The organism is Acidocella aluminiidurans (assembly GCF_055383125.1).
Map to the genome: position 1 here is coordinate 1,899,502 of NZ_AP031589.1, position 56,849 is coordinate 1,956,350.

A 56,849-nucleotide genomic window follows, 5' to 3' on the forward strand; every position below is an offset into this window, starting at 1 on the left:
GGGGCTCATCGTTGGCATCGTCATGGCCGCGACAGCCGGCGTGCCGCGCCGGGGGCGCTATCTTTGGGGCGGATTGTTCGCTGGTCTCGCCGGAGCAGGATTGCTCGCAGCCCTTCTGGGCGAACTCACCCAGATGTTCGCCGGAAATGGGCAGGACGTATTCGACGCGGCGATTCTGATTTTTGCCGTGCTGATGTTGGCCTGGCATGCGGCCTGGATGGCCCGGCACGGCAGGGAGATGGCCGTGCAGATGCGCGACATGGGGGCTGAGGTGCTGGCCGGCCGGCGCACCATGATGGCCATGGCCGTGGTCATCGCCATCGCGATTTTACGGGAAGGCTCGGAGGTGGCGCTCTTTCTGTACGGCATTGCCACGGCGGCGAATCTCAGTGCCGCGTCGCTCATCAGCGGCGGCATTCTGGGCGTTCTGGCGGGCGGGGCGGTGTCCTGGACGCTTTACCGGGGGCTGCTGGCCATCCCGTTGCGGCATCTGTTCGGTGTCACCTCCTCGCTTATTTCTCTGCTCGCCGCGGGGATGGCGGGGCAGGCCGCCGCCCTCTTGGCCAATGACGATTATATTCCGGCGTTGGGCTATCAGCTGTGGAACAGTTCCGGCCTGCTCTCCACAGGCTCCATTGCCGGCAAGGCTGCCCAGGCTCTTCTTGGGTATTCAGACAGACCGATGGGCATACAGCTGCTGGCCTGGATTGTTACGCTTTGCGTGCTGCTCTGGCTGTCTCACCGGCCTTCAAAATCAAAACATTCTTCTACAGGAAATTTGAATCATGCGTAAGCTTATCCCACTTGTCTCGCTGTTCAGTCTCGTCGCCATGGCTGCCCAGGCCAAGGAATATTATATCGGCGGTCCTGACCACCAGGACGATATGGAAATCGTTTCATCCTATCTGCTCGGCGTGAAGATGGACCCGATGCCACCCGACATGCCGATGGGGCCGGATACGATTCATTTGGAAGTGGATCTGCACGCCACCGCGAATAATCGCTGGGGTTACGCTGATCAAGCTTGGATTCCCTACGTCAAGATAAGCTACACGCTGACAAAGGAGGGAACGAATTGGAGCCATAAGGGTGTGCTTCTGCCGATGTCCGCCGATGATGGGCCTCATTATGCGGATAGCCTGGCAATGGACGGCCCGGGAACATATCATGTTCTCTACAGCTTCGAGCCGCCCTCGGTGAACGGATATTACCGCCATACAGACGCCGCGACCGGTATTCCGCCCTGGTGGAAACCCTTCACGGAAAGCTTCAACTTTACTTATCCGGCCAAAGGCTGATCAGACCCAACGCCCCGCTTCGCCGGGGCGTTTTGGTATCGGTCCGACACCGGGCGAGACGTTCGTCATTCCTTCAGGAATAGGTTCCGACGTCTCCTAATCCTACACTTTCGGAAAAAACTCAGGCGTGATGCCTATCGGCCTCACCAGCCGTGGCCTTGAGGCGGTCAGTTGCCCAGAATATCGTGTTTTTTCTGCAGATATTCCTCGCGCTTGATTTCGTCGCGCGCGTAACGCTCATCGAGCGCGTGCAGGCCCGCCCACCCGGCGCTGGTGGGGCGCATTTGCTGATGCGGTGCATGCCCCGTCCATGAGAGTGCCCGAAAGATGTGTCCCCCGTCAGCGCCCATGAGACAGATTTGGCATCTTGAGTAAGGGAGGATTTCTGGCTCATCGTAGCGACGAAGGAGCGTAGATGAGCCAGAAATCCTCGACTTCAAAACCGCCTGCCGAGGCGGTGGTGCGTGACATTCGCCGGGCGACCCGGCGGCATTATTCGGCGGAAGATAAAATCCGCATTGTGTTGGAGGGCTGCGCGGCGAGCACAGCATCGCCGAGCTGTGCCGGCGTGAGGGTATTGCCGAGAGCATGTATTATTCCTGGTCCAAGGAATTCCTTGAAGCGGGCAAGCGCCGCCTGGCGGGCGATACAGCGCGGGAAGCGACCTCAGGCGAGGTAAAGGCGCTGCGCCATGAAGCCCAGGCCCTCAAGGAGGTGGTAGCCGAGCAGGCGCTCGAGCTGCGCCTACTTAAAAAAAGCATGATCGGGGCTGGGGACGGCCACGAATGAGGTATTCCGCCGCTGAGAAGTTGGAGATCATCCGGTTGGTTGAACAATCGCACCTACCGGTGCGCCGGACGCTGGAGCAGCTCGGCATCCCCCGCCCGACATTCTATCGCTGGTACGAGCACTATCGTGCCGGCGGGCCTGAGGCGTTGGCTGACCGCCCCTCAAAGCCAGACCGCGTGTGGAACCGCATAGGCGATGACGTGCGCGATAAAATCATCAATCTGGCTTTGGACAAGCCTGAGCTCAGCCCGCGGGAGTTGGCAGTGACGTTCACGGATACAGAAAGCTATTTCGTCTCCGAAGCATCGGTCTACCGGCTGCTCAAGGCGCACGATCTGATCACCTCGCCAGCCTTCATCGTCGTCAAAGCGGCTAATGAATTCAAAACCAAAACCACGGCGCCGAACCAGCTCTGGCAGACAGACTTCACGTATTTGAAAGTCATCGGCTGGGGGTGGATGTATCTCTCAACCATCCTCGATGATTATTCGCGTTACGTGATCGCCTGGAAGCTATGCACCACGATGCAGGTCGAGGATGTTACCGACACACTGACCCTGGCCCTCGAAGCTTCAGGCCGCGCCTCAGCTAAAGTCGCGCAAAGGCCGCGCCTGCTGTCCGATAACGGGCCGTGTTACATCGCCGACGATCTGGCCAAATGGCTCGGGCGGCGAAATATCGAGCACATCCGTGGTGCGCCGTGTCATCCGCAAACCCAGGGCAAGATCGAGCGCTGGCATCAGACGTTGAAAAACCGCATATTGCTCGAAAACTATTACCTGCCGGGTGATCTTGAACGCCAAATCGGCGCCTTCATCGAGCATTACAACCACCGCCGCTATCATGAGAGCCTCGGCAACGTTACGCCAGCCGATGCCTATCATGGCAGGGCCCAGGGCATCCTGCGTGAGCGGGAACAAATCAAGCGTCAAACCATCCAGCAAAGACGCTTGCGCCATAACCAAATAGCCGCTTAAACTTTTAACCCAATAGGTGAGCCAAAACCTCCGTTAAATCACGCTGCCAATTGTCCCAAATCATTCGACGACGGACAGCTCCACATGTGGTGCAACTGGGCCCAGTGGGCAGTCGAATGTCCGGAAAAGCGTCGGGCACTTGCGCGCTTGAGCGTATGGGACGAGATCACCGAAGAGAGTCGAAAAGCCAGTGGGCACGCGGTGATGGGCATAGCCGCGTTGCTGGAGCGCAGCCGCAAGAACGGTCCGTTGCGCGATGCGCCGATAGGGCTTGTTGCCGCGCTGATGAGCGCGATGGCGGACGCGACGATGGATTTCATGATCAACGATCCAGCCAATGCGGAGAAGCATTGCATGACCGCCTTTGATGGCCTTTGGCGAATGCTCAACTAAATTTTCCCCATATAATAAGTGACTAGGCAGTTATTAATTACGGAGGTAGGCATGGCGGCCGCGAATTCGAAACCCTCTCTGGCGAACCGAAAAGCGTACATCGTCACCGGTCCCACGTCCGGGATAGGTAGGGCCACAGCCCTGGAACTCTCCAAGCATGGAACGGTCGTGCTGGTCGGACGTGACCCCAACCGGCTCGGCGAAGTTCAAAAGCTCGTCGAGAAAAAAGGCATGAGTGCGGCTACAATCGTATGCGACCTGTCCGACATTGCAAACGTGCGGCGTGCGGCCGCTGAGATCGCGGCTCTTCGACTTCCGATCGCCGGCCTGCTCAACAACGCGGGGATTCATGGAGTGCCCGGAACACAGAACGCCCAGGGTTGGGACAAGACGTTTGCGACGAACCACCTCGGACCATTCGTGCTGACGGAGGCGCTGTTGCCTCATCTTCCCGACGGAGCAAACATTCTCTTCGTAGCCTCCGGGGTCGAAGACCCTGAGCGCAAACCCGCCGTGGCCGCCGGATATCGCGGCGGGCGCTTCATCTCCGTCGAGGCGAGCACGCGCGGCGAGTGGGAGGCTGGTGGGTCCACCATGGCGGGGGCGGATGGCTATGCCACCTCCAAGCAATGCGTCCTCGCCGCAGCGTTGGCGCTTGCCCGCGAGAACCCGCGGCTGCACATCAACGCGGTCGAGCCTGGCTTCACGCCGGCGACGAATCTGGCGCGCGAGGCTCCCGCTCCGGTTCGCTTTGTCTCGAAGTACATTCTTACTTTGTTCGCTCCCTTCGTTAAATACTGGAGCACACCAAAGAGAGCCGCACGCGTCATCACTTCGATATTGACCAGTAAATTAGACCAGACGGGCACTTATTACGATGATGGCGGCCAACCAATGCTTGGCTCCGTGCTCGCCCGCGATCCGAGTTTTGGGTTTCGCGTAGTCACCGAGACACGTGCCCTGCTGTCGACTGAGCAACTCGCATAGCTCAATGCAGGCTTCGGATAGACCAGAACTAACGATCGAAATGAGAGTCGTCGCAGCGCTTGCTTGCGCGCCGCTTCCCCCTTGATCGTATCCTTCAAGGCCACCATTGGCATAATGGCAGAGTCACTCGCTGCGAGTAGCAATATCGACGAACGCACGCAGACGCTGCAAGCGCCTCAGGTCACGGTGATAGCCCATCCAGATCTCGCGCGACGGAGGGTCCTCACCGAGATCGAGGCGCCTGATGCCGGCAGTCTGATCGCCGACTGGTCGGGGCAGAACGGCGATCCCGATTCCCCTTGCACACATATGGGCCTGGACATTCCGATTGTTGGACTTCAGGGCAAGGCTCGCCCGAGGGAAGCGGTCTTGCAACCAGGCGATATCGGGAAAGGCGCCGGTCGACGTGTCCATTACGATAAGTCGGGAGCCGCTACCGTCACCGACATAGGGATCCGGCGAGGATGTCGCAACATAGACGCCATACGGCATATGGCGTAGCCGCCTCTGCACAATGTCCGGCGCATCAAAGGGCACGATGCGAAAGGCAATATCCGCTTCGCGCTGCGCGAGATTGAACAGGCGCGTCCCCGTCAGTACCTCGATCTCGACATGGGGATAGGTACGCCCGTATTCCTCCAGTATCGGCGAAAGGACATAGGCGCCAAACCAATCCGCAGATGAAATTCTAAGGGTGCCTTCGAGCTTTTGCACCTGCCCCGCCAGCCGCCTTTCCATGGCAAGGGCGCTGTCCTCCATCTGTTCTGCAAGCGGCAGAATGGCTGCGCCCTCTTCGGTCAGGACAAACCCTTCTGCGGTTCTCTGGAACAGCACCTGGCCTGTTGCTTGCTCCATCGCCTGCAATCGCCTTCCCATGGTTGGATGGCTCAAGCCAAGCGTCCGGGCGGCCGCTCCCAAAGTGCCGTTGCGCGCTATGGCCAGAAAAATGCGCACGTCGCTCCAATCCATCAGCGCCCCACAAAACTGAACGGATATCGTTCATATCTGTTTATTGTAGAACATTTTTGGATGCCCAACATAGGCCCAAGCCCATCGGAGGACTTTATGTTGGAGCGCAAACCCTTTTGGGCCGGAACGCCCGTTCGGCAGACAAGGCGTGGCCATCTCTGGATACCTGGGGAACGCGTGCGTATCTCCGGCCTGACCTATCAGCGCGGGCCGCTCTTCGCGGAATGGGAAACGCCTGAGGCTGTAACCCAACCTTTCCCGATCGTGCTCCTGCATGGCGGCGGCTATCAAGCCACCGAATGGCTAGATACACCGGACGGCCGGCCCGGCTGGGCGCAGCGGCTCGTTGAGGCCGGATATGCCACCGTCCTGGTCGATCGACCCGGGCAAGGCCGCTCCCCGTTCCATGTGGAGACTATGGGGGCGATGGGACCGCCCTTCTCCTATGAAAACGGCCGTAAAATCTATTTCCCCCAGAAGGGCACGTCGAACCACACGCAATGGCCGTTCGATCCCGCCGACGAGGCGGCGATGGACGAATTCATTGCCGGATACGGGCCGCTGCCCGCGGATCTCGCCTTTTCCCAAAGCCTGGAGGCTGATGCCATCGGGCGACTGCTCGACCGGATCGGGCCCTCGATCTTGCTGACGCACTCGGCATCCGGCCCTGTCGGTTGGCTGGTGGCGGATCGCCGACCCGGCGAGGTCAAGGCCATCGTTGCGGTGGAGCCGATGGGTCCACCCTTCGCAGATATTCCCAATATTGGTCCCATGACCTGGGGGTTGACGGCACCACCGTTGACGTTCGAGCCGTCTCCGGCCTCACCGGACATGCTGCGCGCCGCCGCTCCAGGCGCGTTCAAGCTGCCGGCCTTGGCGAACCTGCCAATCGTCGCGGTCACCGGTGAAGCCTCGGCCTTTGCAGCCGCGAGCACGCCGATCATCGCGCAGCTGAAAGCCGCGGGCGCTGCTGCCGAGCTCCTGCACCTGCCGGATCACGGCGTGTTCGGAAATGGCCACGGACTGATCTACGAAAAGAATTCCGACGCCGCTTTGCAACCCGTTCTCGCCTGGCTCAGCAGCCAAACCGCATCGCGCGGCCACGATCACTGATCGCTCGGCACCGGCCCCGCCGTCGCTCAGCGGCGTACGACACATCCATCGACAGGAGATTTTGCCTTGAAAACATGGCTCATCACCGGCTGCTCGTCCGGCCTTGGCTATCAGCTTGCCGAAACGGTCGCATCCCGGGGAGATCAGGTCGTCGCCACGGCACGTGATATCCGCTCGCTCGATCAACTGGCATCGCGGTTCCCCAAGAACCTGCGCTCCTTCGCGCTGGACGTCACCCGGCCCGGGCAAGCAGCAGCGGCAGTGGCCTTCGCGGAAGATCAGTTCGGCGGCTTGAATATCCTGGTCAACAATGCCGGGTTCGGCTTCATGGGCGCGATCGAGGAAGCAGAGCCTTCCGAATATCGCCCTATGTTCGAGACCAATGTCTTCGGCCTGATCGAAACGACGAGAGCGGCTCTCCCCGCTCTGAGGCGTCAACCGGGTAGCCGGATCGTGAACATCTCCTCCGGCGCCGGCATCGCGGGTGCGGCGGGCTATGGCTACTACAATGCCACGAAATTCGCTGTCGAGGGGCTCTCGGAAGCCTTGGCGCAGGAGGTGGCGCCTCTCGGCCTGAAGGTCATCATCGTAGAACCCGGGCCGTTCCGCACCGACTTCCTGGGCCGCTCCATGGCCATCGCTGACCGCCAGATCGATGCCTACCAAGAAACCGCAGGCAAGCTGCGCCACTATCGCGACACGAACGATGGCAAACAGGCGGGCGATCCGGCTAAGGCGATTGCCGTCATGATCAGCGCAATCGACGCTGAAGAGCCGCCTTTGCACCTGCCGCTCGGTCCGATCGCCTATGGCATCGCGGAACGCAAGATTGCGGCGTTCCAAGAAGATATGGATCGCTGGCGCGCAACCGCGATCGAGACGAATTTCTGATTACCTCGCCCCGCAGTCAAGGACTTCGTAAAAATGGTAACAATGTATGTGACTTACGGCGGAACCACAGAAACGCCATTCGACCGAACACATTGGATCAACGTGCATCTTCCGTTGGTTCGCGATGCTTGGACGAAATACGGACTGGAAAGCGTAGCAGGTTTCTTCCCAGAAGGTGATGGCAGCGGGATTATCGCCATTGCCCCGTGTGTATTTCGGGATGAGGCGGCTATGCATGCCGCGCTCGCGTCCTCGGAGACGGTGCGCGTCATGGAAGACGTCGCGCGCGTCACGGCGGTCAGGCCACAGCGAAGCCTCGCATATCCGCTTTGAGCGCCTCGCCTGACCAACCGACTGACACACGATCATAGGAGAGAGGGCATGAATTTGGGATTCATTGGCCTTGGCGCCATGGGCTCGGCAATCGCCAAAAACCTCGCTGCAGCGGGGCACCAGATCAAAGCCTGGAACCGCTCGGGCGTGGAGCTTGATGGCATCACGCGGGTGGCGACAGTTGAGGATGTCTTCGACGCTGATGTCGTGTTCACCATGCTATCCGACGATGCCGCCATTCGTGCCGTCCTGCTTGACAAAGGCACTCTGACAAAAGCGAAGCCCGGCACGATTCACATTGTCTGCTCGACGATCTCGGTCGCATTTTCGCAGGAATTGATTGCGGTCCATGCGGAGGCCGGTTTGCGCTATATCGCAGCCCCGGTTCTGGGGCGGCCAGATGTAGCGGCCAGGGCGGAACTAAATATCCTCGTCGCGGGCGCGCAGGATGCGACGGAAGCCGTGGCGCCGCTGTTCGCGGCGATCGGGCGGCGCACCTGGAATCTTGGTGAAGAACCGCCGCGTGCCAATATCGCCAAGATCGCCTGCAACATGATGATCACCATGGCGATCGAGGCTATGGCAGAATCAACCGTTCTGGTGGAAGGAAGCGGCCTGCCGCGTGATCAGTTCTTTGAACTCATCCTCGGCACCCTGTTCGGCAGCCGACCCTATCAGAGCTACTCGGCAAATATATCGGCCGAACGATATGAGCCGGGATTCAAGGCGGTCCTTGGCCTCAAGGACCTACGCCTCGCGCGCGAAGCTTCCGCTGCAATCGGCAAGTCCCTTCCCATGCTGGATGCGGTGCATGGACGCATGGCACAGGCGGTTAAAGCCGGTATGGGCGGGAAGGATTGGTCTGCGATGGCGGATTACACAATCAACCAGGCGTGAATAATAAACTAAGGAACCCCTCAACAAGTCTTCGAATGCCCACCACGCTTGAGCCGCGACCAGGCCGGGTCAATCGAATGGTGCTTTGCCCTGGTGAATTCTAGCCCTTTCCGCCCGCCGGGCAACGGAGACCACGCGACGTGGCACGGTTATCCGGCCAACAGGCATCGTCTGACCATGAATAAATTGACCAGGGCGCAGCAGGCGAACAGCCAGTCGGCATTCTTGTTGAGAGTATGGCGTTGCGGTCGCGCCCGCCCTTGCTCTGCTTGACCCGGATAAGCATTCGCTTGCTGTCGATATCTGCGATCTTGAGCCGGGCAACCTCGGCCACGCGCAAACCGGCGCCATAAGCTACGGATAAAGCCGCGCGATGTTTGAGGCAGGTGGTGGCGACCAGCAACCGGACGACCTCGTCGGGGCTCAACACCATCGGCAGGTGCCGCGGGTACGCTACCCTGATGAGCCGGCGCGCCAGATCGGGACGATCCAGCGTGGTGGTGAAAAAGAACCGCAGCGCCCCGACATGACTGTTCATCGCCGGCGCCAGCATCCCCGCCTCGCGCGGGGCAACCTGGAACTGGCGGACATCTTCCGCACTCGCCGTACCGGGAGAGGGCCCCAGGAAGACGGCAAAGCGCGAGACGATGGCAAGTAATCGTGCTGGGTCTTGGCGCAAAATCCGCGCACGTTCATGTCCTCGATCATCCGCCGGCGCAGATGGCTGAGCGCAGGCATGGCAACTGGCTTGGTCATGGAAGGCTCCTTTGCAACGAAAAAGCCAAGACCCTCAGACAGGGCCGCCCCAACTCTCAACAAAAACCAAATCAGCGCCTGTGCTACGGCCGCACCACAAGCACCAATCCCGCGCAGCGGCTCGTCGTTCTTCGGGCCCTTCACGCCTTTTCCGTGAGATCCGCTCAATGGAAGCCGAGCGGTCCGGTTGAGGGGGGGGGCGAGCGGCCCGCCAAACGAAGAGCTGGCTCGGCGAATCTGAACAGCCTGGATAAGTGATTTTTCTGCGTCGAAGCGGTGTAGAACCGCGAGCAGGAGAGACGCATGGCCAAACGACCCCGCCGGAACCACAGCCCGGCGTTTAAGGCGAAAGTTGCGGTAGCGGCGATCAAGGGTGAGAAGACGCTGCTTGATCTGGCGCAGGAGTTTGACGTTCATCCGAACCAGATCAAGACGTGGCGTGACCAGCTTTTGGAAGGAGCCACGGCGGTGTTTGGCGATTTGCCCAAGGCCGAGGCGGCGCCGGCGGTGGACGTGAAGACGCTGCACGCCAAGATTGGTGAGCTGACACTGGAACGGGATTTTTTATCGGGCGCGCTCGGCAAGGCGGGTCTGTTGCCGAGCGCAAAAAAATGATCGACCGGAGCGCGAAGCTGAGCCTCAACCGCCAGGCAGCGGCTTTGGGCATCAGCCGGGGCAGCGTGTATTATCAGCCCCGGCCGGTCCCGGCTGCTGATCTCGCGCTGATGAACCGCATTGACCGGTTGCACATGGAGCATCCCTTCGCCGGCAGCCGGATGTTGCAAGGTCTGCTGGCTCAGGAGGGGTTCGCGGCGGGCCGGCTGCACGTCTCCACGCTGATGAAGCGCATGGGGATAGAGGCGATGTATCGCAAGCCCAACACCAGCAAACCGGCACCGGATCACAAAATCTACCCGTATTTGCTGCGTAATTTGCCCATCACCCGGCCCAACCACGTCTGGGCCATGGACATCACCTACATTCCCATGGCGCGGGGTTTCATCTATCTCGCCGCCGTGCTGGACTGGTTCACCCGCAAGGTGCTGGCCTGGCGGGTGTCCATTACCATGGAGGCGGATTTCTGTATCGAGGCGGTGCAGGAGGCGTTGGCAAAGCACGGCAAGCCAGAGATTTTCAATACCGACCAGGGCAGTCAATTCACCGGCACCGAGTTCATCAAGCTGCTCACCGCCCATAAAATCAAAATCTCCATGGACGGCAAAGGCTCCTGGCGCGACAATGTCTTCGTCGAACGCCTGTGGCGCAGCATCAAATACGAGGAGGTTTATCTGCACGCCTACGCCAATGTGCCCGAGGCCAGGGCCGGCTTCGGCCGGTATCTCAGCTTCTACAACACCCGCAGACCCCATTCCGCCCTTGACGGGAAAACACCCGATCAGGCTTACTTCAACACGCTGACGCCAATACCGGTGGCAGCTTAACCAAGGCAGAAAAACACTTATAGAACAGGGTAAAACTGTTCAAACAAACCGAGCCACCTCACGACGCTAAACGTGGAAAGCGGACATTTCGGTTGCCTTTCGGCTCCCCGCTTCCCAAGAGCGAGTGTCAGCTGCGCAACGTTGCCGATTTTTCCTTAAGGAGCCTTCAAGCCTAACACTAATCAGATCGGAGGGGGGCGGCAGGTGGGTTATCGCCCCACCGGTCTTTCACCATTGCGGTAGCGAAATACCACACCAACGCTCGAAGGTGCAGGTGCATCATCCTTTCATCCGCGCCATGCCCTCAAGAGCCAAGCCATATGCCAACAAACCGTGCATCCTACCGCGCAGCTCTTCCGTCAGCGAGATTTTTGTATACCGTCTGACCAAGACTGGCTGCTCCAACAATTTTCTTGCTAGCTCCCATGCCCTGGCATTCAAGGCCTCCCTGGGCATAACTTCATTGACAAGCCCCATCTCCTTCGCTTCTGGCGCTGATATCTTTTGCCCTGTAAGAAGAAAATATCGGCCCCGGTTTAGTCCCATCAACAAGGGCATCACAATATGCATGCCATCACCGGGCACCATCCCACCCGTGAAGTGAGCTGTGTCTTGGAAATATGTATCTTCTGCAGCAAGCACTATATCCCCTAAAAGTGGAATCTCCGCGTGCCGCACTGCCGGTCCATTGATCACAGAGATAACCGGAGCCTCGATGGACAAGAGATGCGGCAACAATTGCTTGCTTTCCCAAAAGATCGGATCGTAGATCTGTGGGGTCATGGAGTTTCTGTTGGGATGCATCCCCGGTTTTATGGCTGGGCCACAAAACTCGTCACCTGTTCCGGTCAAAATAACAACTTCATTCCCGCGATCACGGGATACTTCAAGAAACGCACGTTCCAGCTCGTTGTGGGCCAACAGACTCCAGCGAAGAGGGCCGCCATCTGTGTGAAGCTGCATCTCCAGAATACCGTCTTCACGGTGCATTCGAATCGTCTCGAAACAGTCCTTATAGCTTAGGAAATCTGTTTCGACGCGCTTGATTTGAGACATGGACATGAGTGTTTAATCCTTATCGTTGTTCGTCTTCAAAAATTGCAACTGCTCTTGTCCACCCGGCAGAGGCAGCATGCAATTTCACAGGCAAGCAAGAGATTTTAAAACCGTGATCAGGGAGTTGCTCGAGATGACGAAGTTTTTCTATTTGGCAATACTCCGCCTCCATTCCTGCTTTGTGACCTTCCCAAATAATCGAGCCGTCGCGGCCTTTCGCAAAGCGTTCAGCAACATACTTGAAAGGAGCATCCCAACTCCAAGCATCGGTGCCGACAACACGCACACCCATCTTCACTAAATGCAGCGTAGCATCACGCCCTATTCCGCACCCACTTTCAGTGTAGATAGGATCGCCAAAGCGGGCTCCAGCCGACGTATTAACCACCACAATATCAAAGGGGTTAATCTTATATTGAATTCTTCTCAACTCAGTATCGATATCGTTCGGCTGAACGATGTATCCATCATCGAAATGGCGAAAGTCTAGCTTCACTCCCGGACGGAAAAACCAGTCAAGGGGCATTTCGTCGATGGTTCTGCTACGAGTTCCATCAATCATCTTCGATGAATAATGCCAGGGTGCGTCAACATGTGTACCATTATGACTAGATAGATTGACTCGCTCCAACGCGAACGCTTCACCGCCAATCAGATCTCCCTTATGCAAATCATGATAACGGCGTTGGAGTACCTCTACCGTCTCCGAATGCTTTACGTAGTCTATTTGAAACTCATATCCTGGCGGGTCAGAAGGAACATTATTCTGAAGCGACATAGACAGATCGATAAATTTCATCTTTAGATCCTTTATCAGCGTGCGCGCTCAAGAGAGCTTCTTCTGTGGCGAGGGTCTGATTGCTAAAAGCAACATCACCGCGCCAGCGACCAGCAATGCAGCTATAATGCGATTTCCTAAGCTAAGATTACCTGTCAATTCCTTCGTCCATCCCATGACGATCGGGCTGACGAAACCGCCTAAAAGGCCAAGGCTATTTATAAGTGCGATTCCCGCTGCGGCAGAATTGGCTTTTAAATGCGATACTGGCAGAGTCCAGAGCAAGGGAACCGTTGTGAAGATTCCAAGAGATCCAGCCGAAAGAATGATCATAGAAACAAGAATATCGCCTTTGAAATTCTGTAGAAAAACCAAGCAAAGTGCTCCGACGATTGCAGAAATAGCACAATGCCAACGGCGCTCTTGTCTGTAATCTGAGTGTATGGAAATCACGATCATCCCAATCGTCGCGACGCAATAGGGAACTGCGATCAGAAGCCCTATATGAAGAGGATTCGACACTCCAAGTCCAGTGATCGTCGCCGGGAGCCAAAAACTGATCATGTAGATGCCGCAGATGAAACAGAACCAACTGAATGCGAGAGCGTACAGTTTCCAATCTAAGAATGTAGCTAAACTAAGATGTTTGGAGGTATCAGGTTTTTCGACTTCAATGTCGCGTTTAATGAGGGCTTTCTCATCCGAGTTTAGCCAGCTTGCAGCCTCAGGTTTATCATCCAGATAGAAATAAATAGCTCCCCCCATGAGCACCGCAGGAAGTCCTTCAATCAAGAACATCCATTGCCAGCCCATTAATGCCATGCCTCCAGACATATCTTTCAGTATCCACCCCGAGAGCGGGCCGCCGAGAATACCAGCGACTGAAAATGCGCTCGAGAACAATGCCGTCACACGCCCTCTATATTTTGAAGGATACCAATAGCTGAAATATAAGATTACCCCTGGAAAGAAGCCCGCTTCAAAGGCTCCAAGGAAAAACCTGAGTACGTAGAACGTTGTCGAATTATGGATGAATACCATCGAGATGGATGTTACTCCCCACAAAACCATAATTCTGGTAATGGTCTTTCGTGCTCCAATCTTTTGAAGCACAAGATTGCTTGGGATCTCAAAGAGGAAGTAACCTAGAAAGAATATCCCCGCACCTAAGCCGTATATGGCATCACTGAAGCCAAGCGCAGTTTTCATTTGCAGCTGAGCAAAGCCAACATTGATTCTGTCAAGGTATGCAATAACGTAGCAAAAAAACAGCATGGGAACTATCTTCCAAGTGACTTTACGATACGTTTCTTGCGACAACTTTCCTTCAGTCGAACGCGCCATCCCGTCTGTCAAAAACCTTTCCGACATCGTTTCCATCCGATCTTTTGTTTGATTTTATTTCAACTTGTCTAGAAGACCTTGCGATAAATCTAGATGTTTATCTTCAACGTGGGACCAGCCGCACGTGAGCAGCAAATCATCATTGTTCGTTGCGAATCATGCTTTTCTGGACTGGAAACCGTATCATTGTGAACAACCCGGCCTTCGAGGACCTCCACTTCGCAGGCACCACAAGTACCTTCTTCGCATGAATACTGGAGATCCAAGCCAGCTCTCAAGCATGCTCTCAAAATAGAGTCTTCTGGCAGTACTTCGACATCGACGCCAGATTTTTCGCAATGAACAACGAAGCTATCTTCAGATACGATTGGCAAATTCCCTGAAAATCTCTCCGTATGGAGTTTTTCAGGAGGCATGCCTACTGTCGCAACATCAAATTCGGACAGCATCGCGGTTGGACCACAACAGTAAAACTGCGCATCGGGTTCAGCGTTACGGAGAATTGCCGTCACGCTAGGTATCAATGATCTCCCACCTTCGGTTGAATACAGAAAGGCAGTGCTTTGCTGCTTGAGCCAGGATCGATAAAGGTGCTGACTTGACCGCTTTGCCCAGTAATGCAGTTCAACATTTGCGTTTTCAAGAAGGAGCTTCTTATACATCCCAAGCAATGGGGTGACGCCGATACCGCCTGCCAAAAGGACGGTTTTGCACTTTGTCTCTTGCAAACGAAAATTATTTCGAGGCGTCGATATATGGAAATTTTCTCCAACAATACTACTATCATGCAGAGCCACGGACCCCCCCCTTCCCGTAGGATCCCGCCGCACAGCGATTTTATATTCCTGAAGCGTAGCGCCGTAATTGATAAGGGAATACTGCCTCAGTACTCCACTTTGTACCTCAATATCTATGTGGGCCCCTGGGTCCGCTGCCGGCAAATCAGAACCATTCGCTCGACCAAAACTATAGATGTTGATGTCTTCGGCGCCGTATTCGATGCTATTTAACCGAACAACAATTTCGGGTGTTTGCGTCATCTCAGATCAAACCACTCCGTATGTTATGTTCTTTGTCCGTAACCATTGACGATAGCGCTGCCCCATCAGATCAGTACGATGGTGAAGTTCATATCTTAGATCAGAAGGAATACGCTCGGGGCGCTGCCTTTCAACAATTTCTTGGTCTTCGGTAAAAATTCTGTGCAGGCGAGAGCGAACCTCTTCTGCGCTGGGACCAGGCTGCATGGTGAATGCCGCGACGACACGCAAAATGCATTCGGTTTCGCCAATCGGCTGGAGGGTAAAGAAGTTGGTATAGAAGTTTTCTCCGTTGGCAACTGGTGTCCAATTGCTATCAACGTCATTCATTCGCTTTTTTAGGTGGCCAACAAAAGGCCGAAATACGCTATAAACGTAATGGCTGATAACGGGAACACCTCTCGCATCCCCCTTGGGCTGCCTCAGTGTTATCTCCGACGTCTCCAAGCCCGAAGCCGTTTTGAATACCTCGTAAGGTGCGATTACATCCGGGGAGTCAGCATCACCATTCGTGCCGTTGTGGACAAATGGGAAATGAGACGCATCTAGAAAGTTTTCCAGAGTCCGGAATCCATTTGCATGGAAATGCCAAGGCCCACACATGACCTTAGTATACCGGTCATCGTCCCACTCGTTCAAAACGGGAATTGATTCGGAAGGCGTACCCAAAGATGTCCACACTAAGCCATATTTTTCTTCGGCCAAATGCGGAAACGCTTGTGCTTTTTTCATGGGCGCTTCTGTGGGAGCAGCGGGCATAAGCGTGCATTTCCCTGCGCAGTCGTAGTGCCAGCCATGATAGGGACAAATTACCTGGTCGTCTTTGATCCAACCACGAGAAAGAGGCGCCCCACGATGGACGCACAAATCTTCCCAAACATGGATTCCACCATGGCTATCCCTCCAGGCCACTAGATCTCGCCCCAAGAGCCGAATTGGATAGAGTAGGCCCTGATCGAAATCGCTGGAGTACCCGACGACGTGCCAATCATTGAGTAGAACCGTATCCTGACACCCTACGTTTGCCGTCAAGGGTTTGTTGGGATCTATCGCCTGACTTGAATTCTTGTTCAGCATCAACCGTTTCTCCTGGTATTTTTAATTCTGACACGGCGCTCGATCAGCGAAATTAACGACCTCAAGTACGCCGAGCGCCGTAAGCTAGCGATAAAGTGGCCGTTGGCTGCCAAAAGATGACCCTAAAGCAGGTTGACAATCTGCTTTTTCGATCCTCATATGGGGGTATATTCTCTGATCGATCGATCAGTCAAGGGTTTGTTAAAAAGCGATTTGCGTTATATTCTTTTTGAGGTGGTGTATGGTGGAAAACGGGATAATCGCGGAAATGCCAATCGAGGCAACACCTGTTATCAAGAAGATGCCGGAGACCTCCCCTTCCGAGCCAATCGCGGCACGCGCGATTTCATGCATCTTGGACGCTTCCGAAAAAGTATTTGGATCACGCGGCTTTGAAGGGGCTGGAATGCGCGCTATCGCAGAAGAAGCCGGGATTTCACAATCGCTTCTGCATTACCATTTCAAAAATAAAGCCGCTTTATACGAAGCAACCTTTGAAAGACGGGCAAGTGTTATAAGCCGTGTCCGTCTCAACAAGCTCGATGAGCTTTGCGCCGCGCAAAGCGATATCGCGCTCGAGCAAGTGCTATCTATTTTATTTATGCCGTTGGACGAATTGCTCGGCGAGCCAAAAGGTAAGTTGCTGTTTTATATACAAATGCTGGCCGAAGTTACTACCTCACCCGACGATCGTTCCGTGGCGATCGTAAAAAAGTTTTACGATCCTTCCGCTCTTTATTTTATCCCCGCGTTCAGAAAAGCTCTCCCGAAGCTAACTCAAGACCAAGCTGCTTGGGCATACCTCTTTGCAATTGGAGCCCGTATGCAGGCTCACTCGCTAAATGGCCGCGCCGAACGCCTCGGCGCCAAATCTTTGGGAAAGCGCCCTTATTCAATGCTGGTTCGCTTCACCGCAGCAGGTATTAAGTCGCTCGTAAATACCTAGTGCATTGACGCTTTCATAAGATTCACGTTTTTGGCTGGACATGCGAATGTTGTGGCATGGCCCAAACCGTCAGTGTCCTCGTCCCTGTGGAAGATCGCGAGCGACTGCTCGCCATTATCGGCGACCGCAACCGTCCGATAAAGCATGTCCAGCGGGCGCAGATCGCTTTGTTTGTTGATTTCCACTGAGAAGTGACCCGGGGAGGCCGGATTTTTCCACTGAGAATTGACCCATGTTTGACTGTTTCCCCGTCTGGAAGAGGCGGGGGCGAACGGAGTGTTGGACATGGCGTTTTTGAGCATTATTCGCCGGTGGCATAAGCGTGAGCATGTGCCGATCCGGGAGATTTCCCGGCGGCTTGGGGTGTCGCGGAACACGATCCGCAAATATCTTCGGTCTGACCAGATTGAGCCGAAGTTTCAGGTTCCGGACCGTCCGAGCAATCTGGACCCATATGCCGAGAAGCTGGCGGCATGGCTGCGGCGTGAGGCGAGCCGGCCGCGCAAGCAGCGGCGGACGGTCAAGCAATTATACGGTGACCTTGTCAGCCTTGGCTATGACGGGTCCTACAACCGGGTGGCGGCCTTTGCCCGCGCCTGGAAGGAGGAGTGCAAACGTCTGCAGCAGACTGCCGGGCGTGGCACTTTCGTGCCCTTGGCCTTTGCGCCAGGTGAAGCGTTTCAGTTCGACTGGAGCGAGGACTTCGCGGTCATTGGCGGTATCCGCATGAAGCTGCAAGTAGCGCATACCAAGCTGTGTTACAGCCGCGCCTTCATTATTCGTGCCTATCTGCTGCAGACGCATGAGATGCTGTTCGATGCCCATAACCACGCCTTCCGGGTGCTCGGCGGCGTGTCGCGGCGGGGAATTTACGACAACATGAGCACGGCCGTGGACAAGGTCGGCCGCGGCAAGGAGCGCAGCATCAACCTGCGCTTCCAGGCGATGACCAGCCATTATCTCTTCGAGCCCGATTTCTGTAACCCGGCTTCAGGCTGGGAGAAGGGGCAGTTTGAGAAGAACGTTCAGGATGCCCGTCATCGCCTGTGGCAGTCCATGCCGCCCTTTGAAACCCTCGATGCCCTCAATGAGTGGCTGGAACAACGCTGCCAGGAGCTGTGGGCGCAAACGCAGCATGGCAGTGAGCCAGGGACGATCGCCGATGTCTGGGCGAGCGAAGTCGAGAACCTCATGCCCATGGGGCGGCCGTTCGATGGGTTCGTGGAACACACTAAGCGGGTCTCCTCGACCTGCCTGATCCATTTTGAGCGCAACCGCTACAGCGTGCCAGCATCATTCGCCAACCGGCCGATCAGCCTGCGCGTTTACCCCAACAGGCTGGTGGTGGCGGCGGAAGGCCAGATCATTTGCGAACACCTCCGCATTATTGAGCGGACACACGGTCCCGGCCGCACGATTTATGACTGGCGGCATTATCTGGCGGTGATTCAGCGCAAGCCAGGCGCATTGCGCAACGGCGCGCCATTCCTGGAATTGCCCGATGCGTTCCGGCGTTTGCAGCGGCATCTCCTGCAGCAGCCAGGCGGCGACCGTGACATGGTGGAGATCCTGGCCCTGGTGCTGCACCATGACGAGCAGGCGGTGCTGGCTGCGGTGGAACTGGCGCTGGAAGACGGCGTGCCGGCCAAGACGCATATCCTCAACTGGCTCCACAGGCTGATCGACGGCACGCCCGCCACCCCGCCAGCCGTGACGGCGCCGCAGGCGCTGAGCTTGGCCAATGAGCCCAGGGCCGACGTCGAACGCTACGACAGCTTGCGCTCCACCGGGGAGACCCGCCATGCGTCATGATCCCGCCGCCGGCGCACTCATCATCATGCTGCGCAGCCTGAAGATGCACGGCATGGCGCAGGCTGTCGACGAACTGGCCCAGCAGGGGGCGCCGGCCTTCGAGGCCGCCATCCCCGTGCTCTCTCAGCTGCTCAAGGCCGAGACCGCCGAGCGCGAGGTCCGCTCCATGGCCTACCAGCTCAAGGCGGCTCGCTTCCCGGCCTATCGCGACCTGGCCGGCTTTGACTTCGCCAGCAGTGAGGTCAATGAGGCCCTGGTCAGGCAGTTGCATCGCTGCGACTTCATCGAGCCCTCTGACAATGTTGTGCTCGTCGGCGGCCCAGGCACGGGCAAGACCCATATTGCCACCGCCCTCGGGGTGCAGGCCGTCGAGCACCACAAAAAGCGCGTCCGCTTCTTCTCCACCGTCGAGCTGGTCAATGCCTTGGAGCAGGAAAAAGCCCAGGGTCGGAGCGGTCAGATTGCTGGCCGCCTGATCCACGCCGATCTCATCATCCTTGATGAGCTCGGCTATCTGCCCTTCAGCGCCTCAGGTGGTGCTTTGCTGTTCCACCTGCTCAGCAAGCTCTACGAGCGCACCAGTGTCGTCATCACCACCAATTTGAGCTTCAGCGAATGGTCCGCCGTCTTCGGCGACGCCAAAATGACCACCGCTCTCCTCGATCGCCTGACGCACCATTGTCACATCCTGGAAACCGGAAATGACAGCTTCAGGTTCAAGAACAGCTCGGTGCAGAAATCCCAAAAACGAAAGGAAAAAATCAGCCCTTGACCCCATCATGAAACCCAAATCATAACCAAAGGGCGGGTCAATTCTCGATGGAATTCCCGGGTCACTTCTCAGTGGAAATCAACAGATCATCTCCTCAGACCGGATGCGGTCAAGGCTATCCGAGAGCATCTTGTGCCACTCTCCACCGTCATCACCCCTAATTTGCCGGAGGCCGCCGTTCTGCTTGATTCTGCGCTGGCCTGCACCTGCCAGGAAATGCAAGAGCAACTACGGGCTCTCAGAAAGCTGGGGTCCGACTGGGTGATACTCAAAGGTGGACACATGATGCACGATACTCAGAGTACCGATTTTCTTCTGGGTCCAGGCGAAGTGATTGAGTTGGGTGCGCCACGGGTGAAGACGCTCAATGACCACGGAACTGGCTGCACCCTTTCAGCAGCTATAACCGCATTACTTACAACCCGTTGCGTCGAGGATGCTGTCAGGCACGCCAAAAAATACGTCCAGCAGGCACTTGTCGCAAGCAGCTTGCTTAACGTCGGAAGAGGTCATGGGCCTCTACATCATTTTCATGAGATTTGGAAACAGGAAGCATAAATAATGGACATTGAGGAACAGATCGTTCTTGTTACTGGTGCAGGGCGCGGACTGGGCGCTGCTGTAGCAACCGCTTTCGCACGCGAGGGAGCGCGGGTGATCATCAACTACCACCGTAGCTCGGAATCTGCCCATAATCTCGCCCATAGCCTCGGGGACCGGGCCATCGCTCTGCAAGCGGATATCGCCGACAGGAAAGCGGTCGATCAGCTAATCAAGAAAGCAAGCGAGACTTTCGGCAAGCCGATCACAACCATTGTCCATAATGCGCTTAGCGATTTCCAATTCAACGGAGATGCAAGGCAACGCTTACAAACCATTCCATGGAATGATTTTTCAGCCCAACTTAACGTATCGCTTTGTGGCGCTCTCAATGTCATGCAAGCCGCCGCTCCCGTCATGGCGAAGAACGGTTTCGGGCGCATCGTGACTGTCGGTACGAATCTGTTTCAGAATCCCGTGGTGCCGTATCATGATTACACAGCAGCCAAGGCAGCCCTTCTAAGCCTCACACGCACGGCCGCTGCCGATCTTGGCCCTGACGGCATCACGGTGAATATGGTTTCCGGAGGTCTTCTGCGTACTACGGATGCCAGTGCAGCAACGCCGGAAGCTGTTTTTGATTTTATCGCGGGTCTAACTCCCTTACGTCGCGTCACAACGCCGGCAGAATTTGCAGATGCCGTTCTTTTCTTTGCATCCCACTGGAGCAGGGCAGTAACTGGGCAAAACCTGATCGTTGATGGCGGGTTAGTCCGGAACTAGACGTATCCAGAAGTTTGTGCCCGCTTTCTAAAACGGCGCCAACTAGCATGTGCGACCAACTTGGGTCGTTGGACGACGCTCCAATTATGAGCAGGAGTCAGAGACTTATTGTTCTGTGGAATCGACTGTCTTGGCCCTCGCTCGGAAGCTCAAGTAACTAGCACCGGCTAAGACCCAGGCAGTAACCAAACCATACAGCAACATTAATCCAAAACCGTCTACCAAGGCGGCATGCACCAATTTAGGCGGAAATTCAGTCATTTCTCCGCCCGCGATGGCTATGGCTTCTACTCGCGCGCCTGAAGAGGCAGGAAGAGCATGTTCGACACCCACCACAAAGATGGCCCCCATTATGGCAATATTAATGGCGAGTGAGATCATTCGCGCGCTCATATCAATTCCGGATGCCATTCCAACTCGATTGCTGGGCACTGAGGCGGTCGTTGTATTTGTGACTGGCGTGTTGGTGAGTCCAACGCCCATACCCGCGATGAGGCACCCAGAAATAAATATCCGCGGATCTACTTTAATAATATTACCCGACCACATAACCAGAAAACCCAACCCGATGATGAGAATTCCTAACGGAATGGCGGACTTTGCTTTCAGCCAAAGGAGCAGGCGCTCACCAAGAGGCGGAAAAATCAAAGAGGGCAGCGTGTAGGCAAGCAGTGCTAGCCCTATCTCAATGTCATGATATCCCAACACCCTTCGAAAATAGACAGGAAGATAAATCATGAACGGCCAGTAACTGAAGTTCATGCCTGCTGAGCCAAACAAAGCACCGGAAAATGCGGGAATACGCAGAACCGAGGCATCGAACATAGGAAAGGGTCTTCGTGATTCCACGAGAACAAACCATCCCAAGCTTATCGCCGCTAAGGCCAATACAGCTAACCCTTTGGCGCTGCTGAGCCCCAAGCGAGGCACTGCCGTGATGTAGAAAGCCAAGCAGAACACCGAGACAGAAAGTGTTGCAATGCCAATAATATCTAAACGTCCCGCATCAGCATCGTGGGATCCGTCTAGGCTGTAAGCAACAAGCAACAGCGCGATCACAGACAGTGCCCCGTGCACGAGAAACACCCAATGCCAGTTCAAAAATACGACAATGGATGAGCCAATGATTGGCCCAAATCCGAGCCCCGCGCCGAAAATTATGCCCCAAGCAGTAAAGGCATGGGTACGTATCGTGCCTGAGCGGAACTGATGTGAGAGGTTGGCTACCTGACAAATCAACATTGCGCCGCCGCTTAAACCTTGCAGGAAGCGGCAGAAAATGAGGGCACCAGGAGTGTCAGCTAATCCACATAACAAGGATGCCAGGCCAAAAAAAAGAATGGCGATCACAAATACTCGCTTTCGGCCAAAGCGATCAGCTAGCGCGCCCGTTCCCATCAGCACGGTCGTTACCGCTATAGTGTAAGCGTTCATAATCCATTGCAGTTGCTCGAAATTAGCGCGGAATACCTCGACGACGGTGGGAAGAATGGCTGGAACACTGGAAATCTCTAGCCCAAACATAAAAGACGTGAGGCATATGGCGAATATCGCGGTCATGTCCCGAAATCCCACCGATGCCCTCATGCGCTTTGTCCCAATTCCGTTCTGAGCGAACATAGAGCTTCTCATTCACAACAAAATAGGATTAATATGGATTTCAGTGACAACGATTTTGGATGATTCGATATGCCGACACTCGATGTGGATGCCGTTCGCGCGTTTGTCACTGTTATTGATGTCTTGAGCTTCACCGGTGCTGCCAAGCTTCTGGGCAGCACACAGGGAGCGGTGAGCGTGAAGATAAAGCGATTAGAGGATCATATTGGTCATCGACTTCTCGAACGTACCCCCCGCTCAGTGAGGCTTTCTGCGCAAGGAGCCGCTTTTCTTGAGGATGCCCGCGTGTTGGTGGCCGTGCATGATCGTGCTCTTGCCAGCCTATCAGCTCCTGCGCGGCGTTTCGCATTAGGCATCGCCGCTCATGCAGTCGGTCCAGAACTCCCCTCTTTGCTTGCTCGGTTGCACGGGCATGATTCGCATCTGACCATTGAGGTTCAGCTCGATAACTCTCAGGTCTTGATGGAACAGTTCGACAAAGGCTTGCTCGATGCCGCAATTCTTCAGCGAGAGGACGACAGGCGAGACGGAGAAATATTAGGTGATGAGCGATATGGCTGGTTCGCCGCGTGCAATTTCGAACACACGCAAGGCAAGCCTTTACGCATAGCCACACTATCCCGCACGTGCTGGACGCGCGAGCTCACGATTAAATTGTTGGATTCGGCAGGAATCGCATGGATCGAGGTCTTTCATGGTGGTGGCGCTTCGGCAGTTCTGGCTGCTGTATCTGCAGGGGTGGGTGTAGCAGTCCTACCCTATCGTATCGCACCGCCAGGGGCGGCCGAAGTAAGCAGAAGCCTTGGGTTGCCGCCGATACCTAGCGGTAAAGTCGTTTTACATTCTGCACTTACTGACGAACGTTCTCGCAAAGCACTAAAGGTAATTGCAGATGCATTTCGTGCCCACCGCACTTCAAATAGTGCCTGAAGAAGAAGGACTCATGACATGATGGGGGGCATGATCAGGTTTCCAGCCCGATAACATACTATGGCGATGAGTGTCCGCTTTTAAGCATGGATGAATCGGTCATCAATGTCCTTGTTGGGTCGATAGCCGAGATTGGCACCTCCGGCAGCAAAGTCCGCTCGTCCGTGGTGTCCATCCGAAACCCGATGGTCGGCTTCCGCCCTAACCGGAACCTCCGACACTGCCTCACTGCTTCTTGTTGAGTGTTTCGGAATTGACCATATGGATGGGGTGCCCTTGATCGAAGGCATTAATCTGATCAAAAATATCCATGAATTGCAGATCCCATTCCTCGTGGGTGACATAGCCGATATGTGGCGTTGCCGTGACATTCGGCAGGACGAGGAGAGAATGAGTCGGGTCCCGCACGGGCTCATTCTCGAACACATCCACGGCCGCCGACCCGGGCCTTCCCAGCCGTAGGGCTTTTTCCAAGGCGCCTTTCTCTATGAGGCCGGCACGGCTTGTGTTGACGAGCAGAGCGGAGGGCTTCATGCGGGCCAAATCGCCCGCGGTGACGATGCCGCGCGTGGCCGGGTAGAGACGCATATGGAGCGTGAGGACATCGCTTTCAGTGAAGAACGCTTCCTTACTGGATGCCACCTGATACCCTGCTTCCGTCGCCTTCTTACGTGACTCCTCACTGGCCCAGATCAGCACGTTCATTCCGAAGGCTTTGCCATAGCCGGCTACAACAGCGCCGATCCGTCCAAACCCATAGACGCCGAGTGTCTTGCCACGCAGCGTATGCCCTACGGCGGCCTGCCACTTGCCAGCGCGTAGTGACGCGGCGTTTTCGGGAATCCTCCGAGCAGCGGCCAGAATAAGCGCCCAGGTTAATTCAGCCGTGGAAAAAGAGGGAGTGTCCGCGTGCATATTCGAGCAGACGAGAACCCCGTTGCGCGTACAGGCATCGATATCAATATGAGGATAGACACTGCGCTGGCTAATAAGACGCAAGCGCGGCAGGCGTTCGACAAGGCCAGCCTGGATAGATGTTCGCTCACGGATCAGAACGATAGCTTCTATCTCGGCTAAGCGCCTTGCTAGTTCATCTTCATCCTCGACATGGTCCGTGTAAATATTCACTTCGTGACCGGCGAGCTTTGCAAAGCAAGGCAGCGTACGTAACGTGTCGAACCAATCGTCGAGAATGGCTATTTTCATGAACGATTTCGCCTAAGTAAATCACGTCCTGCATCGGTCAATTGAACCAATGTCTTTGATCCTATGCTGACCCGTTCTACCAACCCGAAATCTACGGCGTCTTCCCAAACAGGCAGTCGCGGGCAGCTCGTGCGCCAAGCATCCATGACTTCCCGATATTCCCGAGGTTCCGCGACGAGCCATTCTAGGAGGTCGATAACAAGAGGTAGAGGGGCCAGCATGTCTTCAACATAAACATTCATATTCATATCTTCAAATATATTGAAGAACCCCAATCCATATGCATTATATATGATATGGACCTGCGTCGACTGCGATATTTTGTAACCATTGCGAAGGTGCGTCATTTCACTCGCGCTGCCGCACAGCTCGGGATACAGCAGGCACCGCTAAGTCAGCAGATCAAGGTGCTGGAACAGGAAATAGGGGCCCAGCTTTTCATCCGCAAACCGCGTGGTGTAGAGTTGACTGAAGCCGGTCAAACACTGCTTGGATACGCGCAACGCATTCTTGAAGAGGTAGAACGCGCCGCTGCCGCGACACGGCAGGTAGGAGAAGGGGCGGCAGGGACGCTCCGTATCGGCCTCACTTCCTCAGCGTCTTTTCATCCGTTTCCCGCCGATGCAATTCGTGCCTACCGCTTGGCATATCCCGATGTGACATTGGAGCTTTATCACGGCAGCTCCCCAGACCTTCTTCAAAAGCTTCAGTCACTGGAGATACATCTTGCCTTTGCACGCACAACGCTTCGCGTGCCACCCGACCTCCGCGTCGAGCATCTTTTGGAAGAGCCGATGGTAGCCGCGCTTCCAGCAACCCATCGCCTTGCGCAGTCATCAAGCAGCGAAATGCTGCGGCTCAAAGACCTCGCGACGGATGTGTTTGTGGCTTACCTTCACGGGCCAGGTGCGGGCCTCTATGACGCATTGTTGTCTGCCTGCCGGGCCAACGGATTTACGCCGATTATTGGATACGAAGCTCCCCAAATGATCGGGACTCTGAGCTTGGTCGGTGCCGGCCTTGGAGTCACGATTGTCCCTCAATCCCTCAGGATGATTAGAATGGACAATGTCGTGTTTCGTGAAATCGCCGTCCCTCGAAAAGGGCGTGCCCATCTGAACCTCGTAATGCTGAAACGCGCCGACGAAGCAGCAATCACTGCATTCAGAGAGATTGTTTTAAACCTTTCCCAGAACCAGACGGATGGAGAACAGTAAGTTCAATTTCTGAAAATTGCGCTACGCTAATGTCTTCTGTGGATGGCTCCCGCGTTGTCAAGTACGATTTGATGTTTCGGCGCATTGGTCGGGTGCAGTCTTCTGTCCGGCCTGTTGATGCAGTCAGCATAGGACTGCTGGCCCTGATGGAGTCCGCGAACCGGGTCCCATTCTGCTTATCAGGCTATGACGCCTTCGACATTCGGTGGGTTGTCCCTGTTCCCGGCCTGACCGGTCTCGCCATCACTTCACATCGTCCCAACAACCTCCTGAAGCTGGCTTGCTTCAGTGAGTTCCTAACGCTTATCCTGCGAGCATTGGCGCATGGGATCGCTCGTACACCTCGCCTCTCGTCATGATTGCCCAAACGATCCGGGCCATCTTGTTTGCCATGGCGACGGTGGCAACCCGCACCGGCTTGCGGGCCAGAAGTCCGACCAAACGCGAGTCCGCGGTTTCCGGTTTGTGCCTTGCTCGCCGAACCAAGGACGTTGCGCCGATCACGAGCAGTCTTCGCAAATATTTGTCGCCCATCTTTGATATTCCGCCGAGCCGCTCTTTACCTCCGCTGGAATTCTGGAGCGGCGTCAATCCGAGCCAGGCTGCAAACTGTCTGCCGGAGCGGAATTGACCTGGATCGGTGACAGCGGCTGCTAACGCCGTTGCGCCAACAGGTCCGATGCCTGGGATTGTAGCTATGCGTTTGGCCATCTCGTCGGACTTTTGCAACGCGCCAAGCTTACGATCGATCTCCTGCAGCCGGGAGTGAGTATCGAGCGCTTGTTGTGCGAGCATACCCACCATCTCGATTGCCGCAGCTGGCACACTGGGCGATTCACCGGCGACAATCTGCCGCGCCAGCAATAATGCGCGCTCCAGTCCTTCTGGTATGTTGATTCCAAACTCAGCTAGCAACCCTCGCATCATGTTCGTCGACTGGGTCCGCTGCTTTACCAGCAAGCTTCGCGTACGGTGCATCGATAATATGGCCTGTTGGTCGGGAGATTTTACAGGTACAAACCTCATCATCGGCCGTGTGACAGCTTCGCAAATCGCCTCTGCATCGGCCGCATCCGTCTTCCCTCGTTTTACATAGGGCTTCACGTAAGCGGGTGGCATCAATCGTACTTCATGCCCCAATTGCATCAACTCCCGAGCCCAATAATGAGAAGTGCCGCACGCTTCAATGCCAATGAGGCAACGCGGAAGCTTCGCAAAAAAGGGATCATTTGCGCTCGTCGCAACGCTTTGCGCACGATTACGCGTCCCTCGGTGTCCACAGCGTGAACTTGAAAAACATGTTTGACCAGATCCAGGCCGATGGTAGTAATCTGCATACGGGCGGCTCCTTTGGCTCGGGTTTGCCTGACAGCAACCCCATCCTGGCACTTAGATGCCGTGAGCGGGAGCCATCCACCTCATCCGTTTAGTTGTGAAGTCTAGCGCTTCGGCGATCGCGCCGAGCTTCTCGGGATTGCGAATGATATAGACCGCCGCGATGCGCTCATCCCCTATCTCCAGGACAGTCACCTGGGGCAAGCCGTCCGGTTCTTTGGTGACGAACCCGGGCATGCCGTTGATGAGGCCGCAATATAGCGAGACCGGCGCATCCATCTTCTTCAACGCAAGCCTTGCGAGCATGCGCGCTGTTTTCTCGGCGCCATGGATGAGATTGAGAGCCGCCGGGCGGATACCACCCCCGTCAGTGTGGAGGACCACATCCTCGGCCAGCAGATCGCGCAGGGCCACCTCATCGCCGGTCTGGGTCGCGGCCAGAAAGGCTCTTGCCAATCGCGTACCGTCTGCCTCCGAAACCTTGTGGCGCGGCTTCGGTTCACCAAGGCGCTGGCGGGCGCGCACCGCCAATTGCCGGCAAGCCGATTCAGTTTTGTAGAGAATGGGGGCCAACTCGCTGAACGGCATTTCGAACAGATCGTGCAGGATGAAAATGGCCCGCTCGGCCGGCGAGAGCCTCTCGAGTGTGAGAAGAAAGGCGAGCGACACGCTCTCGGCCCGCGACCAGGCTTCCTCCTGCGGCGCGGCCTGATCTTCCAGAACGGGCTCCGGCAGCCAGGGGCCAACGTAGGTTTCTCGCCGAACCTGAGCCGACTTCAAATGATCAAGGGCCAGCCGCGCCGCCGCTTTCATCAGCCAGGCGCGGGGAAGCGCAATGTCTGCTCGTTCCGCCCTTTCCCAACGGAGGAAGACCTCTTGCGCGATGTCCTCGGCTGTGGCGCGTGAACCTGTCATCCGGTAGGCGAGACCAACCAGTGCCGCTCGATGCGGAAGAAAGTCCGCCGCCGCATCCATCGGCTATTTGCCCACGGGCACCGAGCGAAAGCCGATGGCCAGCCGGTTCCAGGCGTTGATGGTCGCGATGAGCAAAGATAGCTTCACGATCTCCGCCTCCGAAAATTCGGCCTTCAACGCGGCCCAATCCTCATCCGGCGCATGGGTTTCGGAAATCAGGGTCAAGGCTTCGGTCCAGGCCAGAGCCGCCCGTTCACGCGGGCTGTAAAACGGCGCCTCGCGCCAGGCGTCCAAAAGAAGCAGGCGGGTCGCCGTCTCGCCGCCCTTCATGGCGTCCCTTGTGTGCATGTCAATGCAAAAGGCGCAGCCATTGATTTGAGACGCGCGGGTCTTGACCAGTTCGATCAAGCTCTTTTCCAGCCCGGAGGTCACCACGGCTTTCTCAAGCGCCAGCATGGCTTTCATGACCTCGGGCGCGGCTGCATAGTAATCGATGCGGGATTCCATAGTATCGCTCCTATTTGCGGTTTGCGCAGATAAGACGAGGCAGCCCCGACGAATGTGACAAGGCTTTTTTATTCCATGCCCGCTTGTATCAATTTTACCCTTTTACCCCAACGCGGACTGTTCTCTGATCATTTCTTTTTATTTTATCTTAACGAAGCAGCTTGCACGAAATCCGACGCCCATGTGCTCTGGACGAGCTGACCAAAGGCTATCACTCATAGGGAGCTCATCGGGGCCAAGCCCCTGATTGCGCACCCGCAAGGGGTGCGCTTTTTGGCGATCCGCCAAGCGGCTCGCTGTCTGGCCGGGCCTTCGCCCGTCCCCAACCGGCGTAGCTTGCGCTACCCGCTATTTTCCTCTGTCAGCGCCCCCGGCGCCAGATCCACCTCCGTGACCCGCAGCCCGGTTTCCCGGGCCGCTCGCTCCTCAGGCACAGCCATTTCCCGCCGAGACTTGCCGTTTTCCTTACCATCCCTACCCTTCCCATTCGTCGTGGCCGTCGCCTGCTTCTCCGCCTGCCGGGCGGCCTTCGGCCGCATGACATTGATGGCGGCGGCATCGAGCGTATTCTTGATATGAGCAGCGTAATGCTTCTCGATCATCTCGACCGAGGTGCGGCAGTTCTTGGCAATCTGATAAATATCGGCACCTTCCATTAGCCGCAGACAGATATAGGTGTGCCGCAAACTGTAAGCCGTACGCGGCTTGCCATCCCGATCAGCCTTCAACTTGGCTTTGTCCAAAATCCGGTTGAACAGCTTCAACTGCCCGCCTTGCGGGAACACCTTGTCGGTCGGCTCCGGCAATTCCATCGGCAACGGTTCATTCGGGTGTTTCTTGCTCCGGTTGCGCTTCTGCAGCCCCCGCGTCGGCTTCGGCCGGTTCAGCAGCCGCTCATAAGGCCGCACCGCCCCCGGCGTGCTCTTGCAGAATCCCACACCGCGCTTGCCCCGCACCTCGATCTCCAAGATCGTCTGCCCGGTGGCATGATCCGTCACGATCGCCACATCCCGATGCTCCAGATTGCCCGCTTCATCCGGCCGCAACCCGGTATTGCCCATGAGCAGGATGTAGTCGTGCATCTGCTCGGCATTCCACCGATACTGTGGCTGCGGCGGATTGCGCGCCCACTCCCGCGACGCCGTGTAAAGCTGCTTATATTCCTCGGGGCTGAACCAGGGCCGATGCACGATCTTGCCCTGCGTCTTATAAGGCGGCGACAGATCCGGCAGATAGGTCAGCCAGCCATGGCGGATCGCCGCCTTCAGCACCAGGCGCAGCGTCACCACCTCATCATGCAGCGTACTACGCGCCGGCGTCTTCGCGCCCGCTTTCGTCGCGGTCTCAATCCGATGCACCCGGTAATCCTGCACGGCCCCGGGCGTCACCTCGGACAGGCCCATTTTCCCGAAGAAGGGGAGTAAGTGCAGGCGCAGCCGGATCTGATGGCCTTGCACCCATTTGGGCGACCGTTCACCTTCCGTGATGACCTCATATTCGCGGGAGAATTTCTCCGCCGCGTCCGCGACGGTCTTTTCCGTCACCAGCGTGCCGGCGGCCTGCTTGCCTTGCAGCGTGAGATACCAGTCCTCAGCTACCTTCTGAGCAATGGTGAGTTTTTCCTGTTTGGTGGTGGCCCGCCATTGCTTGCCGCCCACCGAGGCCGAGCACTGCCAGAAGCGGCTATTGCCGCGCCGGTAAAGCTGAAGCTTGCCACCCAACAAGGCGTGATGGTCGTCCATCGCACGCTCCCCAACGGGGCCGCGGACACGGGCAAAATCTCGATCAAGGCGCCCGGCGATCAGCGGCGGTTGCACTCAGTGAAGGTTTTACAACCGCGTAGCTTGTCAGGTTTTTACCAGAGGGTGACCATGTGTTAAACATGTGCTAGGCCGTTTCGGCCTATTTAGCGCCTTCTGCGGCGCTTTATCTCTTTGATTTTATTTAGAAACTTGGTTGCGGGACCTGGATTTGAACCAGGGACCTTCAGGTTATGAGACGGAACAACATTAAATTTAGTCAAGTATATTCTTCTATCTTTCAAAAGATCATGTGCACTACCCTAAATACTACACTTAAAAATCCTCGCTCGTTTCGATTTTTGGCTCAAAATGCCCTAATTGGCCAACCTAAACACAACGCCCGCACCGTTTAACGCGAGGCATACCCAAACTACCCATCGGCCTCCCAAAACCCTGGTGGACTGAAGGATGTCTCTTCGTAAATTGCGAACATATCTGGCTCTCGTTTGCTCCTGCCCCTTCAGCATTCCTTCACCCGAAAAACCTCCCGTGTCCCCGCATCGCGGACCAAATCAACGCGACCACCATCCCAGTGATAATCAAGATGGCGCCCTTGCAAAGGCGGCGTCGTAAGACAGCCCTGCCAAACGCCGTCAGGGTTGCGCCTGCTGGAGTAAACCAGCCCTTGGGACCCGACGCACCGCAAGGCCGCCACTAATTGTTGCGCCTTGGTGTAATTCCCGGTCCAGCGCAGGCAGGAATAAGGCGGGCCCGCACCGCAGGTCATGCAGCGAGTGAGCCTAAAAAGTGCACTTAAAATCTTTAGATCATTCCGGATTTTGCACAGTAATACACTGGTTGGTTGAACTAAGCAGGACACACGCACAGTTTTATAAGGCACACCTCAAAAGCCCATTTCTCGATTCACGAGGCACAAAAACCCTATGCAGGCTATAATTGCCAGTGCGTCGCCAGCAAAAGACTGCGCTCTATTCTGGGATTTTGTCCCGGCCTTGTCGCATCTCAGTGATTGAGCGCCTGGACGATCTCTTCGGTCATCTTCTTCGCATCGCCGAACAGCATCATGGTGTTGTCCTTGAAGAACAGCTCATTCTCCACGCCGGCATAGCCGGACGCCATTGAGCGCTTCACGAACAGCACGGTCTTGGCCTTGTCCACTTCCAGGATCGGCATGCCGAAAATCGGGCTGGCCGGGTTGGTCTTCGCCGCCGGGTTGGTCACGTCGTTGGCGCCGATCACATAGACGACATCCGCGGTGGCGAACTCGTTATTGATCTGCTCCAGCTCGAACACCTCGTCATACGGCACATTGGCTTCCGCCAGCAGCACGTTCATATGCCCCGGCATGCGCCCCGCCACCGGATGGATGGCGTATTTCACTTCCCCCCCTTCCTTCTTCAGCGTGTCGGCCATCTCGCGCAGCGCGTGCTGCGCCTGCGCCACCGCCATGCCATAGCCCGGCACCACGATCACCTTGGAGGCGTTCTTCATGATGAAGCCGGCATCGTCGGCGGAGCCATGCTTCACCGCCTTGTCGCCGGAGGAACCACCCGCCACCGCGCCGGCATCGCCGCTATTGCCGAAGCCGCCGGCGATGACGTTGATGATCGAGCGGTTCATGCCCTTGCACATGATGTAGGACAGAATCGCACCCGAGGAGCCGACCAGCGCGCCGGTGATGATCAGCGCCAGATTGCCGATGGTAAAGCCGATGCCTGAGGCCGCCCAGCCGGAATAGGAATTCAGCATCGAGACCACGACCGGCATGTCCGCCCCGCCGATCGGGATGATCAGCAGGAAGCCCAGCGCCAGCGCCACCAGCGCGATCAGCGCGAACAGCACCGTGCTGCCGCCGGAGGCGACGAAGGCGATGATCAGCAGCACGATCAACACCCCCAGCCCGCCATTGAGCTTATGCTGGCCGGGGAAGGTGATCGGCGTGCCCTTCATCAAAGCCTGCAGCTTGGCGAAGGCGATCAGCGAGCCGGTGAAGGTGATGGCGCCGATGGCCAGGCCGATCGACATTTCGATCAGGCTCTCGGTGTGGATATTATGCGGCGTGCCGATGCCAAAGCTCTGCGGCGCGTTCAGCGCCGAGGTGGCGACGAACACGGCGGCCAGACCCACCAGCGAGTGGAAGGCCGCGACCAGCTGCGGCAGCGCCGTCATCTTGATCTTCTGCGCCACCACCAGGCCGATGCCGCCGCCGATGGCGATGCCCAGGATGATGCTCAGCGCCCAGCCCCAATCCATCCCGCCATGCAGGAAGGTGGCGAGGATGGCGATGACCATGCCGATCATGCCAAAGCGGTTGCCTTGGCGCGAGGTGGTGGGGTGCGAGAGGCCGCGCAGCGCCAGGATGAACAGAACCGCCGCGACGAGATACGCAAACGAGGTGAGAGACTGGTTCATCTGGCGTTACTTCTTCTTGAACATGGCCAGCATGCGGTTGGTGACCGCGAAGCCGCCGAAAATATTGACGCTGACCAGCACCACCGCCAGGAAGCCGAACACATGCGCCACCATCGAGCCATGCAGCCCGGTGGCCAGCATCGCGCCGACGATGATGACGGAGGAGATGGCGTTGGTCACCGCCATCAAAGGCGAATGCAGCGCCGGGGTGACCGACCAGACCACGTAATAGCCGACGAACACGGCCATCACGAAAATGCTGAACAGGAACACGAAGGGTGCTGCCGGCGGCGCGTGCTGGGCGGCCACGGCGGCCACCCCGGCGGCGTTCTGCGCCAGGATCGAGGCCTGATGGGCGAGGTCCGCCGCCTGGGCGGCCAAGTCTGCGGGTGTCATGATGATGAAGCCTCCCTGCGAATTAAACGGCGGGCTTGAAGTTGGGGTGGACGATCTCGCCGCCCTTGGTGAGCAGCGCGCCCTTGATCAGATCATCCTCCGGCTTCAGGTTCGGCGCCTTGGCGTCCTTGTCCCAGAAATTGGTGAGGAAGGTGAGCAGATTGCGGGCATAAAGCTGGCTGGAGGCCACCGCGATGCGCGAGGGCCAGTTCTTGTGGCCGACGATCTTCACGCCGTTGGCGGTGGTGATGGTCTCGCCCGGCACCGTCTCGGCGCAATTGCCGCCGGCTTCCGCCGCGAGATCGACGATGATCGAGCCCGGCTTCATCGATGCCACCATTTCGGAGGTGACGATCACCGGCGCCTTGCGGCCCTGCACCAGAGCGGTGCAGATCACGATGTCATTCTTTGCCACGGTGGTGGCCATCAGCTCCGCCTGCTTCTTGCGGAACTCATCGGACATCTGTCCGGCATAAGGCCCGGTCTGCTTGGCCGATTCCTCGTCATCGACACCGATATAGCTGGCGCCGAGCGACTTGATCTCTTCCTTGGCCGCCGGGCGCACATCCGTACCCGAGACCACGCCGCCGAGGCGCCGCGCGGTGGCAATCGCCTGCAGCCCCGCCACACCGGCGCCGATCACGAACACCCGCGCCGGCGCCACGGTGCCGGCGGCGGTCATCATCAGCGGGAAGCCGCGGGAGAATTCATAAGCGCCCTCGATCACGGCGCGATAGCCGGCGAGGTTGGCCTGGGAGGAGAGCACATCCATGCTCTGCGCCCGGGTGATGCGCGGCAGCAGCTCCAGCCCCACCGCATCGATTTTCGCCGCCGCCAGCGCCGGCGCCAGCGCGGGGTCGGACGCCGCGCCGAGGGTGGCGATCAGCAGCGTGCCCGGCGCGATCAAAGCCCGCACCGCCTCATCCGGCGCGGCCACGGCGAAGAGAATCCCGGCCCCGGCCAGCGCGGAGGCCGCATCCGGCACAATCTCGGCGCCCGCCGCGACGAATTCCGCATCCGGAATCGCCGCCGCGATCCCCGCCCCGGTCTCAATCGCCACCGTCAGGCCCAGCCCGATCAGTTTCTTCACCGTGTCAGGCGTGGCCGCCACGCGGAATTCTCCCGCACGACGCTCCTTCAAAACCGCTAACCGCATCAATATATTTCCCAACGTTCAATAATTTACAAAAATTGATCTGAGGCCTTAAATAATCAGTTCACCTCCGATCTAATGCCGATCGAAATCAGCATCCAATTTTGTAGAACAAAAATTATTACGAAACATTAACTTCCCTCATAATTCATGTGACATTCCTTTGAGAAACTTTGGCACGTAATATTCTGGATATAGCTCTTAATGCTCTATCAGACGGCATAGTTAGCGCAACGTCTAGCGCCTTGGCCTCGCGGCGGCGGCGGGTGAGGATGAACTCGGTATAGCCGTTGGGCTGGCTCAGCCCCTCGAACACCAGATCCAGCGCCGCCTTGAAGGCCGGGCCGTCATAGCCGGGCGCCATCGGCTTATAGGCCGCATCGCCGGCATTCTGCTTGTCCACCACCAGCGCCATGCGCTTCAGCGTCTCCAGCACCTGGTCCTTGGAGACGATGCCGTGATGCAGCCAGTTGGCGATATGCTGGGAGGAAATCCGCAGCGTCGCACGATCTTCCATCAGCCCGACATCATGAATATCCGGCACTTTGGAGCAGCCGACCCCCTGGTCGATCCAGCGCACCACATAGCCCAGCAGCCCTTGCGCGTTATTATCCAGCTCCTGCTGGATCTCTTCCGGGCTCCAATTCACGCCCTGCGCCAGCGGCACCGTCAGCAAGTCCGAGAGCTTCGCCGGCGGGCGGCTCTTCAACTCGTTCTGCCGGGCCAGCACGTCCACATCATGGTAGTGCATGGCATGCAGCGTGGCGGCGGTGGGGGACGGCACCCAGGCGGTGTTGGCGCCGGCCTTCGGATGCGCGATCTTCTGCTCCAGCATCGCCGCCATCTGGTCCGGCGCGGCCCACATGCCCTTGCCGATCTGCGCCTTGCCCTGCAGCCCGCATTCCAGCCCGAAATCCACGTTGCGGTCCTCGTAGGATTTGATCCAGGGCTGCGCCTTGATGTCGTTCTTGCGCAGGAAGGGGCCCGCTTCCATCGAGGTGTGGATCTCATCCCCAGTGCGGTCCAGGAAGCCGGTATTGATGAACACCACCCGATGCTTCGCCGCCGCGATGCAGGCTTTCAGGTTGGCGCTGGTGCGGCGCTCCTCGTCCATGATGCCCATTTTCAGCGTGTTGGCGGGGATCTGCAGCAGCTCCTCCACCGCGCCGAACAGCGCATTGGCATTCGCCGCCTCTTCCGGCCCGTGCATTTTCGGCTTCACGATATAGACCGAACCCTGGCGGGAATTGCGGCGGGCGGTGAGGTCATGCTTGGCGATCAGCGAGGTGATGACGGCGTCGATCACCGTCTCCGGCACCTCCTGGCCATCAATGGTGATCATATCCGTCAGCATATGGTGGCCGACATTGCGCACCAGCAGCAGCGAGCGGCCATGCAAAGTCAGTGTCGAGCCATCCGGCGCGGTGTAGCTGCGGTCCGGGTTGAGCTTGCGCTCGAAAACCTTGCCGCCCTTCTCCACCGGGGCGCTCAGCGTACCCTGCATCAGCCCCAGCCAGTTGCGATAGACCAGCACCTTGTCATCGGCATCCACCGCCGCCACCGAATCCTCGGCATCCATGATCGTGCTGATCGCGGATTCCAGGATGATGTCGGCGATATGGGCGGTGTCGTTCTTGCCGATCGGGTGGGTCGCGTCGATGACGATTTCGGCGTGCAGATGATGATTCTTCAGCAGCACCGCGCTGGGGGATGCGGCATCGCCATTATAGCCGGCGAACTGGCCGGGATTTTTCAAGCCGACATCGCCGGAGGGCAGCAGCACCACCAGCCTGCCCGCCTCAACCTTGTAGCCCAACGCATCCGCGTGGCTGCCCTCCTCCAGCGGGAACGCCGCATCCAGGAAGGCGCGGGCACGGGCGATCACCGCATCCGCGCGCACCGGGTTGAAGCCCTTGCCGCGGGTGGCGCCATCCGTCTCCGGCAGCGCGTCGGTGCCGTAGAGCGCATCATACAGGCTGCCCCAGCGGGCATTGGCGGCGTTGAGCGCGTAACGGGCATTGGAGACCGGCACCACCAGCTGCGGCCCGGCGATCACCGCGATCTCGTCATCCACCTTCGAGGTTTCCACCGAAAACGCCGCCGGTTCGGGCAAAAGATAGCCGATCTCGCGCAGATAGGCCTCATAGGCCCCCTGGTCGTGCGGCTTTCCTTTCTGGGCGCGGTACCAGCCATCCAGCTTTTTCTGAATTTCGTCGCGCTTGCCGAGCAGCACCGCGTTGGTGGTGGCGAAATGCTTCAGCAGCTTGGCGAACCCGGCCCAGAAGGCCTCCTGCTCCAGCCCCGTGCCCGGCAGCGCCTCCCGGTTCACAAAATCATACAGAACCGTGGCGACAGAGAAGTCTTCAATTCGAGTGCGCCTAGAAATCATCTTAAGTTCCTTCTTTATAAGGGAGCAAGCCATCCGACACCGCTTTTGATTAAAAACGGAGTGGCCAAAACAAATAGTACATGGTCAACGCGCAACGCGGAAACTTTTTCCCAATTGACGCAAGACTTTCCGTCTGTTCGGAATTATCATTAGTCGCGACTTGCTTTCACGCCCGTACCGTGACACGGCCCTTCTTGTGGAAATGCACCGCTTGATAGGTTTGTAGAGAATACCAAAATCGACGATGATTTCAAAACGGCACATCATGTCTTGATAAGGTTTAAATTGGCTAAGTTTCTGGAACAATAGAACCCTTAAACGGACTCAAGTGCCGCCGACAAGCAGTCGACGGCACCTCGTGCGGCTCAAGAACCACAAGATAAGTATGGAACAGAAATCCGCACGCAAAATCAGATGCACCTATGCAATAGGAACCACAAAAGAGATTAGAATTTTACTATTATCCGTCACATTTCGATCATAAACGTCATGGACCCAATACATATTCAGAAGATAGCCCTTCGCATGGTAGGCGGCATCAACGCCCGCAGCTATAGCTTCTGGTGACCCACCATTAAGTGCCACGGGCCCCTCATCGGGAGTAATTTGCTTGTAAAAATAACCGACTGGTCCAAAACTAAATTTGCCAAAGGAACGCAATGCTGTGAAATCCCAGTCCATTGTCGTACCGTTTGTGTAATGCTTATTCTGGTTTTCAAAATTCTTATCGATCGTTAGATGTGCGGTGAATTGATACGGACCCGGCAGATACGAGACAGACATATCCGGCTCAATTGTCCAGTGATTTTGGCCAACGTTAACCGTTGCTGTCGAGCTGTATTGTCCATTTGGAATATAAAACGAGAATTCACCGTTGAGAAAAACACGATGACCCAGGTTCCAGCTCAACGAAACAGGCGTAAATTCGGTATCGACCATTCCTACACGGCTATAGGTCTTGCCGCCCGCAGCTGCCGGCTTAGTCAGAGCGACGTTAAGATATCCAAGCGATCGAATAAAAAATCCATATTGCGCGCCGAGTATCTTAATACCGGGGATATACCCTATTGAGCCAGTCGCTCCCCAAACGCTAGAATGCCCACCCGTATAGTGACCTTCCCCATTCACGCTCTTGCCCTGCGTGTAGCTTGGCTTGAACGTAACATATAGACCGGGCGGTGGTAGCATACCCGTTGGAATACCTAAGGTATTACCGGGAGGGTATTCGGCATTGCTACCTTGCATGGCCGCGTTGGCAACGCCGCTAAACGCCAGCGCCGCCAGGCAGGTGGAAAGCCTCAACATAATCTTATTCATGATTTTCTCCCTTTTTATTTGTTAGTATTCCTTTTTATCCAGCATTTCGGCTTGGAATTATCCGGAGCTGGCAATGTACTGCGCCAACTCATGGTAATCGTCTGGTTTTAGAGGCGAGCGATCAGAGAAGCTCAAACAGTTTTTTTTCGGTTTTGTGCAAACACTCGCTGACCCCGATCTCCGTCACGAAATAATTATCGCAAATCACTGCAAACATCGACTTTGTTTCGTAACCAGGATGCACTGCCAAACACATAGATTCCGCCAAATTCATGGTCTCATCTTGGCGAATCAAGGGCCGCTCTACCATATCGTACCCCTGACCATGCGCGTATAAACGCGCTTCTGGCGGCAATCCGTTGGATCTCATATAGTGGTTATGAGCCTCGAAGATGCTTGAACAAGAGGCTCCTGGCCGGATCAGTGAGAGCGTGTGAGCCTGCGCTTGCTTGACGGCCTCAAACCCTTCAAGCAGTTCGTTCGAAGCGCGCCCGAGCACTATCGTACGTGCGATTTCCGTATAGAATCCGCCTGGACCATTAATCTCGATCAATATCGAGATATGATCGTTTTTTTCTAAAGTCCGCCCCTGCAGATGGCTGCCCATGAAGACTGAGCGCATTCCTATCGGTGCGGAAGCGCCAAGTACTATACCTTGTTCGCTGCCACCTTGGCGCCCGACATTTTGCGCCAAGGCCGCCAGATCAGTATCCCGAAGCCCTGGTCTGATTTGTTTTAAAACCCGCGCAAACACATCATCTTGCAAAGCGGCAGCAGCGCGAATCATCACCTGTTCTTCATGACTTTTTACTGCCTTGACCGTATCTACCGCATCGGTAGAATCATGGAATTGCACTGCATCTTTGCTAATGCCACGCAAGGCTTTGACAAATCCGTGCGCCATTCCTCCTTCGCCCACCATGCCGACATTTCGTACTCCGTGCCGGTGTAGTTCGGCTGCAACCAATCCACCTTCATAACCTGACGTATAGTCAATCGAGAGGAAGGACGGCACCCCGATTAATTCTTTAACTCCACGATGAATCGGTTCATCGGACGCCAAAGTTCGTCGCAGCTCGAACGCTCCCATCTCCACTATTGTCATCGGCTCGTCTTGATAGAAAATAACGCTACGCGGATAGCCATTCTGCGCAGGAATATCGGTAAGCCACTTCACATAGCCTCCAAGCCAATCATTGTTGCTCTGAAAGACAAGGGCATCAAGATTTTCCGCTCGCATCAATTTGCGAAGCATTGCCCAGCGGCGTTCCAATTCTGTGATGGAGATCGGATGAAGGGATCTATCGGATGTCATCATTATTCACTCTTATTGTTTAGATAAAGCTTTAGCTTCGCATTGCATTATGCTGTGAATCCAGGATGGAATCTCCCGCCATGTTCTGCGCGTCGATACCATAAACATGAAAGCGCTTTTCCGTTTGCTCGGGAAACATCATGGTAAAGGCAAACAAAGAACCCAGCAGTAAAACCAATCCACCAAGCCCAAACGCGAGAGAAAAGCCGTAACGCTGGGCCTCCGGAAACCGCCCAACGATCCAACCATTTGCATAACTCGAGAAGAAAGCCGCGATAGATGTAGCCGCAATAATAACCACGATCAGCCGGTCTCGCTGCGCAGGCGGCGCTACGGCGGAGAGGATCACAGGGCCAAAAATAGTCGTGACGCTAGGCACCGAGAAGGCCGCGGCCAGAAGGACAGTCTGTTCCCAACCTACAGGCAAGATGACTGCTGCGACCAAAGCCAAGCCGCTAACCAACATGGCCAAGCCAGAACTTATGCCCAAGCAAGCCCGCGAGCTCCAGCCACGCAGGCGCATTGCCTGCGTGCACCACCCGCTAGCAAGCAAAAGCGGCGACTGTACAACATATATAGCTGAGATGATCCAACCAGCTTGCATCGGCGCATAGCCCAGGCCCAGGCGAAGGAATGGCGGCAACCAGACCGCTGCCATACCGATGACCCAGTAACTGCAGAGCGTCATTAGCAAAACGCCAAGGACCGTCCGATCCAACCATAGCACTCTGAAAGGAAGCTTGAAGCCAGCCACCGCAGGCGACACAGGACGATGCATAAACGGTCCATCCTTGGCGATTGCTGTATAAAGCAGCATCCAAACGAAGCTCAACAGACCGCAGAGCAAGAAGCTCGATCGCCAGCCAAATTTTATAACAAAAAATGACAACAGCGGCCCACCAATGAGGAATCCGGCGCTTATTCCCTGCAAAATTATTGAAGACGGTATGTTACGATGCGCGACAGGAAACCATTCAAAAGCCGCCGTCATTGCAGTGGCCAAGGCCGCACCTTCACCAATGCCAAGCAACATGCGGCAGGCAATGATGACGGCGAGCGAGTGGGTAAACGCCGTGGGCAACTGGCTAACCGTCCAAATCGCGGCAAGAGCCAAAAGTATTGTTTTGCTGCGGTACCTTCCCACGAAAAAGCTGCCTATGATCGTACCACCGACAGTAAAGAAGATAAAGAAGACCGCTCCAATCAAGCCAAACTGCTTTGGCGTGATGCCAAACTCCTGCATCATCGGTACGCCCGAGACGCCAAACGCCAATTTGTCAAAGAAGTTTAGCGTTTGAAATACGAATAGAAGCAATACGATTGCATAAGCCCTAACAGGAGCCCGTCCTAGAGGGTTTTGTTGCTGGACAGTCATTTTTTCTTCTCCATTTTTGTTTTATCTTTTTAAATTAAGTCAATTCTCTGCTCCTCCAATGCGCCAGCACATTAGGATTCTTTACATAAATTACAGGCTGCCAGGAGGACGCATTAACCAGACTATTCCAAGCGGTCTCCAGTATCGTCTGGTTTGTTTCGGCTGTGTGACCAACCATGTGTGGCGTGAGCATTACATTGGGCAATTCACGCAACGGGCTCTCCTCTGGCAGCGGTTCAACCTCGAACGTATCGAGCGCAGCATAACCAATGCGCTGTTCTTTCAGCGCAACCGCTAGAGCAGCTTCATCAACCAGCCCACCGCGAGCAGTGTTCACTAAAATTGCCTCGGGGCGAATCAAAGCAAGACGCTCCGCATTCAAAATATGCTTAGTTTGCTCGTTGAGACTACAATTCAGACTTATTATATCACTATCTTTCAGAAGCTCTTCGAGCGTTACGGCTTTTATGTTGAGCTTTTCCAGATTTGGATTGGCGCGATGCACATAGGCTTGCATCTCCACCCCCCAGGGCATCAGCCGCGCCGCCATTTCTTGAGCGATCTTGCCAAACCCTACAAAGCCAAGTTTTTTACGATACAGCGCGCGTGCGTTTAAAGGCGAAGGTCGAGGGAGATTGTCGCGCAAAATACGTCTCGTCTCATCAAGACGGTATAGGGCGGCAAGAACAAGAAGAATCGTAGATTCCGCCATGCAGGTATAATTCATCTGCGTCTGCCCGTTGCCCACGAGAATATTACGCGCAGTCGCGGCTTCGATATCGAATCCCTCGGTGCCGGTCACCGCCGACAACAAAACACGCAAACGCGGCATTAGATCAAGAATGTCCGCTGTAAAAGGTGTATTTCCTAGACACAAAATCGCATCAATTATGGTATAGTCTGATACCGAAGATTGGAATTCATTTTGAGATTTGTAGATTATAACTCGAAATCCTGCATTTAGGCAGCGCGCAGCCACTTCCGAAAACTCATAGCTTAGGAACTTGTTCTCGATTATAGCGACGGTAAACTGGTCAGACATTTTATTTCCCCATCGGAAATGCGGGCTTGCCCGCACCTAAAGCTTACGCAAGTAGCTCGACCACCAGCTTTGCTGGTGGAATTTTTCCTCTTTATGTTTATCCGGGCATTTAACGAATGAAATATCTTCTGCACAAATAATAAAACTGTGGTATGGTATCAGCAAAATGATAACTCCAGACGCCAGCCTCCTGTCGATATTTCACGCTATCGTTGAGCAAGGCTCTTTGAGTCGCGCCGCGTTGCATCTTAATATCTCGCAACCGGCATTATCGATGAAGATCTCCCAACTTGAGCATCAACTTGGGGTGCCTTTGCTTGAACGTGGTGCGCGGGGGTTACCCCAACCCATTACGGTTTAATTCTTAACCATTATTCGAAAACCATTGAGACTACGCGCCGGCGGGCGGCTGTTGAGCTCAACGCGCGAAGCGAAGGTAGCAGCGGAGAACTAATGATCGGTGCTTCGCCTATCGCCTTGGCCAGACTCATTCCACAGGCAATGAAGTCACTCATCGAGGAAGCCGGGATTTTGCGCGCCACTATTTTGGAAGGGCCCGATGATAAATTAGACGAGATGCTGCTCCAACATGAAATAGATGTGGTCGTTGGCGTTGTGGGATTGCAAGCCCCTTCCAATGACATTCGAGAGGTCAAGCTGAAGCGAGACCAACTCTGTATAGTATTTAAACCTTGTCAAAGCCTCAATCACTTCAATGCGACTGAACTATTAAATCTAAAGGAATATCCTTGGGCGATACCGATGCCGGGTTCGCTATTCCGGAAGCAGGTTGATGCTATTTTTATAGCTTCAGGAGTGCCAATCCCCTGCAACGCTATACGCTGCGATTCTTTTTTTGCGGTGAGGCAGCTTTGTATGGCCGGCAACATTTTCGGGATATTGCCAGATAAAGCGATCCAAACAGAGATCAATGCTGGAGAGTTGACGGCGGTCCCCATTGACGGACCGGCGACCACTCGCTGGATCGGTTACCGCGTGCGCCGTGACGAGCATATTCTGCCTCTGGCGGCGCGTTTCATCGAAATTCTTGAAACTTCTTCACTAAGAAAAGAAGATATTTCAATATCTGTGTAGAAGATCCCAGCCTCTAAGCAGCGATTTTCCGAGGCCGATTCATTTTACTTGTGGCACAAACAGCCACCGCGACACCAATCGCCAAAGCATAGATCGCTAATTTATACGAGCCTGTATGACTGAACGATAATCCCATAACCAGTGGCCCAAGCGAAGAGCCGGCCATAAACACAAAAAACAGATACCCGTAAATCTCCCCAAAGGCACGGCGACCAAAATATAAGCCCGTGAGAAAAGCGATCATATCCACTTCTGCACCTAGACCAAGCCCTACCAAGAAAGATCCCAAAAGTGCAAGACTGAGAGTGTGACACACGGAGATGATCATAATGCCGCATAACGGCAACAAAAAAAATCCGCTTACGACCAGCTTTGCCGGCAACCGATCAAGCAAAAATCCGGAGGTAAGGCGGCCAATGATCAATGCAATACCGCCTACGCTAATCGCACGCGAAGCTAACTCGGGTGAAACTCCCCGATCTATCATCATCGGAACCACATGTGTAAAAATACCTGAAGATGCCAATGCAACAAAGAAAACTGCGATTACCATTTGCCAAAAAACACTTTGCCGCAGCGCTTCATTCAATGAATATCCCGAAATGGGTTTGTCTTCGGAAACGGCTGTATCACGCTCCTGCACAAGAAAAATGACCGCCGGAAGAGCGATGACCAACAATAGGCCGGCAAGTACAAAATAAGCTGTACGCCAACCATACACGGCAATGGCATAGGCCGTCAGGGCTGGCAGTAGCAGTACACCTAAACCGACGCCTGTCATCGTAACTCCTAAAGCCAGGCCGCGTTTTTTCTTAAAAGAGCTTGCGACGGCTTTGGCATACGGTAGAGGGCTTTGTCCCGCGGCAAAAATGCCAGCTAGCGCATAGCCGAGTATATAGACCACGGCCGACTCAGAGGTCAGCCCGATAGCTATCAGAGATGATGCGAACAGCAAGATTGAGAGTACACAAACCAGACGAACCCCAAACCTGTCGATTAGGCGTCCCACAATCGGCGTACATACCGCAGTGCATGCCAAACTAACCGTCAATGCCAAGGAAATGACGCCCCGTCCGCACCCAAGCTCCTGGGCGACGGGCTTCACAAATAGGCCAAAGGTAAATTGTAGGACGGGACCAGTGCTGATGATGAGACTAATGGTCGATCCGACAACCACAGACCACGAGCCAAACCCTCTTTCGGTTTCTGCGCGATTCATTATTTTTCCTTAAAACGGACGCTTCCCGAAAACGCTTACGCATCTTTTCTAGATCCAGCTAGGCGGATCGTATTACAATACGGTTGTACCGTTTTTCGGTTTTTTGGTCAAGAATTTTGCTTCCTTTAGCGCGGCGCCGACCCGTCATGCATAAGCATGAAATCGACGCGGGCCATGACTTTTTCAACCTCTTGCCGCCCGACGCCGACTGCGCGCAAAATCATCGATATCGCCTCCTTACCTATATCGAGCGCATGCACGGGCGAGGCTAATTGTTCGCGGATCGCCACAGCGACAATGGCCAATAACATGGAAAGCGCCGGCTGCGTCAGGCTGATGTCAAACAGCCCCTGTTCGATACCAATCCGTACGTCTTTTTGAATCCCCTGGGATATTTGCTCCCTGAACTCGCCCAGCTCGGCCAAAGCATGAACGATCAATCCCCCCCAGCTTGGCGAGGATACGGCACGCTGAATGAATAATATCGTTGCCATGGCCACACGTTCAACGCCATTGTCGATCGAGGAAATCGCCTCGTCGACTTCCCGCACCATGATCATCGCCATAGCGCCGCCAACCGCGTCGAGCAGTTCTTTTTTGTCTCGAAAATGATAATAAAAGCTGCCATTTGAAAGGCCCGCACGCTGCGCGATCTCTAAAATCGAAGTTCGCTCGATGCCTTTCTCGGACATGATTTCAATCGCCGTATCAAGAATGAGCGCGCGGGTTCGCCGCCGCTTCGGCTCCCCGCTGCAGGCGTCCTGAAAAAATTTTGCTCTTGAAGTCAGATCTTGGGCTAGCTGCTTGTCCGGCATTCTTTTCTGTTCCACGTAACGGGATCCAACTCATAGATCACCTCCGTCACACTTTCAAAGACTGGACCAGCATTTCAGCATATTCGGATGCAGAAAAATGATAGCGAGCAGTAAGGTTGAAAGGCGAAGCCTGCGCCATCGCGGCAAGGCTGGTGATATTCTGCGCCTTATACCCAAGTTCACCAAGTGTGGCCGGCAGACCCATGCCGTACATCAGCCGGGCTATCGCGGCGGATAGCGCCTCTCCCTCCTCCGCGCCCAGCACCCTGCCCAAAGCCGCGGCGCGCGTGGGCGCGTAATGGCCAATCCGATCAAGCGTGCAAACCAACCCAATCCCACTCAACAAGCCGTGATGAAATCCCTGATCACCGCAACTAATGGCGATGGCATGGGCAGGGCCAAGACCCATCCCGATCCCAACGCCCCCCGCATAGGCGGCCAGCAGCAACTCCTCACGAGCTTCGAGTGCCGCTCCATTCCGGACAGCGATGGGAAGCGACCTTACCGCCTTGGCTATGCCGTCCAGCAGAATTGAATCGGTTAACGTGGTTTCCTGGTTCGCAAGGTAACCTTCAATGCAATGGGAAATAGCGTCGATCCCGGTCGCGGCGGTCAGGTGCGCGGGAAGGGTAACAGTCAGCTCGGGATCGAGGATCGCGATATCCGGAACAATATGGCGGGAGCGCAAGCCAACGGAAGGGCGCAAGGCTTCCGGATGAATCCCGGCATCGGGCGAAGCCTCACTGCCGGTCCCGGCCGTGGTCGGCAGCACGAAGAGAGGCACCCCTTTTCGAAAAGGCTTCGGGTTTTCTTCAAAATACTCGGCAATATGGCCGCCATTGCCTGCCAGCAGCGCGATATACTTCGCCGTATCGATCACCGAGCCGCCGCCCAAGGCAATGACCGCGTCGCAGCCCCTGGCGTGAAACAAGCCGGCGCCTCTATCCGCATCGCTAAACAGCGGATTTTCAGTGACATCCGCCATAACGGCAACGGCGCCGAGCCCCTCCAACGCCCCCAAAATGCGGTCCACAATCCCCGCTGCGGCAACCCCACGATCACTCACCAATAGCGGCTTTCTTAGCTGCAGATTCGCAAGCTCGTCAGGCAGGCAGCGATGGCTACCATGGCCAATAACGGTAAGGGGCAATTTCAAGGTCAGCAAGGTCATCGCCTTCCTCCTATTTTCCGAACAACATCCTGAGCCCGCGCCAGATCAACCCCAAGCTGAGAAATTTCCTGCCTGCTTGCAACTCACGTGGCGATATCAGCCCCTTGAGCGGCATCGCCCCCATAATCGTGCCGCCGATCACGATTCCCTGCGTCGTCGCTTCAACGCTCGTGATCGTCATCAATTCCGTGCCATCCGGCGTAAACACTCTCATCGGCCTATCCAATCAGCTTATCGAAATTGATCTTGAGATCCTGGCATGCTTTGATGGCTGTGGCGCGGCCCGCTCCGCTGACACTTGAGACGTTGATGGCCGTGCCGGTGAGATAGAGATTACTGATACCGGGAATTTTTAATTTCGCCAGCTCTGGGTTTGGCCGGTGCCCGCCAATCTGATGCAGATATTCCCCACAACCACTTACATCGCCCTTCTGGAACATGTCCGAGTGACGCGAAACTTCGAGCGGCGTGTCAAACCGCCGTCCGATGATATTGGCATCCGTGATATTGGTAGTATACTCACGGTAGCGTTCCAGTAGCCAATCGGCAATCTCCCACTGGCGCTCATCCCAGGATGCGGCACCACCGCGCAGATCATAGGGACCAAAGCCATATACCGTGATCGCCGCCTTACCTTCTGGACATTGCGTTGGATCGAACTGGCACTGCATATGCGACGCTAGAATAGAGTCGGTTGAGTGCGGAGCCCACATATCGCCATATTTGTAGTTGTCGAAGACGCGGAGAAAGCGCTCCAATGTCGGTGGTGCATAATTGGCGAGGATAACCTGACCGGCCTCTGCCCCGGCTTTGTATTGCGGCGGCTCGTTAAGCGCTAAATGCTGCGGCATGATTGAAAATGCACCGGTCCGCACGCGGCGCGCGCGAGCCGCGACGTCGGGCGCCACGCCCTCCACCATATCGCCGATCAACCAGGGGTGAATCTGCCCGACCACCGCCACACGCGCCTTGATCTCCTCTCCACCGGCCAGCCGCACACCAGTTGCCCGGCCGGCCTCAACCATCACTTTTTCGACCTTTGTTTGCATTCGAAAATCGGCGCCATGATCCTTAAGGCAGCGGATCAGAGCGTCGACTAGAGCCCCGCTACCGCCCACCGGAATGCCGATGGGATACCGGTGCACCATGCCCGGCATTGTGTAGAGGATGAAGCCGGTTCCCATCTCTTCTGGCGCTGTCAATGTTTCCGCCGCGAATTTTAGAAGATGGATGATGAGCTTATCGCTCTCGAACCACTCACGGCAGATATCGAGCTTGCTCATCTGCAAGGCGCGGAAAATTTCCTGACCCTCTGGGCTTTGATCGAGCAGGGCGTAGAATGGACCTTGCTGTGGAGCAGGTGTAAACAGGCTCTGCGTGACCATGGGAATGATTTTCATGCCCATATGCGCGAAGCGGCGATATGCATCGGCGTCCTTAGGCGAAATCCTCGCAATATTCTCGCATGTCTTTTCGACATCCTGATAAGTGATAAGCGAGGTTCCATCCTCGAACATCGTCGAATAGATTCCCTCAGGGTACAGATATTTCAGGCCATATTTACCCTGCAGCTTTAGCTCGTCATTGGTGATGAGCGGATTGGCCTGAATATTGACATGCAGCGATGAGTGCAGGTCGAATTTAAAGCCTGGCGCGAGGATTTCCTTGGTTACAACCCCACCGCCGTACCAATCATTCCGTTCCAGCACGAGCACGCTGAGGCCGGCCTTGGCGAGATAAGCGGCCGTGGTTAGCCCATTATGACCGGAGCCAACCACCACGATATCATACAGCTTGGACATGGACTCTTTTCTCTTTCAGAGTAATTTTTATAGAGCTTTCGCGAATCTAGCGATCCCGGTTCAGATCGGATAATGCTGGTGCGGGTCCTCGATGCTGACCCACTGCAGTTCGGTAAATTCATGAATACCGGGAGCACCGCCAAAGCGGCCATAGCCGCTAGCCTTCATGCCACCCAACGGCATCTGAGCCTCATCGTTCACAGTTGGCCCGTTGATATGGCAACAACCGAAATCAAGCCGCTGTGCCATCTTCAGAGCCTCACCGACGTCACGTGTGAAAATGGCGGAACTCAGCCCATATTCTGTATCGTTGGCAACCCGGATGGCTTCCTCCGCATCCTTCACCCGCACGATGGTGGTAACTGGGCCAAAAGATTCCTCGTAATAAATCTCCATGCCCGGCTTCACATGGTCGAGCAGCGCCGCATCCATGAATGCGCCGTCGACCTCGCCACCGGCTAACAGCAGAGCGCCCTTGCTGACGGCGTCGTCAATCAAGGCCTTGACCCGCTGCGCCGATGCCGGCGAGACCAACGCGCCAAGCGCACCATCGCTCTTGAGCGGGTCTGCGGCAACCAAAGAGGCCGCCTTGCGAGCCAACTTGTCCGCGAACTCATCGGCAACCGCATGATCGATTACCACGCGTTCGGTCGACATGCAGATCTGGCCCTGATGCATGTAAGCACCAAACGCCGTCGCGGCCACCGCGGCATCGATATCGGCGTCCTTAAGCACGATGATCGGCGCCTTACCTCCCAGCTCCAGTAGAGCCGGTTTGAGATATTTGGCGCAGGTTGACGCGACGATGCTGCCAGTTCGGGTAGACCCCGTGAAGTTGACCCTGCGTACGGCTGGATGCGCGATCATGGCTTCAACGACCTCACCCGCATCGGCCGGCGCGTTCATAATCAGGTTCAAAACGCCCGGCGGCAACCCCGCCTCACGCATCAGATCCACTAGAAGATATTGCGTCGCGGGGCTGACCTCGGACGCTTTGAGAACCACCGTGTTGCCGCAGGCCAGCGCGGTACAGAAAGCACGCACCGCGAGAATGATGGGGGCATTCCAGGGCGCAATGGAGAGGACTACGCCTGCGGGGCGACGCAGCGCCATGGAGAACATCCCCGGCTTATTGCTGGGAATGACCTCCCCCTTGATCTGCGTGGTTAGGCCAGCGGACTCGCGCAACATACCAGCTGCGAGGCGGGCATTGAAACTGGCCCACGGTGCGGAAGCCCCTGTCTCAGCGATCATCAGGCTCCGAAAATCCTCTGCCCGCGTCTCGAGCATGGCGGCGGCAGCAAGAAGGATGTCGCGTCTGGCCACGGGCGCCATGGCCGACCAGGCTGGCAATGCGGCCGCACAAGACTCCACGGCGCGCAGAGCATCCGCGACGGATGCCGCCGCCCCTTGCGAAACCTCCTGGCCAGTCACCGGATTTTCGCGTTTGAACCAACCGCGTTCGCCGCTTGTATCAGCGTTATCGATAATCAAATGAGCTTGCATTGTTCCCTCAATTCTATTGGGCGCATCCGTCCAGATCGTGCCGCCTTCGTTTTTAAGAGTACTCTCAAAAACATTGGACAATGTCAACTCAAATGTTTAAAAGCGCCTGGCGCCGGATCTGACTGGTGGAAGCAAGAAAAATCTATTTAAATCAGGAGAAACTTTCGATGGCACGGGTCATTACTGTTGAAGAGGCCTTCGTTACGGCCGACATTGCCGCCGCGTGGAAACCAGTACTGCAAAGCGGAAAATGCGAAGCTGGTTTCAAGGCCATGGGAAATTCCATCCTCGCCGAAACCCCACAGAACGCCGCACTGCACAATCGGCTGCTCGATATCGGACAAGGCCGTATCGATCACATGGATAAAATCGGTGTTGACCTACAGGTTTTATCTCTAACCTCTCCAGGCGTGCAGGTCTTCGAACCCGACTTAGCGACCGCCCTGGCCCGCGACTCAAACGACGTTCTGGCCGAGGCCGTGAAACGCTTCCCGACCCGTTTCGCCGGGCTTGGCGCCGTGGCCCCGCAGGCTCCCGAAGCCGCGGCCAAGGAAGTGAGCCGGTTCAAATCTCTCGGGCTGTGCGGGGTCATCATTAATTCGCATACATTTGGCGAGTATCTTGATTTGCCGAAATTTGCGGTGCTGCTGGAAGCGCTGGAGGCAGCACAATTACCGGTCTATCTGCATCCACGCGAACCTTCCTCCGCAATGATCGAACCTTATCTCGATTACGGGCTGTATTTCGCCGGCTGGGGATTTGCCGCGGAAACCAGCCTCCATGCCATGCGCCTGATCATGTCCGGGACATTCGAGCGCTTTCCCAAACTTAAAATAATCCTTGGCCACATGGGCGAGGGCATTCCATTCTGGCTGCAGCGGATCGACAACCGCTATTTGCTACAGGTCAAAATTGGCGCCGTAAAAAAACTACCGCTACTGCCAAGCGAATATTTTCTCAACAATTTCTATATCACGACGGCTGGCGTCACCTCGATGCCGGCCCTGCGGCTATCGCTTGATGTACTCGGCGCGGAACGCATCATGTTTGCCGCCGACTATCCTTACGAGGACGACGCTGAAGCTGTCGCGTTCTTGCATGCGGCCACGCTGCGTGAGGACGAACGCCGGCTGATCGCGCATGCAAATGCCGAACGCATCTTTGGGCTGGCCGGTGCGGCTTAAGGCGCATCCATTGGTTTAGATCGGCAAGCCACGCGCGGCTTGCATTAACAATTCAACGCCAGGAACATATCCCGCGCGATATTGTTGGTGAAAAGCTTCCCCCCCCGCAGCGCCGGTTTTAGGGTCGGCGCTGCGGCCAATTGGCTCTCTATGTCAAACGAAGTTACTGCCGCCGCCCGCAGGCGTACCGGCTCACATCAGCGGCAAAAACACCCGGGCATAGATATTGGTGCCGCTCGCGCCGCCGTCATTGGCCATGACGGTATGCGTAAAATAGGCTGTCAACGCGAGCGGGCCGAAATTATAGCCCAACAGCAGGCCTGGCGCGAATTGTCCCGGCTCACCAAAGGTGCTGCCGGCTGGACCATATGACGTGCCGGTGTTGCTGTCGGGGGTGACTTGCTTGTCGTAAAAACCAACCACACCCGCTGTCCATTTTCCGACACTCTTCGTGGCGGTTAGGTCAAGGAACAATTGATTACCGGACATATAGTCGGTCGCGGTGTTTTTCGTATTGATGTGATACAGAAAATGCGCCGTCAGGTTGTAGCCGCCGCCAAGATAGCTGAGCGAGGCCTCAGGCTGGAACGTCCAGAAATGATCGCCGACATTGATCTGTGCCCCCTTATTATACTGACCTATCGGAAAATACACAGCGAAACCGAGATCAGCGAACAGCCCAGGCGCAAGCGTCCAGGAGAGGCTGATCGGCTCAATGCCCGGATTGCCGAATGCCGTACGCGAATATGTGCCCGCGGGATTCGGCGCCGGCATGTTGGAAACATTGAGATGGACCATCGGTACAACGACAAACGCCATCTCGCTGGCCCCCAAGAGGGTCCATGGCGTGGTCCATAACAGACGCGGCGCCGTGGCCAGCGCCGTGATCTTGGTGCTGTTGGCGTCGCTGCTGCCCGGTGAGGTCGCCTGCACCTCCGAAATGCTCGAGGTATCCTCAAACCATAAGCCAGGTGGTACATTCGTCCCCGACGGAATCCCGATCGACGATCCCGGCGCATAGACATTGCCCGCCCCTGGCTCACGCGCCTGCGCCGTGCAGGTCATTAGCGCCGGGGCCGAAGCTACGCCAACCAACAAAAAATTGCGGCGCGCTATCTTCCAAAACTTCATGTCATCCTCCTTATTTTTTTTATCGGCATGACAGTCACGTAGGGCACATGAACCCCATCGGTTGGTCCGATGCCGAACGCCGGACCTTTCCACGAAGCCGAACGGACAAAGGCGGTCGCACCGCCGGCAATAGCTCGGTCTTTAAAACCCTGTGCGGTCAGAGCCCTTCAGGCGCAGCATGGCGCGTGCTTCGTCGGGGGTGGCGATCTCGTGGCCCAGCGCCTCCAAAACCGTCCGCACCTGACGCACTTGTTCAGCATTGGAGGTCGCAAGTTTGCCCTTGCCGATATAAAGATTATCCTCAAGTCCGACGCGGACATTGCCGCCCATCATCGCGGCCTGGGTGACAAAGGGCAGTTGGAAGCGTCCCGCCGCCAAAACCGACCAATGATAGTCCTTGCCAAACAGCTTGTCGGCGGTCTTCTTCATGAAGTGTAGGTTATCCCAGTCGGCGGCGATGCCCCCGAGGATACCAAAGATAGTCTGCACGAAAAATGGCGGTTCGATCAGCTTGCGGTCAACAAAATGCGCCAAGTTATAGAGATGCCCGACATCATAGCATTCGTGCTCAAAGCGCACGCCATGCTCCTGACCCAGCGTCTCGATGATGTATTTGATGTCGCGGAAAGTGTTGCGGAAAATGAAATCGTCGGTGCCGCGCAGATAGGGTTCCTCCCAATCATGTTTCCAATCCTTATAGCGGTCGGCGAGTGGGAAGATGGAGAAATTCATCGATCCCATATTGAGCGAGCACATCTCCGGCCGCGCCACCATAGGCGCCTGCAAACGGTCTTGCACGGTCATGTTCAACCCGCCGCCGGTGGTGACGTTCAACACGGCGCCACATTGCTGTTTGATCCGGGGCAGAAACTCCATGAACACCTTGGGGTCTGGCGTGGGCCTGCCGTCGAGCGGATCGCGCGCATGCAAGTGCAGAATGGCGGCTCCGGCGGCGGCGGCGTCGACTGACTGGCGGGTGATCTCCTCGGGCGTGAGCGGCAGCGCCGCCGACATGGTGGGGGTATGAATCCCTCCGGTGATGGCGCAGGTGATGATGATCTTGCTCATTTCGATTCTCCGGATGTCGTCTGAATGACGCGGCGCTGCAAAGGCAGAATTTCCCAGCCGGTACGCGCGGCGATGAGACCCCACAGGCCGCGGGGGGCGAACAGCATGACGCCGATAGCGGCCAGGCCAAGAACGATGAGATAAAGGCTGCCCAGATCGGCTAAAGCGTCACGCAACAGAAAGTAAACAATGGCGCCAAGAATGGGGCCCTCAATGGAGCCGATCCCGCCAATGACCGTCATGAAGATGATCAGTGCTGTCCAGTCATTCACGTCAAAAGCCGAATCCGGCGATATCCGCAGGCGCGAGAGGAAAATGACGGCACCCAACATACCCGTGCCGAAGGCGGAGACGACATAGACTATGAGTTTGGTGTGGCGCACGCTGACGCCATTGCTGCGCGCGGCCACCTCATCGTCACGGATGGCGGTGAGCGCTAGGCCAAAGCGCGAGCGCAGCACCAGCGCGACCAGTGCCAAGGTGAGCACGGTGAGCCCCAGAGCAAGCCAGTAGACGAGCTCCAGCCGCGCCTGGCGGTTCGGGGCCATCGCCAGGATGACTTTGGCGGGCAAGCTGGTGCCCGAGCCGCCGCCCATCGTCTGCCAATTGGCAACGGCCAGGCGGCAGATTTCGGCCAACACCCAGGAGCCGATGGCAAAATAGGCGCCTCGCAGCCTGAACAGCACAGCGGCGGCGGGCAACGACAACAAAGCCGCCGCCAGGCCACATAATGGAATAGCGGCCAGCGGGCTCACCCCCCAGAGCGTGGAGAGGGCAAACAGCCCATAGGCACCGACGCCGACATAGGCCTGCTGCCCCACCGAAACGAGCCCGGCATAACCGGCCAGCAGATTCCACAGACTGGCAAGACCGATATAGACCAGCACCTCAATCATGGCGCTGAGCGCGGCCGCGCCCCCCCACCAGGGGGCAGCCGCCAGCACCGGTACCGCCAGCAGGACCAAGACAAGACCAAGACGGCTAGCGCGGTTGGAACGCACCACTTTGAAATGGGCAAAATCTGGCATTTTCATCTCACGAATAATCCACGCGGCCGCAAGACCAAAACCAGTAGGAAAACCAGGTGGCCCGCCAGAATTTGCCAGCCGGGATTGATCTGCGCGGCCACGGCCTGCACCACGCCCAGCAGAATGCCGCCCGCCAGAGTGCCCCACAGGCTGGACAGCCCACCGATGATCACCGCCTCGAAGCCGAAGATCAGCCGCGCGGGGCCCGCGGACGGGTCAAAATTGCTGCGGATGGCCAACAATACACCGGCCAGCCCGACAATCGCCAATGACAGCGCCATGGCCAAACCGTAGACATGGCGATTATTCAGCCCCATCAGGCGCGCCACATCCTGGTCATCGGAGACGGCGCGAAAGGCCCGGCCAAGCGCGGTATGGTAGAATATAAAATGCTGCCCGCCGATGACCGCGACGGCCAAGCCGAATTGCAGCAAGGGCAAGACGCCCAGATACAGCCCACCGCCCAGTTGCAGGCTCGCCGTCTCGATGGCACCAGCGGCAAGCCGGTGGCTGTCGGCTGAGAAGCCGGCCAGCAGCGCGTTCTGAATAATGACCGAGAGCCCAAAAGTGACCAGAAGTGGCGGCAGAATATCGTTGCCCAACGTGCGATTGAGCAGGCCACGTTGCAGCGCGTAGCCAATGCCGGCCATCAGCGGCACCACCAGGAAAACGCATAATAACGGATTCAGCCCCGTGGCCGAGATGATGGCGTAGGCGATATAGGCCGCCAGAACGGTGAGATCTCCATGCGCGATGTTGACCAGACGCATAACACCGAAAATCAGCGAGAGCCCGGCCGCGAACATCGCATACAGCCCGCCGATCAGCAGCCCTTGCAAAATGCTGTTGATCCAGATCATCGCCCTACCCTCCGAAATAGACGGCGGCGATATCTTGCCGAGTGAGCCTGTCGCTCTCGCCAGAGAACACCAAGCGGCCGGTGCGCAACCCATATACCTTCCGGGCGATCTTCAAGGCCTGGCCGATATCCTGCTCGACAATGACCACCGACATCCCACGCCCCACGACGCGGCCAAGCTGCGCATAGATCTCCTTGACCATGATCGGCGCCAAACCGAGAGACAGCTCGTCGCACAGCAGAAGGCGCGGGTTGGACATCAACGCCCGGCCAATCGCCACCATCTGCTGCTGCCCCCCCGAGAGCGCGGTCGCGGGCTGCTTGCGCCGCTCGGCCAGCATCGGAAATGCGTCGTAGAGGCACTCCAGGGTCCATGGCCCGGGCCGGCGCAATTGGCCGCCGATGAGCAAATTTTCCTCCACACTCAGCGAGGCGAACAGCCGCCGCCCCTCGGGCACCAACGCCACGCCCAGTGCCGCGATCCGCTCGGCGGGCTGGCCCCCGATCGCCTGCCCAACGAAGCGCAACGCCTCCGGCCGCACCCGGATCAGCCCGGCGATGGATTTGAGCAGCGTGCTTTTGCCTGCGCCATTGGCACCGATAATTGCGACGATCTCACCATCATCGACGTCCAGCGACAGACCGAACAGAGCCTGGAAATCACCGTAGAACGCGTCCAGCGCGGCAATCTGCAGGAGCGGCTCAGACATCGGTTTCGATCCCCATGTAGATCTCCTGAACCTGGCGCTGCTGGATGACCTCTCCCGGCAACCCGTCGGCGATGAGACGCCCGCCATAAAGCACCACCAGACGGTCCACCGTGGCAGTAAGCGCGTGCACCACATGTTCGATCCAGAGGATGGTGATGCCACTCACGCGTAGGGTCCGAATTAACGCTACGAGCTCGCGGCACTCATGCTCAGTCAACCCGCCGGCCACCTCGTCCAGCAGAAGCAGCCGAGGCCGGCTGGCAAGGGCCCGGGCAAGTTCCAGGCGCTTGCGGTCGAGTAGGCGCAACCTGTGCGCCGGCTCGTTGGCCTTGGCTGCCAGACCGCAATTGGCGAGGATGCGCAGACATTCCGCATCGGCCGCGCGTTCGCCCATATGAGCGCCGAAACGAGCGGCGACCAGCAGGTTCTCAAACACCGTCATGCCGCCGAAAGGCTGCGGCACCTGGAAAGAACGGTTCAGTCCCGCCCGGCAGCGAGCCTCCGGCGGTAGGGTGGTGATGTCTCGTCCAGCGAATTCGATGCGCCCGGCATCTTGCCGCAACGTACCGGTGATCATCCCGAATAGAGAGGATTTCCCGGCACCGTTGGGGCCCAGAATGCCCAGCGCCTCGCCTTGCCGCACGCGCAGCTGCAAGCCGTCAGCAACGATCACCGCGCCAAAGCGCTTGGAGAGGCCGTCAATGTCAAGAATCGTCGTCATCAGCTCAGTAGGCTCAACTTGCCACCAATGGGGATTTCCGGTGCCGTTGCGTTTTCATCGATGACGAGGTCGAAGCCTTGCGCACCCTGATGCCATTGCCCCGCGACCAATGGCGTCTTCGTCACGTTCTTTACCGGGCCGTTGCCCCATTTCACCGGTCCGACGATGGATTGATAGTCGGTTGCAGTGATCGCGTTGAGAATATCCTTGGACTGCGTGGATCTCGCGCGCTTAAGCACATCAACCGCCACCTCGAATAGCGCATGCGCATAGCCTAGCGGCTGGGTCCAGGGTTTACCTGTAGTCTTGCTATAAGCGGCGCAGAGCTCCGCGCAGCTCTGCCCGGTAAGGCCCGACTTGAACGGATAGCGCGGCGTCCACCAAATTTCCGTTGACAGCCCATCCGCCCGAGGGCCAATCGCCTGCACCGCTGAGGGAAATAGCAGAGCCCTGGCGATGGTCACGATCTTCGGGTTTAAATTTTGCTGTCCCGCCTGGGTCCAGAACGCCGAGAAATCCGGCGGGGTTAGATTGCCGACAATTACATCGCAAGCAGCTTCTTTGAAGGCGTTTATTTGCGCGGTATAATCCGATGCGCCTGGTTGAAAACGGCCTGTGTCAATCACTTTATAGCCATGGCGCGGCAACACACCCG

Annotated in this window: 54 protein-coding genes and 3 pseudogenes (2 of these 57 only partly in view); 21 read left to right on the plus strand and 36 right to left on the minus strand. The window is 56.5% G+C overall.

Annotation, left to right across the window (positions count from 1 at the left end; translation table 11 throughout):
* Window positions 1-793, plus strand: partial view of an FTR1 family iron permease gene (locus ACZ46S_RS09445; RefSeq protein WP_464061506.1) — the 3' portion only. Its footprint begins 44 nt before the window's first position; only the last 793 of its 837 coding nucleotides appear in the window; its start codon lies off the left edge, out of view; its stop codon occupies window positions 791-793.
* Window positions 786-1,298, plus strand: coding sequence for an iron transporter (locus tag ACZ46S_RS09450; protein WP_464061507.1), 513 nt, complete (start codon window positions 786-788; stop codon window positions 1,296-1,298). Before ACZ46S_RS09445 ends, ACZ46S_RS09450 begins: the two co-directional genes overlap by 8 nt.
* 167 nt (window positions 1,299-1,465) lie before the next feature.
* Here ACZ46S_RS09450 and ACZ46S_RS09455 read toward each other — a convergent pair whose 3' ends face one another.
* Window positions 1,466-1,648: an SHOCT domain-containing protein gene (locus ACZ46S_RS09455; RefSeq protein WP_464061508.1), complete on the minus strand. Its 183-nt coding sequence runs from the start codon at window positions 1,646-1,648 to the stop codon at window positions 1,466-1,468.
* A 65-nt stretch (window positions 1,649-1,713) separates the two neighbouring features.
* Between ACZ46S_RS09455 and ACZ46S_RS09460 the strand changes: the two are divergent.
* The 3 genes and pseudogenes from ACZ46S_RS09460 (at window position 1,714) to ACZ46S_RS09470 (ending at window position 4,444) form a co-directional block, all read left to right on the plus strand.
* Window positions 1,714-3,064: pseudogene (locus tag ACZ46S_RS09460) on the plus strand (IS3 family transposase).
* 147 nt (window positions 3,065-3,211) lie between these two features.
* The gene (locus tag ACZ46S_RS09465) at window positions 3,212-3,457 is read left to right on the plus strand and encodes a hypothetical protein (RefSeq protein ID WP_464061509.1); all 246 of its coding nucleotides are present in this window, start codon (window positions 3,212-3,214) and stop codon (window positions 3,455-3,457) included.
* A gap of 51 nt (window positions 3,458-3,508) precedes the next feature.
* A complete protein-coding gene (locus ACZ46S_RS09470; protein WP_464061510.1) occupies window positions 3,509-4,444 on the plus strand; it encodes an SDR family NAD(P)-dependent oxidoreductase in 936 nt (311 codons plus the stop codon).
* A gap of 123 nt (window positions 4,445-4,567) precedes the next feature.
* On the opposite strand, the gene ACZ46S_RS09475 is transcribed toward ACZ46S_RS09470, so the two are convergent.
* Window positions 4,568-5,413, minus strand: coding sequence for a LysR family transcriptional regulator (locus ACZ46S_RS09475; RefSeq protein ID WP_464061511.1), 846 nt, complete (start codon window positions 5,411-5,413; stop codon window positions 4,568-4,570).
* A gap of 177 nt (window positions 5,414-5,590) precedes the next feature.
* Here ACZ46S_RS09475 and ACZ46S_RS09480 point away from each other — a divergent pair, with 177 nt between their 5' ends.
* The 4 genes from ACZ46S_RS09480 (at window position 5,591) to ACZ46S_RS09495 (ending at window position 8,647) form a co-directional block, all read left to right on the plus strand.
* Window positions 5,591-6,526: an alpha/beta fold hydrolase gene (locus tag ACZ46S_RS09480; protein WP_464061512.1), complete on the plus strand. Its 936-nt coding sequence runs from the start codon at window positions 5,591-5,593 to the stop codon at window positions 6,524-6,526.
* Window positions 6,527-6,592: 66 nt separating this feature from the next.
* Complete coding sequence (locus ACZ46S_RS09485; protein WP_464061513.1) at window positions 6,593-7,417, plus strand: oxidoreductase; 825 nt, start codon at window positions 6,593-6,595, stop codon at window positions 7,415-7,417.
* 33 nt (window positions 7,418-7,450) lie between these two features.
* Window positions 7,451-7,750 (plus strand): EthD family reductase, encoded by a 300-nt coding sequence (locus ACZ46S_RS09490; protein WP_464061514.1) that lies wholly within the window; start codon window positions 7,451-7,453, stop codon window positions 7,748-7,750.
* A gap of 21 nt (window positions 7,751-7,771) precedes the next feature.
* A complete protein-coding gene (locus ACZ46S_RS09495) occupies window positions 7,772-8,647 on the plus strand; it encodes an NAD(P)-dependent oxidoreductase (protein ID WP_464064276.1) in 876 nt (291 codons plus the stop codon).
* Window positions 8,648-8,747: 100 nt separating this feature from the next.
* Here ACZ46S_RS09495 and ACZ46S_RS09500 read toward each other — a convergent pair whose 3' ends face one another.
* Window positions 8,748-9,326, minus strand: a complete 579-nt coding sequence (locus tag ACZ46S_RS09500; RefSeq protein ID WP_464061515.1) for a tyrosine-type recombinase/integrase — start codon at window positions 9,324-9,326, stop codon at window positions 8,748-8,750.
* Between the two features lie 380 nt (window positions 9,327-9,706).
* On the opposite strand from ACZ46S_RS09500, the gene ACZ46S_RS09505 reads away from it, so the two are divergent.
* Window positions 9,707-10,845 (plus strand): IS3 family transposase gene (locus ACZ46S_RS09505; protein ID WP_464061516.1). Its coding sequence is split into 2 segments (ribosomal slippage): window positions 9,707-9,962 and window positions 9,962-10,845, totalling 1,140 coding nucleotides; the frame shifts between segments, so codons are not numbered across the junction.
* A gap of 279 nt (window positions 10,846-11,124) precedes the next feature.
* Here the strand turns inward: ACZ46S_RS09505 and ACZ46S_RS09510 are convergent.
* Genes ACZ46S_RS09510 through ACZ46S_RS09530 form a run of 5 tightly spaced genes read right to left on the minus strand, consistent with a single transcriptional unit; the run spans window position 11,125 to window position 16,140 of the window.
* The gene (locus tag ACZ46S_RS09510; RefSeq protein WP_464061517.1) at window positions 11,125-11,907 is read right to left on the minus strand and encodes an enoyl-CoA hydratase/isomerase family protein; all 783 of its coding nucleotides are present in this window, start codon (window positions 11,905-11,907) and stop codon (window positions 11,125-11,127) included.
* 13 nt (window positions 11,908-11,920) lie between these two features.
* Window positions 11,921-12,700, minus strand: coding sequence for a cyclase family protein (locus ACZ46S_RS09515; protein ID WP_464061518.1), 780 nt, complete (start codon window positions 12,698-12,700; stop codon window positions 11,921-11,923).
* A 27-nt stretch (window positions 12,701-12,727) separates the two neighbouring features.
* The gene (locus tag ACZ46S_RS09520) at window positions 12,728-14,059 is read right to left on the minus strand and encodes an MFS transporter (protein WP_464061519.1); all 1,332 of its coding nucleotides are present in this window, start codon (window positions 14,057-14,059) and stop codon (window positions 12,728-12,730) included.
* A 53-nt stretch (window positions 14,060-14,112) separates the two neighbouring features.
* Window positions 14,113-15,063, minus strand: a complete 951-nt coding sequence (locus tag ACZ46S_RS09525) for a PDR/VanB family oxidoreductase (RefSeq protein WP_464061520.1) — start codon at window positions 15,061-15,063, stop codon at window positions 14,113-14,115.
* A 6-nt stretch (window positions 15,064-15,069) separates the two neighbouring features.
* Entirely contained in the window at window positions 15,070-16,140 is a 1,071-nt protein-coding gene (locus ACZ46S_RS09530) for a Rieske 2Fe-2S domain-containing protein (protein ID WP_464061521.1), read from the minus strand.
* Between the two features lie 268 nt (window positions 16,141-16,408).
* On the opposite strand from ACZ46S_RS09530, the gene ACZ46S_RS09535 reads away from it, so the two are divergent.
* From ACZ46S_RS09535 to ACZ46S_RS09560, 6 genes and pseudogenes are all read left to right on the plus strand, one after another.
* Window positions 16,409-17,086 carry a TetR/AcrR family transcriptional regulator gene (locus ACZ46S_RS09535; protein ID WP_464061522.1) on the plus strand — a complete coding sequence of 226 codons (678 nt, stop codon included), beginning with the start codon at window positions 16,409-16,411 and terminating at the stop codon, window positions 17,084-17,086.
* A gap of 56 nt (window positions 17,087-17,142) precedes the next feature.
* Window positions 17,143-17,250: pseudogene (locus ACZ46S_RS09540) on the plus strand (IS630 family transposase); the annotation flags it as partial.
* Window positions 17,251-17,371: 121 nt separating this feature from the next.
* Complete coding sequence (gene istA / locus ACZ46S_RS09545) at window positions 17,372-18,898, plus strand: IS21 family transposase (RefSeq protein ID WP_464061523.1); 1,527 nt, start codon at window positions 17,372-17,374, stop codon at window positions 18,896-18,898.
* Complete coding sequence (gene istB / locus ACZ46S_RS09550; protein WP_464061524.1) at window positions 18,888-19,670, plus strand: IS21-like element helper ATPase IstB; 783 nt, start codon at window positions 18,888-18,890, stop codon at window positions 19,668-19,670. Before istA ends, istB begins: the two co-directional genes overlap by 11 nt.
* Before the next feature lie 21 nt (window positions 19,671-19,691).
* The gene (gene thiD, locus ACZ46S_RS09555; protein WP_464064277.1) at window positions 19,692-20,228 is read left to right on the plus strand and encodes a bifunctional hydroxymethylpyrimidine kinase/phosphomethylpyrimidine kinase; all 537 of its coding nucleotides are present in this window, start codon (window positions 19,692-19,694) and stop codon (window positions 20,226-20,228) included.
* A 3-nt stretch (window positions 20,229-20,231) separates the two neighbouring features.
* Window positions 20,232-20,993 carry a 3-oxoacyl-ACP reductase gene (locus ACZ46S_RS09560; protein ID WP_464061525.1) on the plus strand — a complete coding sequence of 254 codons (762 nt, stop codon included), beginning with the start codon at window positions 20,232-20,234 and terminating at the stop codon, window positions 20,991-20,993.
* A 105-nt stretch (window positions 20,994-21,098) separates the two neighbouring features.
* Here ACZ46S_RS09560 and ACZ46S_RS09565 read toward each other — a convergent pair whose 3' ends face one another.
* Complete coding sequence (locus ACZ46S_RS09565) at window positions 21,099-22,553, minus strand: MFS transporter (protein WP_464061526.1); 1,455 nt, start codon at window positions 22,551-22,553, stop codon at window positions 21,099-21,101.
* A 129-nt stretch (window positions 22,554-22,682) separates the two neighbouring features.
* Between ACZ46S_RS09565 and ACZ46S_RS09570 the strand changes: the two genes are divergently transcribed.
* Complete coding sequence (locus ACZ46S_RS09570) at window positions 22,683-23,543, plus strand: LysR family transcriptional regulator (RefSeq protein ID WP_464061527.1); 861 nt, start codon at window positions 22,683-22,685, stop codon at window positions 23,541-23,543.
* 225 nt (window positions 23,544-23,768) lie between these two features.
* Here the strand turns inward: ACZ46S_RS09570 and ACZ46S_RS09575 are convergent, their stop codons facing one another.
* Both ACZ46S_RS09575 and ACZ46S_RS09580 read right to left on the minus strand, forming a co-directional pair.
* Window positions 23,769-24,749: a D-2-hydroxyacid dehydrogenase family protein gene (locus ACZ46S_RS09575; RefSeq protein WP_464061528.1), complete on the minus strand. Its 981-nt coding sequence runs from the start codon at window positions 24,747-24,749 to the stop codon at window positions 23,769-23,771.
* Complete coding sequence (locus tag ACZ46S_RS09580; protein WP_464061529.1) at window positions 24,746-24,997, minus strand: hypothetical protein; 252 nt, start codon at window positions 24,995-24,997, stop codon at window positions 24,746-24,748. The genes ACZ46S_RS09575 and ACZ46S_RS09580 overlap by 4 nt, the downstream gene beginning before the upstream one ends.
* Window positions 24,998-25,045: 48 nt before the next feature.
* Here ACZ46S_RS09580 and ACZ46S_RS09585 point away from each other — a divergent pair, with 48 nt between their 5' ends.
* A complete protein-coding gene (locus ACZ46S_RS09585) occupies window positions 25,046-25,966 on the plus strand; it encodes a LysR family transcriptional regulator (RefSeq protein WP_464061530.1) in 921 nt (306 codons plus the stop codon).
* A 303-nt stretch (window positions 25,967-26,269) separates the two neighbouring features.
* On the opposite strand, the pseudogene ACZ46S_RS09590 reads toward ACZ46S_RS09585, so the two are convergent.
* From ACZ46S_RS09590 to ACZ46S_RS09645, 12 genes and pseudogenes are all read right to left on the minus strand, one after another.
* Window positions 26,270-27,303 (minus strand): annotated as a pseudogene (locus tag ACZ46S_RS09590) (IS110 family RNA-guided transposase).
* Between the two features lie 52 nt (window positions 27,304-27,355).
* Window positions 27,356-28,276 (minus strand): sigma-70 family RNA polymerase sigma factor, encoded by a 921-nt coding sequence (locus ACZ46S_RS09595; protein ID WP_464061531.1) that lies wholly within the window; start codon window positions 28,274-28,276, stop codon window positions 27,356-27,358.
* Between the two features lie 3 nt (window positions 28,277-28,279).
* Window positions 28,280-28,723, minus strand: a complete 444-nt coding sequence (locus ACZ46S_RS09600) for a carboxymuconolactone decarboxylase family protein (protein WP_464061532.1) — start codon at window positions 28,721-28,723, stop codon at window positions 28,280-28,282.
* Window positions 28,724-29,064: 341 nt separating this feature from the next.
* On the minus strand, window positions 29,065-30,465 hold the full coding sequence (locus tag ACZ46S_RS09605) for a tyrosine-type recombinase/integrase (RefSeq protein WP_464061533.1): 1,401 nt from the start codon (window positions 30,463-30,465) through the stop codon (window positions 29,065-29,067).
* 1,023 nt (window positions 30,466-31,488) lie between these two features.
* Window positions 31,489-32,898, minus strand: a complete 1,410-nt coding sequence (locus ACZ46S_RS09610) for an NAD(P)(+) transhydrogenase (Re/Si-specific) subunit beta (RefSeq protein ID WP_464061534.1) — start codon at window positions 32,896-32,898, stop codon at window positions 31,489-31,491.
* 6 nt (window positions 32,899-32,904) lie between these two features.
* Complete coding sequence (locus ACZ46S_RS09615; RefSeq protein ID WP_026439696.1) at window positions 32,905-33,294, minus strand: proton-translocating transhydrogenase family protein; 390 nt, start codon at window positions 33,292-33,294, stop codon at window positions 32,905-32,907.
* A gap of 22 nt (window positions 33,295-33,316) precedes the next feature.
* Complete coding sequence (locus tag ACZ46S_RS09620; RefSeq protein ID WP_464061535.1) at window positions 33,317-34,450, minus strand: Re/Si-specific NAD(P)(+) transhydrogenase subunit alpha; 1,134 nt, start codon at window positions 34,448-34,450, stop codon at window positions 33,317-33,319.
* 145 nt (window positions 34,451-34,595) lie between these two features.
* The gene (locus ACZ46S_RS09625) at window positions 34,596-36,836 is read right to left on the minus strand and encodes a malate synthase G (RefSeq protein ID WP_464061536.1); all 2,241 of its coding nucleotides are present in this window, start codon (window positions 36,834-36,836) and stop codon (window positions 34,596-34,598) included.
* A gap of 420 nt (window positions 36,837-37,256) precedes the next feature.
* Window positions 37,257-38,153 (minus strand): SphA family protein, encoded by an 897-nt coding sequence (locus ACZ46S_RS09630; protein ID WP_464061537.1) that lies wholly within the window; start codon window positions 38,151-38,153, stop codon window positions 37,257-37,259.
* 121 nt (window positions 38,154-38,274) lie between these two features.
* Window positions 38,275-39,471 (minus strand): M24 family metallopeptidase, encoded by a 1,197-nt coding sequence (locus ACZ46S_RS09635; protein ID WP_464061538.1) that lies wholly within the window; start codon window positions 39,469-39,471, stop codon window positions 38,275-38,277.
* 28 nt (window positions 39,472-39,499) lie between these two features.
* Window positions 39,500-40,843, minus strand: a complete 1,344-nt coding sequence (locus ACZ46S_RS09640; protein WP_464061539.1) for an MFS transporter — start codon at window positions 40,841-40,843, stop codon at window positions 39,500-39,502.
* 34 nt (window positions 40,844-40,877) lie between these two features.
* Window positions 40,878-41,885: an NAD(P)-dependent oxidoreductase gene (locus tag ACZ46S_RS09645; RefSeq protein WP_464061540.1), complete on the minus strand. Its 1,008-nt coding sequence runs from the start codon at window positions 41,883-41,885 to the stop codon at window positions 40,878-40,880.
* A gap of 166 nt (window positions 41,886-42,051) precedes the next feature.
* Here ACZ46S_RS09645 and ACZ46S_RS09650 point away from each other — a divergent pair, with 166 nt between their 5' ends.
* Both ACZ46S_RS09650 and ACZ46S_RS09655 read left to right on the plus strand, forming a co-directional pair.
* Window positions 42,052-42,246 carry a helix-turn-helix domain-containing protein gene (locus ACZ46S_RS09650; protein WP_464061541.1) on the plus strand — a complete coding sequence of 65 codons (195 nt, stop codon included), beginning with the start codon at window positions 42,052-42,054 and terminating at the stop codon, window positions 42,244-42,246.
* Between the two features lie 23 nt (window positions 42,247-42,269).
* The gene (locus ACZ46S_RS09655) at window positions 42,270-42,980 is read left to right on the plus strand and encodes a LysR substrate-binding domain-containing protein (protein WP_464064278.1); all 711 of its coding nucleotides are present in this window, start codon (window positions 42,270-42,272) and stop codon (window positions 42,978-42,980) included.
* A gap of 13 nt (window positions 42,981-42,993) precedes the next feature.
* On the opposite strand, the gene ACZ46S_RS09660 is transcribed toward ACZ46S_RS09655, so the two are convergent.
* The 6 genes from ACZ46S_RS09660 to ACZ46S_RS09685 all read right to left on the minus strand — a co-directional run bounded on the left by ACZ46S_RS09660 (window position 42,994) and on the right by ACZ46S_RS09685 (window position 49,580).
* Entirely contained in the window at window positions 42,994-44,199 is a 1,206-nt protein-coding gene (locus ACZ46S_RS09660) for an MFS transporter (RefSeq protein WP_464061542.1), read from the minus strand.
* 125 nt (window positions 44,200-44,324) lie between these two features.
* Window positions 44,325-45,014, minus strand: a complete 690-nt coding sequence (locus tag ACZ46S_RS09665; RefSeq protein ID WP_464061543.1) for a TetR/AcrR family transcriptional regulator — start codon at window positions 45,012-45,014, stop codon at window positions 44,325-44,327.
* A 46-nt stretch (window positions 45,015-45,060) separates the two neighbouring features.
* The gene (locus ACZ46S_RS09670; protein WP_464061544.1) at window positions 45,061-46,185 is read right to left on the minus strand and encodes an iron-containing alcohol dehydrogenase; all 1,125 of its coding nucleotides are present in this window, start codon (window positions 46,183-46,185) and stop codon (window positions 45,061-45,063) included.
* A gap of 10 nt (window positions 46,186-46,195) precedes the next feature.
* Complete coding sequence (locus ACZ46S_RS09675) at window positions 46,196-46,399, minus strand: hypothetical protein (RefSeq protein WP_464061545.1); 204 nt, start codon at window positions 46,397-46,399, stop codon at window positions 46,196-46,198.
* Window positions 46,400-46,403: 4 nt separating this feature from the next.
* A complete protein-coding gene (locus ACZ46S_RS09680) occupies window positions 46,404-47,987 on the minus strand; it encodes a phytoene desaturase family protein (protein WP_464061546.1) in 1,584 nt (527 codons plus the stop codon).
* Between the two features lie 60 nt (window positions 47,988-48,047).
* Entirely contained in the window at window positions 48,048-49,580 is a 1,533-nt protein-coding gene (locus tag ACZ46S_RS09685; protein ID WP_464061547.1) for an aldehyde dehydrogenase, read from the minus strand.
* Window positions 49,581-49,660: 80 nt separating this feature from the next.
* On the opposite strand from ACZ46S_RS09685, the gene ACZ46S_RS09690 reads away from it, so the two are divergent.
* Entirely contained in the window at window positions 49,661-50,677 is a 1,017-nt protein-coding gene (locus tag ACZ46S_RS09690; protein ID WP_464061548.1) for an amidohydrolase family protein, read from the plus strand.
* A 192-nt stretch (window positions 50,678-50,869) separates the two neighbouring features.
* Here the strand turns inward: ACZ46S_RS09690 and ACZ46S_RS09695 are convergent, their stop codons facing one another.
* The 7 genes from ACZ46S_RS09695 to ACZ46S_RS09725 all read right to left on the minus strand — a co-directional run.
* On the minus strand, window positions 50,870-51,808 hold the full coding sequence (locus ACZ46S_RS09695; protein WP_464061549.1) for a SphA family protein: 939 nt from the start codon (window positions 51,806-51,808) through the stop codon (window positions 50,870-50,872).
* 141 nt (window positions 51,809-51,949) lie between these two features.
* Window positions 51,950-52,876, minus strand: coding sequence for a 3,5-dioxohexanoate:acetyl-CoA acetone transferase (gene kce / locus ACZ46S_RS09700; protein WP_464061550.1), 927 nt, complete (start codon window positions 52,874-52,876; stop codon window positions 51,950-51,952).
* Window positions 52,873-53,910 carry a branched-chain amino acid ABC transporter permease gene (locus ACZ46S_RS09705; RefSeq protein WP_464061551.1) on the minus strand — a complete coding sequence of 346 codons (1,038 nt, stop codon included), beginning with the start codon at window positions 53,908-53,910 and terminating at the stop codon, window positions 52,873-52,875. The genes kce and ACZ46S_RS09705 overlap by 4 nt, the downstream gene beginning before the upstream one ends.
* Window positions 53,907-54,764 carry a branched-chain amino acid ABC transporter permease gene (locus ACZ46S_RS09710; RefSeq protein ID WP_464061552.1) on the minus strand — a complete coding sequence of 286 codons (858 nt, stop codon included), beginning with the start codon at window positions 54,762-54,764 and terminating at the stop codon, window positions 53,907-53,909. The genes ACZ46S_RS09705 and ACZ46S_RS09710 overlap by 4 nt, the downstream gene beginning before the upstream one ends.
* A 4-nt stretch (window positions 54,765-54,768) precedes the next feature.
* Window positions 54,769-55,473, minus strand: coding sequence for an ABC transporter ATP-binding protein (locus ACZ46S_RS09715; protein ID WP_464061553.1), 705 nt, complete (start codon window positions 55,471-55,473; stop codon window positions 54,769-54,771).
* Entirely contained in the window at window positions 55,466-56,194 is a 729-nt protein-coding gene (locus ACZ46S_RS09720) for an ABC transporter ATP-binding protein (RefSeq protein ID WP_464061554.1), read from the minus strand. Before ACZ46S_RS09720 ends, ACZ46S_RS09715 begins: the two co-directional genes overlap by 8 nt.
* A protein-coding gene (locus tag ACZ46S_RS09725) for an ABC transporter substrate-binding protein (RefSeq protein WP_464061555.1) crosses the window boundary here: on the minus strand, window positions 56,194-56,849 show its 3' portion. 622 nt of this gene lie beyond the right edge of the window; only the last 656 of its 1,278 coding nucleotides appear in the window; its start codon lies off the right edge, out of view; it ends in the stop codon at window positions 56,194-56,196. Before ACZ46S_RS09725 ends, ACZ46S_RS09720 begins: the two co-directional genes overlap by 1 nt.

Excerpts from the sequence above, each read along its gene's own strand:
- ACZ46S_RS09450 (WP_464061507.1), top strand. The coding sequence starts at position 786 with ATGCGTAAGCTTATCCCACTTGTCTCGCTGTTCAGTCTCGTCGCCATG.
- ACZ46S_RS09455 (WP_464061508.1), bottom strand. The coding sequence starts at position 1,648 with ATGGGCGCTGACGGGGGACACATCTTTCGGGCACTCTCATGGACGGGG.
- ACZ46S_RS09470 (WP_464061510.1), top strand. The coding sequence starts at position 3,509 with ATGGCGGCCGCGAATTCGAAACCCTCTCTGGCGAACCGAAAAGCGTAC.
- ACZ46S_RS09475 (WP_464061511.1), bottom strand. The coding sequence starts at position 5,413 with ATGGATTGGAGCGACGTGCGCATTTTTCTGGCCATAGCGCGCAACGGC.
- ACZ46S_RS09490 (WP_464061514.1), top strand. The coding sequence starts at position 7,451 with ATGGTAACAATGTATGTGACTTACGGCGGAACCACAGAAACGCCATTC.
- ACZ46S_RS09510 (WP_464061517.1), bottom strand. The coding sequence starts at position 11,907 with ATGTCCATGTCTCAAATCAAGCGCGTCGAAACAGATTTCCTAAGCTAT.
- ACZ46S_RS09515 (WP_464061518.1), bottom strand. The coding sequence starts at position 12,700 with ATGAAATTTATCGATCTGTCTATGTCGCTTCAGAATAATGTTCCTTCT.
- ACZ46S_RS09520 (WP_464061519.1), bottom strand. The coding sequence starts at position 14,059 with ATGGAAACGATGTCGGAAAGGTTTTTGACAGACGGGATGGCGCGTTCG.
- ACZ46S_RS09525 (WP_464061520.1), bottom strand. The coding sequence starts at position 15,063 with ATGACGCAAACACCCGAAATTGTTGTTCGGTTAAATAGCATCGAATAC.
- ACZ46S_RS09530 (WP_464061521.1), bottom strand. The coding sequence starts at position 16,140 with ATGCTGAACAAGAATTCAAGTCAGGCGATAGATCCCAACAAACCCTTG.
- ACZ46S_RS09535 (WP_464061522.1), top strand. The coding sequence starts at position 16,409 with ATGCCAATCGAGGCAACACCTGTTATCAAGAAGATGCCGGAGACCTCC.
- istA (WP_464061523.1), top strand. The coding sequence starts at position 17,372 with ATGGCGTTTTTGAGCATTATTCGCCGGTGGCATAAGCGTGAGCATGTG.
- istB (WP_464061524.1), top strand. The coding sequence starts at position 18,888 with ATGCGTCATGATCCCGCCGCCGGCGCACTCATCATCATGCTGCGCAGC.
- ACZ46S_RS09560 (WP_464061525.1), top strand. The coding sequence starts at position 20,232 with ATGGACATTGAGGAACAGATCGTTCTTGTTACTGGTGCAGGGCGCGGA.
- ACZ46S_RS09565 (WP_464061526.1), bottom strand. The coding sequence starts at position 22,553 with ATGACCGCGATATTCGCCATATGCCTCACGTCTTTTATGTTTGGGCTA.
- ACZ46S_RS09570 (WP_464061527.1), top strand. The coding sequence starts at position 22,683 with ATGCCGACACTCGATGTGGATGCCGTTCGCGCGTTTGTCACTGTTATT.
- ACZ46S_RS09575 (WP_464061528.1), bottom strand. The coding sequence starts at position 24,749 with ATGAAAATAGCCATTCTCGACGATTGGTTCGACACGTTACGTACGCTG.
- ACZ46S_RS09580 (WP_464061529.1), bottom strand. The coding sequence starts at position 24,997 with ATGAATATGAATGTTTATGTTGAAGACATGCTGGCCCCTCTACCTCTT.
- ACZ46S_RS09585 (WP_464061530.1), top strand. The coding sequence starts at position 25,046 with ATGGACCTGCGTCGACTGCGATATTTTGTAACCATTGCGAAGGTGCGT.
- ACZ46S_RS09595 (WP_464061531.1), bottom strand. The coding sequence starts at position 28,276 with ATGGATGCGGCGGCGGACTTTCTTCCGCATCGAGCGGCACTGGTTGGT.
- ACZ46S_RS09600 (WP_464061532.1), bottom strand. The coding sequence starts at position 28,723 with ATGGAATCCCGCATCGATTACTATGCAGCCGCGCCCGAGGTCATGAAA.
- ACZ46S_RS09605 (WP_464061533.1), bottom strand. The coding sequence starts at position 30,465 with ATGGACGACCATCACGCCTTGTTGGGTGGCAAGCTTCAGCTTTACCGG.
- ACZ46S_RS09610 (WP_464061534.1), bottom strand. The coding sequence starts at position 32,898 with ATGAACCAGTCTCTCACCTCGTTTGCGTATCTCGTCGCGGCGGTTCTG.
- ACZ46S_RS09615 (WP_026439696.1), bottom strand. The coding sequence starts at position 33,294 with ATGACACCCGCAGACTTGGCCGCCCAGGCGGCGGACCTCGCCCATCAG.
- ACZ46S_RS09620 (WP_464061535.1), bottom strand. The coding sequence starts at position 34,450 with ATGCGGTTAGCGGTTTTGAAGGAGCGTCGTGCGGGAGAATTCCGCGTG.
- ACZ46S_RS09625 (WP_464061536.1), bottom strand. The coding sequence starts at position 36,836 with ATGATTTCTAGGCGCACTCGAATTGAAGACTTCTCTGTCGCCACGGTT.
- ACZ46S_RS09630 (WP_464061537.1), bottom strand. The coding sequence starts at position 38,153 with ATGAATAAGATTATGTTGAGGCTTTCCACCTGCCTGGCGGCGCTGGCG.
- ACZ46S_RS09635 (WP_464061538.1), bottom strand. The coding sequence starts at position 39,471 with ATGATGACATCCGATAGATCCCTTCATCCGATCTCCATCACAGAATTG.
- ACZ46S_RS09640 (WP_464061539.1), bottom strand. The coding sequence starts at position 40,843 with ATGACTGTCCAGCAACAAAACCCTCTAGGACGGGCTCCTGTTAGGGCT.
- ACZ46S_RS09645 (WP_464061540.1), bottom strand. The coding sequence starts at position 41,885 with ATGTCTGACCAGTTTACCGTCGCTATAATCGAGAACAAGTTCCTAAGC.
- ACZ46S_RS09650 (WP_464061541.1), top strand. The coding sequence starts at position 42,052 with ATGATAACTCCAGACGCCAGCCTCCTGTCGATATTTCACGCTATCGTT.
- ACZ46S_RS09660 (WP_464061542.1), bottom strand. The coding sequence starts at position 44,199 with ATGAATCGCGCAGAAACCGAAAGAGGGTTTGGCTCGTGGTCTGTGGTT.
- ACZ46S_RS09665 (WP_464061543.1), bottom strand. The coding sequence starts at position 45,014 with ATGCCGGACAAGCAGCTAGCCCAAGATCTGACTTCAAGAGCAAAATTT.
- ACZ46S_RS09670 (WP_464061544.1), bottom strand. The coding sequence starts at position 46,185 with ATGACCTTGCTGACCTTGAAATTGCCCCTTACCGTTATTGGCCATGGT.
- ACZ46S_RS09675 (WP_464061545.1), bottom strand. The coding sequence starts at position 46,399 with ATGAGAGTGTTTACGCCGGATGGCACGGAATTGATGACGATCACGAGC.
- ACZ46S_RS09680 (WP_464061546.1), bottom strand. The coding sequence starts at position 47,987 with ATGTCCAAGCTGTATGATATCGTGGTGGTTGGCTCCGGTCATAATGGG.
- ACZ46S_RS09690 (WP_464061548.1), top strand. The coding sequence starts at position 49,661 with ATGGCACGGGTCATTACTGTTGAAGAGGCCTTCGTTACGGCCGACATT.
- ACZ46S_RS09695 (WP_464061549.1), bottom strand. The coding sequence starts at position 51,808 with ATGAAGTTTTGGAAGATAGCGCGCCGCAATTTTTTGTTGGTTGGCGTA.
- kce (WP_464061550.1), bottom strand. The coding sequence starts at position 52,876 with ATGAGCAAGATCATCATCACCTGCGCCATCACCGGAGGGATTCATACC.
- ACZ46S_RS09705 (WP_464061551.1), bottom strand. The coding sequence starts at position 53,910 with ATGAAAATGCCAGATTTTGCCCATTTCAAAGTGGTGCGTTCCAACCGC.
- ACZ46S_RS09710 (WP_464061552.1), bottom strand. The coding sequence starts at position 54,764 with ATGATCTGGATCAACAGCATTTTGCAAGGGCTGCTGATCGGCGGGCTG.
- ACZ46S_RS09715 (WP_464061553.1), bottom strand. The coding sequence starts at position 55,473 with ATGTCTGAGCCGCTCCTGCAGATTGCCGCGCTGGACGCGTTCTACGGT.
- ACZ46S_RS09720 (WP_464061554.1), bottom strand. The coding sequence starts at position 56,194 with ATGACGACGATTCTTGACATTGACGGCCTCTCCAAGCGCTTTGGCGCG.